The 55,825-nt window shown below is 65.3% G+C and carries 55 protein-coding genes (1 of these 55 cut by a window edge); 30 read left to right on the plus strand and 25 right to left on the minus strand.

The features are described from left to right. Positions 1-331: 331 nt before the first annotated feature. Entirely contained in the window at positions 332-529 is a 198-nt protein-coding gene (locus tag ACH2CY_RS07640; RefSeq protein ID WP_395017789.1) for a bacterioferritin-associated ferredoxin, read from the minus strand. 209 nt (positions 530-738) lie between these two features. Between ACH2CY_RS07640 and ACH2CY_RS07645 the strand changes: the two genes are divergently transcribed. Continuing rightward, positions 739-4,131, plus strand: a complete 3,393-nt coding sequence (locus ACH2CY_RS07645; protein WP_395017792.1) for an acyl-[ACP]--phospholipid O-acyltransferase — start codon at positions 739-741, stop codon at positions 4,129-4,131. Between the two features lies 1 nt (position 4,132). Here the strand turns inward: ACH2CY_RS07645 and ACH2CY_RS07650 are convergent, their stop codons facing one another. The 3 genes from ACH2CY_RS07650 to argE form a co-directional block, all read right to left on the minus strand. Further along, entirely contained in the window at positions 4,133-5,677 is a 1,545-nt protein-coding gene (locus ACH2CY_RS07650; RefSeq protein ID WP_395017794.1) for a B12-binding domain-containing radical SAM protein, read from the minus strand. A gap of 169 nt (positions 5,678-5,846) precedes the next feature. Then, positions 5,847-6,293, minus strand: coding sequence for an NUDIX domain-containing protein (locus ACH2CY_RS07655; RefSeq protein ID WP_395017796.1), 447 nt, complete (start codon positions 6,291-6,293; stop codon positions 5,847-5,849). Then, positions 6,290-7,450 (minus strand): acetylornithine deacetylase, encoded by a 1,161-nt coding sequence (gene argE / locus ACH2CY_RS07660; RefSeq protein ID WP_395017799.1) that lies wholly within the window; start codon positions 7,448-7,450, stop codon positions 6,290-6,292. The genes ACH2CY_RS07655 and argE overlap by 4 nt, the downstream gene beginning before the upstream one ends. Positions 7,451-7,526: 76 nt before the next feature. On the opposite strand from argE, the gene ACH2CY_RS07665 reads away from it, so the two are divergent. Next, positions 7,527-8,426, plus strand: coding sequence for an N-formylglutamate amidohydrolase (locus ACH2CY_RS07665; RefSeq protein WP_395017802.1), 900 nt, complete (start codon positions 7,527-7,529; stop codon positions 8,424-8,426). 56 nt (positions 8,427-8,482) lie between these two features. After that, positions 8,483-9,733 (plus strand): MFS transporter, encoded by a 1,251-nt coding sequence (locus tag ACH2CY_RS07670; RefSeq protein WP_395017804.1) that lies wholly within the window; start codon positions 8,483-8,485, stop codon positions 9,731-9,733. Here ACH2CY_RS07670 and ACH2CY_RS07675 read toward each other — a convergent pair. Continuing rightward, the gene (locus tag ACH2CY_RS07675; protein WP_395017806.1) at positions 9,723-10,490 is read right to left on the minus strand and encodes an NAD kinase; all 768 of its coding nucleotides are present in this window, start codon (positions 10,488-10,490) and stop codon (positions 9,723-9,725) included. The two genes, ACH2CY_RS07670 and ACH2CY_RS07675, sit on opposite strands and share 11 nt — an antisense overlap. Positions 10,491-10,661: 171 nt before the next feature. On the opposite strand from ACH2CY_RS07675, the gene ACH2CY_RS07680 reads away from it, so the two are divergent. Genes ACH2CY_RS07680 through ACH2CY_RS07690 form a run of 3 tightly spaced genes read left to right on the plus strand, consistent with a single transcriptional unit; the run spans position 10,662 to position 12,266 of the window. Continuing rightward, the gene (locus ACH2CY_RS07680; protein WP_395017809.1) at positions 10,662-11,198 is read left to right on the plus strand and encodes a molybdopterin-guanine dinucleotide biosynthesis protein A; all 537 of its coding nucleotides are present in this window, start codon (positions 10,662-10,664) and stop codon (positions 11,196-11,198) included. 10 nt (positions 11,199-11,208) lie between these two features. After that, complete coding sequence (locus ACH2CY_RS07685; protein WP_395017812.1) at positions 11,209-11,700, plus strand: GNAT family N-acetyltransferase; 492 nt, start codon at positions 11,209-11,211, stop codon at positions 11,698-11,700. Between the two features lie 26 nt (positions 11,701-11,726). Beyond that, positions 11,727-12,266, plus strand: a complete 540-nt coding sequence (locus tag ACH2CY_RS07690; RefSeq protein ID WP_395017813.1) for a hypothetical protein — start codon at positions 11,727-11,729, stop codon at positions 12,264-12,266. Here the strand turns inward: ACH2CY_RS07690 and moaA are convergent. Then, positions 12,253-13,245 (minus strand): GTP 3',8-cyclase MoaA, encoded by a 993-nt coding sequence (gene moaA / locus ACH2CY_RS07695; protein WP_395017815.1) that lies wholly within the window; start codon positions 13,243-13,245, stop codon positions 12,253-12,255. The two genes, ACH2CY_RS07690 and moaA, sit on opposite strands and share 14 nt — an antisense overlap. A 140-nt stretch (positions 13,246-13,385) precedes the next feature. On the opposite strand from moaA, the gene ACH2CY_RS07700 reads away from it, so the two are divergent. Continuing rightward, positions 13,386-14,417: a 2OG-Fe(II) oxygenase gene (locus ACH2CY_RS07700; RefSeq protein ID WP_395017817.1), complete on the plus strand. Its 1,032-nt coding sequence runs from the start codon at positions 13,386-13,388 to the stop codon at positions 14,415-14,417. Positions 14,418-14,441: 24 nt separating this feature from the next. Continuing rightward, positions 14,442-14,861, plus strand: coding sequence for a VOC family protein (locus ACH2CY_RS07705; protein ID WP_395017819.1), 420 nt, complete (start codon positions 14,442-14,444; stop codon positions 14,859-14,861). A 10-nt stretch (positions 14,862-14,871) separates the two neighbouring features. On the opposite strand, the gene ACH2CY_RS07710 is transcribed toward ACH2CY_RS07705, so the two are convergent. The 6 genes from ACH2CY_RS07710 to flgF form a co-directional block, all read right to left on the minus strand. Further along, positions 14,872-15,438: a nucleotidyltransferase family protein gene (locus tag ACH2CY_RS07710; protein ID WP_395017822.1), complete on the minus strand. Its 567-nt coding sequence runs from the start codon at positions 15,436-15,438 to the stop codon at positions 14,872-14,874. A gap of 31 nt (positions 15,439-15,469) precedes the next feature. Continuing rightward, on the minus strand, positions 15,470-15,805 hold the full coding sequence (locus ACH2CY_RS07715) for a hypothetical protein (RefSeq protein WP_395017824.1): 336 nt from the start codon (positions 15,803-15,805) through the stop codon (positions 15,470-15,472). Between the two features lie 87 nt (positions 15,806-15,892). Beyond that, the gene (gene flgH, locus ACH2CY_RS07720; protein ID WP_395017827.1) at positions 15,893-16,717 is read right to left on the minus strand and encodes a flagellar basal body L-ring protein FlgH; all 825 of its coding nucleotides are present in this window, start codon (positions 16,715-16,717) and stop codon (positions 15,893-15,895) included. 11 nt (positions 16,718-16,728) lie between these two features. Next, positions 16,729-17,721 (minus strand): flagellar basal body P-ring formation chaperone FlgA, encoded by a 993-nt coding sequence (gene flgA / locus ACH2CY_RS07725; RefSeq protein WP_395017829.1) that lies wholly within the window; start codon positions 17,719-17,721, stop codon positions 16,729-16,731. A 7-nt stretch (positions 17,722-17,728) separates the two neighbouring features. Next, positions 17,729-18,514, minus strand: coding sequence for a flagellar basal-body rod protein FlgG (gene flgG / locus ACH2CY_RS07730; RefSeq protein ID WP_395017832.1), 786 nt, complete (start codon positions 18,512-18,514; stop codon positions 17,729-17,731). 16 nt (positions 18,515-18,530) lie between these two features. Then, positions 18,531-19,277 (minus strand): flagellar basal-body rod protein FlgF, encoded by a 747-nt coding sequence (gene flgF / locus ACH2CY_RS07735; protein WP_395017835.1) that lies wholly within the window; start codon positions 19,275-19,277, stop codon positions 18,531-18,533. Between the two features lie 365 nt (positions 19,278-19,642). Between flgF and ACH2CY_RS07740 the strand changes: the two genes are divergently transcribed. The 9 genes from ACH2CY_RS07740 to ACH2CY_RS07780 all read left to right on the plus strand — a co-directional run bounded on the left by ACH2CY_RS07740 (position 19,643) and on the right by ACH2CY_RS07780 (position 29,373). Beyond that, entirely contained in the window at positions 19,643-20,152 is a 510-nt protein-coding gene (locus ACH2CY_RS07740; RefSeq protein WP_395017837.1) for a flagellar basal body-associated FliL family protein, read from the plus strand. Between the two features lie 22 nt (positions 20,153-20,174). Then, positions 20,175-21,260 carry a flagellar motor switch protein FliM gene (fliM, locus tag ACH2CY_RS07745; protein WP_395017840.1) on the plus strand — a complete coding sequence of 362 codons (1,086 nt, stop codon included), beginning with the start codon at positions 20,175-20,177 and terminating at the stop codon, positions 21,258-21,260. Positions 21,261-21,271: 11 nt separating this feature from the next. Beyond that, a complete protein-coding gene (locus ACH2CY_RS07750) occupies positions 21,272-21,757 on the plus strand; it encodes a DUF6468 domain-containing protein (RefSeq protein ID WP_395017843.1) in 486 nt (161 codons plus the stop codon). A 13-nt stretch (positions 21,758-21,770) separates the two neighbouring features. After that, entirely contained in the window at positions 21,771-22,580 is an 810-nt protein-coding gene (locus ACH2CY_RS07755; protein WP_395017845.1) for a MotE family protein, read from the plus strand. A gap of 157 nt (positions 22,581-22,737) precedes the next feature. Continuing rightward, the gene (locus ACH2CY_RS07760) at positions 22,738-23,124 is read left to right on the plus strand and encodes a response regulator (protein ID WP_395017848.1); all 387 of its coding nucleotides are present in this window, start codon (positions 22,738-22,740) and stop codon (positions 23,122-23,124) included. 26 nt (positions 23,125-23,150) lie between these two features. Then, positions 23,151-23,801: a protein phosphatase CheZ gene (locus ACH2CY_RS07765; protein ID WP_395017850.1), complete on the plus strand. Its 651-nt coding sequence runs from the start codon at positions 23,151-23,153 to the stop codon at positions 23,799-23,801. Positions 23,802-23,808: 7 nt separating this feature from the next. After that, positions 23,809-24,546 carry a flagellar motor protein MotB gene (locus tag ACH2CY_RS07770; protein WP_395017851.1) on the plus strand — a complete coding sequence of 246 codons (738 nt, stop codon included), beginning with the start codon at positions 23,809-23,811 and terminating at the stop codon, positions 24,544-24,546. Further along, a complete protein-coding gene (locus ACH2CY_RS07775) occupies positions 24,546-25,208 on the plus strand; it encodes a flagellar motor protein MotB (protein ID WP_395017854.1) in 663 nt (220 codons plus the stop codon). Before ACH2CY_RS07770 ends, ACH2CY_RS07775 begins: the two co-directional genes overlap by 1 nt. 124 nt (positions 25,209-25,332) lie before the next feature. Continuing rightward, on the plus strand, positions 25,333-29,373 hold the full coding sequence (locus tag ACH2CY_RS07780; RefSeq protein WP_395017857.1) for a hypothetical protein: 4,041 nt from the start codon (positions 25,333-25,335) through the stop codon (positions 29,371-29,373). Positions 29,374-29,452: 79 nt separating this feature from the next. Here ACH2CY_RS07780 and fliP read toward each other — a convergent pair whose 3' ends face one another. The 4 genes from fliP to ACH2CY_RS07800 form a co-directional block, all read right to left on the minus strand. Further along, a complete protein-coding gene (gene fliP / locus ACH2CY_RS07785; protein WP_395018235.1) occupies positions 29,453-30,208 on the minus strand; it encodes a flagellar type III secretion system pore protein FliP in 756 nt (251 codons plus the stop codon). Positions 30,209-30,213: 5 nt separating this feature from the next. After that, on the minus strand, positions 30,214-30,543 hold the full coding sequence (locus ACH2CY_RS07790; RefSeq protein WP_395017860.1) for a FliO/MopB family protein: 330 nt from the start codon (positions 30,541-30,543) through the stop codon (positions 30,214-30,216). 155 nt (positions 30,544-30,698) lie between these two features. After that, entirely contained in the window at positions 30,699-31,028 is a 330-nt protein-coding gene (locus tag ACH2CY_RS07795) for a hypothetical protein (RefSeq protein WP_395017862.1), read from the minus strand. Beyond that, positions 31,025-31,492, minus strand: a complete 468-nt coding sequence (locus ACH2CY_RS07800) for an EscU/YscU/HrcU family type III secretion system export apparatus switch protein (protein ID WP_395017864.1) — start codon at positions 31,490-31,492, stop codon at positions 31,025-31,027. The genes ACH2CY_RS07795 and ACH2CY_RS07800 overlap by 4 nt, the downstream gene beginning before the upstream one ends. 230 nt (positions 31,493-31,722) lie before the next feature. On the opposite strand from ACH2CY_RS07800, the gene ACH2CY_RS07805 reads away from it, so the two are divergent. The 6 genes from ACH2CY_RS07805 to flhB all read left to right on the plus strand — a co-directional run bounded on the left by ACH2CY_RS07805 (position 31,723) and on the right by flhB (position 35,257). Continuing rightward, the gene (locus ACH2CY_RS07805) at positions 31,723-32,127 is read left to right on the plus strand and encodes a flagellar basal body rod protein FlgB (protein WP_395017867.1); all 405 of its coding nucleotides are present in this window, start codon (positions 31,723-31,725) and stop codon (positions 32,125-32,127) included. A 13-nt stretch (positions 32,128-32,140) separates the two neighbouring features. Beyond that, on the plus strand, positions 32,141-32,548 hold the full coding sequence (flgC, locus tag ACH2CY_RS07810; protein WP_395017870.1) for a flagellar basal body rod protein FlgC: 408 nt from the start codon (positions 32,141-32,143) through the stop codon (positions 32,546-32,548). 89 nt (positions 32,549-32,637) lie between these two features. Continuing rightward, positions 32,638-32,958, plus strand: a complete 321-nt coding sequence (fliE, locus tag ACH2CY_RS07815; protein WP_395017872.1) for a flagellar hook-basal body complex protein FliE — start codon at positions 32,638-32,640, stop codon at positions 32,956-32,958. Between the two features lie 183 nt (positions 32,959-33,141). Next, complete coding sequence (gene fliQ / locus ACH2CY_RS07820; RefSeq protein WP_395017875.1) at positions 33,142-33,402, plus strand: flagellar biosynthesis protein FliQ; 261 nt, start codon at positions 33,142-33,144, stop codon at positions 33,400-33,402. 7 nt (positions 33,403-33,409) lie between these two features. Beyond that, positions 33,410-34,183 carry a flagellar biosynthetic protein FliR gene (locus ACH2CY_RS07825; RefSeq protein WP_395017876.1) on the plus strand — a complete coding sequence of 258 codons (774 nt, stop codon included), beginning with the start codon at positions 33,410-33,412 and terminating at the stop codon, positions 34,181-34,183. Positions 34,184-34,192: 9 nt separating this feature from the next. Beyond that, positions 34,193-35,257 (plus strand): flagellar biosynthesis protein FlhB, encoded by a 1,065-nt coding sequence (gene flhB / locus ACH2CY_RS07830; RefSeq protein WP_395017879.1) that lies wholly within the window; start codon positions 34,193-34,195, stop codon positions 35,255-35,257. Here flhB and ACH2CY_RS07835 read toward each other — a convergent pair. Further along, on the minus strand, positions 35,254-35,451 hold the full coding sequence (locus tag ACH2CY_RS07835; protein ID WP_395017880.1) for a hypothetical protein: 198 nt from the start codon (positions 35,449-35,451) through the stop codon (positions 35,254-35,256). The genes flhB and ACH2CY_RS07835 overlap by 4 nt on opposite strands. 179 nt (positions 35,452-35,630) lie before the next feature. Between ACH2CY_RS07835 and ACH2CY_RS07840 the strand changes: the two genes are divergently transcribed. After that, entirely contained in the window at positions 35,631-37,619 is a 1,989-nt protein-coding gene (locus ACH2CY_RS07840; protein WP_395017882.1) for a BTAD domain-containing putative transcriptional regulator, read from the plus strand. Between the two features lie 22 nt (positions 37,620-37,641). On the opposite strand, the gene ACH2CY_RS07845 is transcribed toward ACH2CY_RS07840, so the two are convergent. Then, positions 37,642-38,211 (minus strand): class I SAM-dependent methyltransferase, encoded by a 570-nt coding sequence (locus tag ACH2CY_RS07845; protein WP_395017884.1) that lies wholly within the window; start codon positions 38,209-38,211, stop codon positions 37,642-37,644. 112 nt (positions 38,212-38,323) lie between these two features. Between ACH2CY_RS07845 and ACH2CY_RS07850 the strand changes: the two genes are divergently transcribed. Both ACH2CY_RS07850 and ACH2CY_RS07855 read left to right on the plus strand, forming a co-directional pair. Continuing rightward, complete coding sequence (locus ACH2CY_RS07850) at positions 38,324-38,980, plus strand: ArsR/SmtB family transcription factor (RefSeq protein ID WP_395017886.1); 657 nt, start codon at positions 38,324-38,326, stop codon at positions 38,978-38,980. Next, a complete protein-coding gene (locus ACH2CY_RS07855) occupies positions 38,977-39,813 on the plus strand; it encodes a nucleoside phosphorylase (RefSeq protein ID WP_395017889.1) in 837 nt (278 codons plus the stop codon). Before ACH2CY_RS07850 ends, ACH2CY_RS07855 begins: the two co-directional genes overlap by 4 nt. On the opposite strand, the gene ACH2CY_RS07860 is transcribed toward ACH2CY_RS07855, so the two are convergent. Beyond that, entirely contained in the window at positions 39,810-40,892 is a 1,083-nt protein-coding gene (locus tag ACH2CY_RS07860; protein WP_395017891.1) for a hypothetical protein, read from the minus strand. The two genes, ACH2CY_RS07855 and ACH2CY_RS07860, sit on opposite strands and share 4 nt — an antisense overlap. 266 nt (positions 40,893-41,158) lie before the next feature. On the opposite strand from ACH2CY_RS07860, the gene ACH2CY_RS07865 reads away from it, so the two are divergent. Beyond that, positions 41,159-43,624 carry a response regulator gene (locus tag ACH2CY_RS07865; RefSeq protein ID WP_395017894.1) on the plus strand — a complete coding sequence of 822 codons (2,466 nt, stop codon included), beginning with the start codon at positions 41,159-41,161 and terminating at the stop codon, positions 43,622-43,624. Between the two features lie 19 nt (positions 43,625-43,643). Here the strand turns inward: ACH2CY_RS07865 and ACH2CY_RS07870 are convergent, their stop codons facing one another. Beyond that, the gene (locus ACH2CY_RS07870; protein ID WP_395017897.1) at positions 43,644-46,214 is read right to left on the minus strand and encodes a PAS domain S-box protein; all 2,571 of its coding nucleotides are present in this window, start codon (positions 46,212-46,214) and stop codon (positions 43,644-43,646) included. A gap of 103 nt (positions 46,215-46,317) precedes the next feature. On the opposite strand from ACH2CY_RS07870, the gene ACH2CY_RS07875 reads away from it, so the two are divergent. The 3 genes from ACH2CY_RS07875 (at position 46,318) to ACH2CY_RS07885 (ending at position 49,151) form a co-directional block, all read left to right on the plus strand. After that, on the plus strand, positions 46,318-47,277 hold the full coding sequence (locus ACH2CY_RS07875; RefSeq protein ID WP_395017899.1) for an EamA family transporter: 960 nt from the start codon (positions 46,318-46,320) through the stop codon (positions 47,275-47,277). A 284-nt stretch (positions 47,278-47,561) separates the two neighbouring features. Then, positions 47,562-48,062, plus strand: a complete 501-nt coding sequence (locus tag ACH2CY_RS07880; RefSeq protein ID WP_395017901.1) for a response regulator — start codon at positions 47,562-47,564, stop codon at positions 48,060-48,062. Positions 48,063-48,290: 228 nt separating this feature from the next. Continuing rightward, positions 48,291-49,151, plus strand: coding sequence for a formate/nitrite transporter family protein (locus ACH2CY_RS07885; protein ID WP_395017903.1), 861 nt, complete (start codon positions 48,291-48,293; stop codon positions 49,149-49,151). A 175-nt stretch (positions 49,152-49,326) separates the two neighbouring features. On the opposite strand, the gene ACH2CY_RS07890 is transcribed toward ACH2CY_RS07885, so the two are convergent. The 5 genes in view from ACH2CY_RS07890 to ACH2CY_RS07910 are tightly spaced (at most 8 nt apart) and all read right to left on the minus strand, a layout consistent with a single transcriptional unit that may run on beyond the window. Continuing rightward, complete coding sequence (locus ACH2CY_RS07890; RefSeq protein WP_395017905.1) at positions 49,327-49,530, minus strand: hypothetical protein; 204 nt, start codon at positions 49,528-49,530, stop codon at positions 49,327-49,329. 8 nt (positions 49,531-49,538) lie between these two features. After that, positions 49,539-50,300, minus strand: a complete 762-nt coding sequence (locus ACH2CY_RS07895) for a M48 family metallopeptidase (RefSeq protein ID WP_395017908.1) — start codon at positions 50,298-50,300, stop codon at positions 49,539-49,541. After that, on the minus strand, positions 50,272-53,442 hold the full coding sequence (locus ACH2CY_RS07900; RefSeq protein WP_395017910.1) for a type I restriction endonuclease subunit R: 3,171 nt from the start codon (positions 53,440-53,442) through the stop codon (positions 50,272-50,274). Before ACH2CY_RS07900 ends, ACH2CY_RS07895 begins: the two co-directional genes overlap by 29 nt. Then, positions 53,439-54,755, minus strand: a complete 1,317-nt coding sequence (locus ACH2CY_RS07905) for a restriction endonuclease subunit S (RefSeq protein ID WP_395017912.1) — start codon at positions 54,753-54,755, stop codon at positions 53,439-53,441. Before ACH2CY_RS07905 ends, ACH2CY_RS07900 begins: the two co-directional genes overlap by 4 nt. Continuing rightward, positions 54,742-55,825, minus strand: the 3' portion of a protein-coding gene (locus ACH2CY_RS07910; protein WP_395017915.1) for an N-6 DNA methylase. Its footprint extends 926 nt past the window's final position; 1,084 of the gene's 2,010 nt are visible here — the last part of the coding sequence; its start codon lies beyond the right edge, outside the window — the gene reads right to left on this strand; it ends in the stop codon at positions 54,742-54,744. The genes ACH2CY_RS07905 and ACH2CY_RS07910 overlap by 14 nt, the downstream gene beginning before the upstream one ends.

Here is a 55,825-nt window from a genome sequence, read left to right on the forward strand (position 1 = left end):
TCGACTGAACGGGGTGGTGCGCGCATTCTTATGCACGTTCATCCGGGCCCCCAGAAAGACGCTGTTTGCTTCGCAACAACCAGCTTCCTCCGGTCGGCCCGGGTGAACAACCTCTATAGCAACGACAGCTAGCACCGAGGCTCGCTCTCCCATCAACCCCCACCCTTACCCAGCCCCCGCCCCCAAGATGGGGGCGGGCTGGGGCGGGGGTTGACCTCACCGCGTGAAGATTTCCGGAACTGAAAAAGAACTACCGCGTCGGCCGCTTGATGCCGAACCAGGTGAGGACGGCGGCCCAGCGCGACAGCGGAACGGAGCGCCAGATAACCATCTATTCCGCCGCCTTGCGCAGCGTCCGGGGGCTGCCGTGGACGTCGTCCACGATGTCCTGCGCCATGTCCAGGCAGCAGCCGCAACGCGGCGCCGCACCCAGGGCCTGGTAGACCGCATAGGCGTCGCCATGCCCGGTTTCCCGGGCCTTGGCCTCGATCTCGGCGGTGCGATAGGCGTTGCAGATGCAAACGATCATGGCCAAACCTTAACGGCAACTCAGAATGATTGTCAATTGCACGTCGTGCCGCAGGGCGCCGGTTTCAAGCCCCGGAAACCGCAGTTTTCCGCCATTTGACGGATTCGTGAGACGAATCCGTGACGCGCCGCACCAAACCGGTACCGCGGCTTGACCGACTCCCTCCCGCCCGTTCAAGTGGGGCGGGGAATTAAGGGACGGGCTTCACCATGAATGACCGCAGCTATCTGCAGCTGATCCTGGACAAGGGTTTCGGCTGGATGCTGGTCACCCAGTTTCTGGGGGCGCTGAACGACAACGTCTACAAGTTCATCGTCACCTTTTACGTCATCGCCCGAAAGCCGGATCAAGCCGAGCTCTACACGTCGCTGATCGCGGCGCTGTTCGTCCTGCCCTACCTGATGTTCTCTGGCTATGCCGGCCAGCTCGCCGACAATTTCTCCAAGCGCACCGTCCTCATCGCCAGCAAGAGCGTCGAGATCCTGGCGATGGTGATCGGCCTCGTCGCCTTCCTGCTGGGCTCTATCCCGCTGATGCTCGTGGTGATGTTCCTGATGGCGACGCATTCCGCCTTCTTCTCGCCGGCGAAATACAGCTGCCTCCCGGAACTGCTGCCGAACCAGGATCTCTCCCGCGGCAACGCTCTCATCGAGATGAGCACCTTCCTGGCAATCATCATCGGCACCGCCGGCGGCGGCGCGCTCTACCAGTTCTTCGGCGCCCATCCCTGGTTCCTGGGTGGGGTGACGATCGGCATCGCGGTCATCGGGACCTTGACCAGCCTCGGCATCGGCCGCACGCCCAACCCGAAGCAGCGCAAGGTGTTCCAGCTCAATCCGGTGATCGATAGCGTCTTCGCGATCCGCGCGGTCAAGCGCAACCGTCGGCTTTGGCTGACGGTGCTCGGTATCTGCTGGTTCTGGTTTCTGGGCTCCCTGCTTCAGCTTGCAATGCCGGTCTACGGCAAGCAGGTGCTGCAGATCTCGGAAAGCGCTACCAGCTGGCTGTGGGTTGCGGTGGCGATCGGCATCGCCATTGGCAGCGTCGCCGCCGGCCGGCTCTCTGGCCACAAGGTCGAGCTCGGTCTGGTTCCGATCGGCTCGATCGGCATGGGCATCACCTCGCTTTTCCTGGTAACCGCGCATACCTTCTGGGGCGCGATCACCTGCCTCTCGCTGCTCGGTTTCTTCGCCGGCTTCTACTCGGTACCGCTCAACGCGATGCTGCAGCAGAAGTCGGAGGCGGATGCACGCGGCCGCGTCATCGCCGCCAACAATGTTCTGAACTTCCTGGCGATCCTGCTCGCGGCTGGCGTCAACTATCTGCTCGGCGGATTCGCCGGGCTGCGGCCAGACCAGGTCATCTTTGTTTCCGGCTTTGCGACCTTCGCCGTCACTGCCTACCTCCTCATCCTGCTGCCGGATTTCATGATCCGCTTCTCGCTCTGGCTGATCACCCATACGATCTACAAGATCCGGATCGTCAACCCGCAGAACGTGCCGCTGAACGGCCCGGCCTTGCTGGTCTGCAACCATCTCTCCTTCGTGGACGGGTTGCTGGTCGGCGCCTCGATCCAGCGCTTCGTGCGCTTCATGGTCTATGCGCCCTTCTTCAAGCTGCCGCTGCTGGGCAAGCTCTTCACCCAGATGCGCGCGATCCCGACCGGCGGCGGCCGCGACGGCATCGCCGCGATCCGCCGCGCCCGCGAGGAGCTCCAGGCCGGCCACAGCGTCTGCATCTTCGCCGAGGGTGCGATCAGCCGCACCGGCAACATGCTGCCCTTCAAGCGCGGCTTCGAGAAGATCGTGCAGGGCCTCGACGTGCCGGTGATCCCGGTGCATCTCGACCAGGTCTGGGGCTCGATCTTCAGCTTCAAGGACGGCAAGTTCTTCTGGAAATGGCCGAAGCGTTTCTTCTATCCGGTCACCATCACCTTCGGCGCGCCATTGCCGTCGACCACGCGTGCCTGGGAGCTCCGGACGCGCCTGCTGGAGCTCGGCGCCGAGGCCTTCGACCATCGCCGCACCACCCGCGACCTGGTGCCGGTTCGCGTGATCCACACGGCGAAGAAGAACTGGTTCCGCTTCTGCATGGCGGATTCGCTGGGGCGGGAAATGACGTTCGGCGCGATGCTCACGGCATCGCTGATGCTGGCTAAGTGGTTCAAGCGCGAGCGCGCGGCGGAGAAACGCCTCGGCGTGCTGCTGCCGGCCTCGGTCGCCGGCGCGCTGGTCAACAACGGCTTGATGCTCTCGGGCAAGACGCCGATCAACCTCAACTTCACCATCGGCGCCGAGGCGATGGAAGCCGCCATCCACAAATCCGGCATCAAGACCATCATTGCCTCCAAGGCCTTCCTCGCCAAGGCCAAGCTGGAGGCGCGGCCGGAGATGGTCTTCATCGAGGACCTGATCGCCAGCGTGGGCAAGGCCGAGCGTGTGCTCACCTATGTCCGGGCGCTGCTGACGCCGGCCGGCTTGTTGTGCCGCATGACCGTGCCGCCGGGCGATCCCTTCAAGGATCTCGCCACCATCATGTTCTCCTCGGGCTCGACCGGCGAGCCCAAGGGCGTGATGCTTTCGCACCACAACGTGATCTCCAACCTGGAGGCGATCGGCCAGATCCTCGGCGCGACGCGCGATGACCGCGTGATGGGCGTGCTGCCCTTCTTCCATGCCTTTGGTTTTACCGGCACGTTGTTCATGCCGCTGGTCTTGGGTCTGGGCGCCGTCTATCACCCGAACCCGCTCGACGCGAAATCGATCGGCGGCATGATCAAGAAATACAAGGCGACCCTGCTCATCTCCACGCCGACCTTCTGCCAGTCCTACTACCGCGCCTGCGCGCCGGAGGACCTGGCCTCGCTGCGCCATGTCGTGGTCGGCGCCGAGCGGCTGCGCCCGGAATTCGGCGAGCAGTTCAAGGAGAAGTTCGGCATCCAGTTGCTCGAAGGCTACGGCGCAACCGAGATGGGGCCTGTGGTGGCCACCAATGTGCCCGACGTGCTGGAAGGGCCGGACCGGCAGATCGGCACCAAGCTGGGCACGGTCGGCCATCCGATCCCCGGCGTCGCCGCCAAGGTGGTCGATCCCGAGACCGGCGAAGCGAAGCAGGAAGGCGAGGAGGGGCTGCTGCTCCTCAAAGGCCCCGGCCGCATGGTCGGCTATCTCGCCGATCCCGATCGCACCGCGCAGGTGCTGCAGGACGATTGGTACGTGACCGGCGACATCGCGATCATCGACGAGGACGGCTTCATCAAGATCACCGATCGGCTCTCGCGCTTCTCCAAGGTCGGCGGCGAGATGGTGCCGCATCTGAAGATCGAGGAAGCGATGCTCAGGATCCCCGGCATCGGCGCCGCAGCGGTGGTCGCGGTGCCCGATGCCGATCGCGGCGAGCGGTTGTTCGGACTCTATGTCGCCGACGAGGCGATGGGCGCAGAGCTGGTCTGGAAAGGCCTCTCCGATAGCGGCCTGCCCAAGCTCTGGATCCCGAAGCAGAAGGACCTGCGAAGGATCGACGAGCTCCCGACGCTCGGCACCGGCAAGCTCGACATGCGCCGTCTGAAGGAAACCGCCAAGGTGATGGCGGCGGCGGGCTGAACTATTCCGCCGCGAGCCGGGCGGCTTCGTGCTTCTTCAGATAGGCGTTCGGGTCATGCATCAGCGCGCCCTCGGGCAGGGCGTCCCAGAGCGGTCCCATCTGGCGGCGGATCCGGTTGCGGTAGAAATCCGGCAACACCGTGGTCTCGCCGGCGAAGAATCCGCGCACGCTCGGATCGTTAACCAGCATGCGGTGGATCTTGCCCTGGAACTTCGCGCGGCCCGAGGATGAGGCGCGGACGAAGTTCATCGCCTTGGCGGTGAGCCCGCGATTGGCGCTGAAGCGGCGCCACAGCTGCGAACGCGAATGCGCATAAAGCGTCAGGTCCTCGGCCAGGCCGTAGAACTCGGCCCAGTCGTAATGCAGCGGCCGCACGTTCATGGCGTGGTTGCTGTCGAGGAAATGGTGCGGGAAAGGCAGCACCCGCCCGGCGCGCTGGAAGTCGAGATTGAGCGGTGCCGCCGCGCCGTAGGCGGTCAGCAGCGAGAAGGCGGGATAGGCGCCGGGGGCGAGATCGATGAAGCGCTTGGTGAGCTCGAACGGTTCTTCGCCGGAATCGCAATCGAGCCCCAGCACGAAATTGGTCTGCACGGTCGGGATATAGCGCAGGATGGTGTTCACATGGGCCGCGACCTGGCGCACCTTGTCCATGCCGGTCGATTTGCCGGTCTTTGACTTGTTGCCGAGCTCGTACCAGGATTCGATCCCCGGCAGGATTCCGACGAAGCCGTTGCGCTGCATGCGCTGCAGGTTCGGCTCCGACAGCAACGACAGGCTGCTCTCGGCGATGAAGCGCATACGGCCCTTCGGCACCGCGTCTTCGATCGCGGTCATATAGTCGTTGAAGCGGACGCCGAAGTTGGGGTCGTGCCAGGCGACGACCGGCCGCCGCATCTTCGTTTGCAGGAACTTGAGATCGGTGCGGATCCGGTCGAAGGCGAGCGGCTGGTAGTCGACGGTGGAATCGATGCAGAAGCTGCAGGTATAGGGACATCCCATGCTGCCGATCATCGGCACGAACTTGACCAGCGGCGCCTTCGCCAGCGTCTGGGCGACGAACTTCCAGCGCTCCTCCAGCAGCGGCAATTCGGTCGGCTGCTTTGCGGCGCTCAGGAAGCGCCCGGCCGGCCGGTGCGGCGCGGCTTCGTTGAGAATTTCGTCCAGGACGATCTTGTCGGTGAAGCCGAGGACGTAATCGAAATAGAGCGCGGCATCCTCCGGATAGCAGCGCGCATGCGGCCCACCGAGGACCGTGACCGCGCCGCGCCGGCGATAGAGGTTGCTGATCGCGTAGGCGGTCTGTGCCGAGCGGCTGAACGAACCGACGAAAACGACGTCGCAGTCGTCGCGGAGCATCTCGTCGATGTCCTCGAACCCGGTGTAGCAGATATAGCGCACCTTGTGGCCGAGTTGCTCGCACCAGGTCGCGATCACCTGAGGCATCAGGCTCGCGGTGTTGGCGTTCATCAACCGGCGAAAGGTGCTCCGGGTCGGTCCCTTGCTGACCAGATCCAGCACGGTAATGCGCAGTCGCCGTTTCGGCACGGTATCTCCTTAAGGGGCAATGGCTTGGCGGCGATATAGACGCCGGAATAAGGGAGCGGTTCCCCGCCTCAACGGATCGGCTGGTATTCGGGTTAAACGTGATTTAGCGCGCGGCGAGAGCCATTCAAATGAAAAGCGCTCATCTCTCGATATTGACGCTACGGCAGGCTCATTGCCGCAGCATTGCGGCAATTTCGGCAGAAAACCGACGGCAGTTCTCCGTAAAGCGCGGATCCGACGCGGCTTCGGAGAAGCTTAGCACGACCGCTCTGCCTTCGGTGATCACAAGTTGCGCGGGGTCGATTCCGCGCAGCAGGAAGAAGACGGAGGCGGTTCGATGCCCGCGAAAGTCGACCTTCGAGACCGCACCCAACCGCTCCAGTTGCTCCGCCCGCGCCCGGATCCCGGTCTCCTCGGTGAGCTCGCGCAAGGCGCATGCTTCCGGCGTCTCCCCGGGTTCGGCCGCGCCGCCGAAGGAAGTGATCATGCCGGGATAGTGGATGTCCGGCTTGTCGTCGCGGAGCTGCAGCACCAGCCGCCGGTCCTGGGTCAGCAGGAAGACGCCGGCCGCGGCATGGGTGTGGTCGTCGTCGAACCAGAGTTCGGGTCCGCTCACGCCGCGAGCTTGCCCCGCAGCCGTTCGATGAAGGCCTCGCATTGCGCGATCTGGGCGATGTCAACGAACTCGTCGGGCTTATGCGCCTGCTCGATCGAGCCCGGGCCGCAGACCACGGTCGGGATGTCGATCTCCTGGATCAGGCCACCCTCGGTGCCGAAGGCGATCTTGGTGGTGCCGTTGGCCTGGGTCAGGTTCTTGGCGAGCGTGGTGATCTCGGAATCCTCCGGCGTGTCGAGGCCGGGGAAAGCGGAGATCTGCTCGAAGCCGAAGCCGGTCTCCGGGGCGATCTTCTTCATCTCCGGCGTGAGCTCGGTCTCGACATAGCGCTTGAACTCGGCATAGAGCGCTTCCGGGTCCTGCACCGGCAGGTGCCGGAACTCGAAGGCGAAGGTGCAATCCTTGGGCACGATGTTCAACGCGGTGCCGCCCTGGATCGTTCCGGTATGCACGGTCGTGTGCGGCACGTCGTAATCATGATCGAACGGCCCCTCGGCGGCGAAGCGGCGGCCCATGCTGCGGAGATGCGCGATCGCCAGCGCCGCATACTCGACCGCGTTGACGCCCTTCGGTGCCAGCGAGGAATGGCATTCCTTCCCGTGCACATGGGCGCGCATGCTCTTCTTGCCCTTATGTGCGATGGCGACCTGCATCAGGGTCGGCTCGCCGATGATGCAGCCCTTCGGCTTCACTGGCAGATCCTTGATCACCGAAAGCGCCCGCCGCACGCCGAGGCAGCCGACCTCTTCGTCAAACGAGAACAGGAGATGAAGCGGGGTTCCGAGCCTGGTCTTGGAGAATTGCGGCACGGCCGCGAGCACGCAGCCGAGGAAGCCCTTCATGTCGCAGGAACCACGGCCGTAGAGCTTGCCGGCCTTCTCGGTCAGCGCCCAGGGATCGCTGCTCCAGTTCTGCCCGTCGATCGGCACCACATCGGTATGGCCGGAAAGGCAGATGCCGGGCCTGTCGTCTGCGCCGATCGTGCCGTAGAGATTGGCCTTCTTCCCGGTCTGGTCGGGGATGAGCGTGGTCTGGACGTCATGCGCGTGGAGATAGTCGCGGACGAAGTTGATCAGCTCCAGGTTGGAGTTCCGGCTGGTCGTGTCGAAGGCGATCAGCTTGCGGGTCAGCTCGAGGCTCTGGGGAAGCGCCGCCACGTTGGGCCTGCTTTCTGTTGACCTTTGTTGGCGTTCAGCATAGCGGTTGGAGGATCGCTGGCAACCCATCCACTCGATGACAAGCACCGACATCAAGAAGGTCCGCTTCCTCCCCGGCGTCCTGGTCCGCACCGCTCCGGCCGGTGCGGCTTTGCCCCTGGTCGTGGATTCCCCCCACAGCGGCCGGGCCTATCCGGAGGATTTCGGCCATGCAGCACCCCTGGCTTTGCTGCGCCGGGCCGAGGATGCCTTCGTCGATGACCTTTATGAGAACGCGCCGCGCCACGGCGCCGGCTTCCTGAAGGCCCTGTTCCCGCGCAGCTATGTCGATCCCAACCGCCATGAAGGCGAGATCGATCCCGCCATGCTGGAGGGGATCTGGCCGAATGCGATCGAGACCAGCGAGCGCACCGAGATGGGCCTTGGCCTGATCCGCCGGCTGATCCGCGGCAATGTCCCGGTCTATGACCGCAAGCTCCCGGTCGCCGAGATCGAAGGGCGGATCGCGCGCTTCCACCGGCCCTATCACGACGAGCTCGAAGCGATGCTCGCCGAGATGCACGGGCGCTTCGGCGGCGTCTGGCATATCAACGCCCATTCGATGAAGGCGCTGGGTCGCAAGCAGGGCAAGCCGGTTCCGCGCGATGATTTCGTGCTCGGCGACCTCGAGGGCGAGAGCTGCGATCCGGAGTTCACCGCCTTCGTCGCCGAGACGCTGCGCAGCTTCGGCTATGCGGTGAAGCTCAACCACCCGTTCAAGGGGGCGGCCCTGGTGCAGCGCTTCGGCCGGCCGCGGGACGGCCGGCACAGCCTGCAGATCGAGGTCAACCGCGGCCTCTACATGGACGAAGAGAAGATCAAGAAGACCGCCGGCTTCGACGCCCTGAAACGCGACATCGACCGCATGCTGGCGGCCGTCGCCGGCTTCGTCGAGCAGCAAATCGGCGCGCTTCCGGAGGTCCAGGAAGGCGAGTAGCCAGCACACCGCCGATCGGCTATTGCTGGCGAAACATCAGGGGCAGATTCCGCGTCATGTCCGGCGTCTCCGCCATTTCCGTTCTCCGGAACCGGAACTTCTTTCTCTACACCTTGAACTCGCTCTTGGCCTCGTTCGGCGCCGAGATCCTGATCGTCGCGATCGGCTGGCGGGTCTACGAGATCTCGCGCGACCCCTTCGATCTGGCACTGGTCGGCCTGGCTCAGTTCATGCCGCATATGCTGCTGGTGCTGGTAACCGGCACGGTCGCCGACCGCTACCCGCGCCAGCGCATCCTGATGTTCTGCATGCTGGCGGAACTCGCCTGCACCCTCGGCATCTTCCTGGTAGCGACCGCCTCGCTCACCCACACCTGGCCGATCCTGCTGCTGGTCTCGGCCCTGGCGATCGGCCGCGCCTTCTTCGGCCCGGCCTCGCTGGCGTTGGCGCCGACCCTGGTCGAGCGCGCGCAGATCCCGTCGGCGATCGCCTGCTCGACCGCGGCCTGGCAGCTCTCCTCGATCGCCGGACCGGCGCTCGGCGGCGTGCTTTACGGCTTCGCGCCGTCCGCGGCCTATTCGGTCGCGCTGGCGATGGCGCTGGTCGGCACTTTCGCCATCCTCGGCATCCGCAAGGTCGAGGAGCCGCAGGCCCGCGAGGTCGGGGCCTGGGATTCGATGATCGGCGGCTTCGCCTTCATGCGCCGCGAGAAGGTGGTGCTGGGCGCTTCCACGCTCGATCTCTTCGCCGTGCTGCTCGGCAGCGCCACCGCGCTGCTGCCGGTCTTCGCCCACGACATCCTGGTGACGGGGCCCTGGGGCCTCGGCCTGCTGCGCGCCGGGGTCGGGATCGGCGCGCTGGCCATGGCCCTGTTCCTCGGCGCCAAGCCGATCCGCCGCCACGCCGGCGCGATCATGTTCGTGACTGTCGCCGTGTTCGGCCTCGGCACCGTGGTCTTCGGCCTCTCGCATTCGATCGGCGTCTCGGTCGGCGCGCTGATCGTCATGGGCGCCAGCGACATGATCAGCGTCTACATCCGCGAGGTCCTGGTCCAGCTCTGGACCCCGGACTCGCTCCGGGGCCGGGTCAACGCCGTCTATATGCTGGCGATCAGCGCCTCGAACGAACTGGGCGCCTTCCGCGCCGGCATGTCGGCCTCGATCTTCGGCGCGATCCCGGCGGTGGTGATCGGCGGGATCTGCATTCTCGCCGTGGCCTTGCTCTGGGCGATCTGGTTCCCGGCCTTGCGCAAGGCCGACGACCTCACCGCCGTCGAAGCGCTGGAGCCCGAAGACGCTAAGCCATGAACTGTTCGCGGAGGATCCGTTCCTCGAGGTGATGCTCGGGGTCGAACAGCAGGTTAAGTGTGATGTTGCGGTCCTCGCGGATCTTCACCTCGGCGACGTCGCGGACCTCTGCGAAGTCGGCGGTGGCGGAGACTGGGCGGCGCTGCGGTTCGCGGATGATGAAGCGCACGTTGGCGGTGCGGGGCAGGATCGCGCCGCGCCAGCGCCGCGGGCGGAAGGCGCTGATCGGCGTCAGCGCTAAGGCGCCCGAGCCGATCGGCAGGATCGGCCCGTGGACCGAGAGGTTGTAGGCGGTGCTGCCGGCCGGCGTTGCCACCATCACGCCGTCGCAGATCAGTTCGGAGATCCGCTCGACGCCATCGACCTTGATGGTGATCTTCGCCGCCTGGGCGAGCTCGCGCAGCAGCGAGACCTCGTTGATGGCAAGCCGCACCTGCTCGCTGCCGTCGGTGGTCTTGGCCCGCATCTCCAGGGGATGCAGGGTGACCAGCTGCGCGCGCTCCAGCCGCTCCACCAGGTCGTCGGTGCTGTAGCGGTTCATCAGAAACCCGACGGTGCCGCAATTCATGCCGAAGATGCTGACCTGGCGTCCCATATGCCGGTGCAAGGTCTCGAGCATGGTGCCGTCGCCGCCCAGCACGACCAGGATTTCGGCATGCACCGGATCGGCCTCGCCGTAGCGGGACTTCAGCTCCGCCAAAGCGGCCTGGGCCTCGGCACTGGGGGCCGCGACGAATGCGAAGGTCGGTTTTGCCATTTGCGGATGAAGGGTAAGGGGCGCGGTTGCGGGACTGTCATCGAGTATAGCCGTGCCGGCAATCTCCGGAAAGTGCATGACAGGCCGCCGGCCTCCGCCGAAAGTCCAATCTCTCCTTGCAAACAGGGTGCCGCCGCCGCACTCTAACATCCTGGATTCTTGGGGGTTCGAATGCGTCGCCTGTCTCGCTGGTCTGTCGCGGGTGCTCTGGCGCTCGGCCTGAGCGCGGTGGGCATTCTGTCCGGAACGGCGACCGCGCAGGACAACGTCTCCTTCAGCCAGGAACCGGCCGAAGAGCAGTCGCTGCACGAGGGCTATTACTACCCGAAGCCCAAGACGGTCGAACATTACGTCTCGCGCACGATCACGCTCGGCGAAAGCGACAAGGTCCGTCGCCAGGCCTTCATCATCGGCATGACCAAGCAGCTGCTAGACGGGAAATACGCGCCGAGCTTCGCCATCTTCGCCAAGGGCGGCCAGTCGGAGAAGCTGATCATCGTCGGCATGATCGACGGCCAGCTGAACACCATCTACCGCGCCCGCGCCCTGCTCGCCCAGTTGACCGCGGTGGCGCGCTCGACGCCGTTCTTCCAGCAGAACACCCAGCCCGAGGAATCCACCTTCTTCGATTTCATGAAGCTGCTCGGCTTCCGCCAGATCACCATCACCGACGGGCGGGACTTCGCGCACCAGGTCATCGTGGATTGATGGGGGTCGATTGAGGGCGCGCGATACCCGTTTCGTCATCGAGCTCAGGCGCGGCCGCCCCGATGATGCGCTGACCATCGCCCGCCTGTTCCGCGACACCGTCCATGCCGTCAACCGCCAGGACTATTCGGAAGCCCATCTCGACGCCTGGGCGCCCTATCAGGTGGACCTGGAGCATTGGCGCGTCGTGATCGACGCCAGCTATTTCATGGTCGCGGTCTCCGGCGGCATGGTGGTCGGCTTCGCCAATCTCGACGGCGACGACTATGTGGACCAGCTCTTCGTCCACAAGGATCTCTTGCGCAAGCGCATCGCGACCAGGCTGATGGAGGAGATCGAGCGCGAGGCGAAACGCCGCGGCGCGGCGCGGCTCTGGACCCAGTCCAGCATCACCGCGCGCAAGTTCTTCGAGCGCCTCGGCTTCGCCACCCTCCAGGCGCAGCGCATCACCTATAACGGCCAGATCTTCGACAATTTCTCGATGGAGAAGCGGCTGAGATAGCCGCTGGCCAGGGAGCCGATCCGAGTATGGGACGAGACAGCGAACCGGCGGTGATCCGGCGCGAAGCAGCGGATGGAGCGGGCGCGGGCCGGGCCGGCATTCTGCTGCTCCAGCTTCTCGGTGCGGCGATCCTGGGCACGATCAGCTTCTATTTCTCCGTGATGGTCGGCTATCTGATCGCCGAGGCGGATATGACGTCGCCCGAGACGATGGCGCAGATGTTTCCGCCCGGCGAGCATTGGGTCCTGGTGGTGGTCCTGGTCACATCGGCCGTTGCCTACCTCGTCATCGACAAGGCCGGGCTTTTCCGCGCGATCGCCGATGCTGGCGCGGCCGGCTGGTTCGCGCTGTTTCCCGTGGTTCTGGTGGCGCTGATTGTCCTGCGCGGCATCGCGGTCGACCTCGTCTACTCTCCAGTCCATTTCGAGGCTGAGTTGTCGATCGAGTCCTACGGCTACCTGCTGTCGGAGCCGGCGCAGATCACGCCTTACCTGGTCGATGGGTTGCTGCTGTTTGTGATCTCGGTTCTGCTGGCCAAGGCCAGCGCCGGCGTCAACCGCCGGTGACGCTCATATGCCGCCCGACCGCGGGACCCTGGTGGCGGCGGTCGATCATGAAATCATGGCCCTTGGGCTTGCGGCCGATCGCCTCTTCGATCGCGGCGATCAGCGGCGCATCGCTTTCGCTGGCCCGGAGCGGCGCGCGGAGATCGGCGCTGTCCTCCTGGCCGAGGCACATATAGAGCATGCCGGTGCAGGTGACGCGCACCCGGTTGCAGGATTCGCAGAAGTTATGGGTGAGCGGCGTGATGAAGCCGACCCGCTGGCCGGTTTCCTTCAACCGCACATAGCGCGCCGGGCCGCCGGTGCGCTCGGACGTCTCTTCCAGGGTCCAGCGCCGCGCCATGTTCGCGCGCAGCAGCGAGATCGGCAGATACTGGTCGAGCCGGTTCTCGCCGCCGATATCGCCCATCGGCATCACCTCGATGAAGGTGAGGTCGTGGCCTTCGCGGCCGGCCCATTCGACCAGCGAATCCACTTCGCCGTCGTTGACGCCTTTGAGGGCGACGGTGTTGATCTTGACCTTGAGGCCGGCTTCCTTGGCGGCGCGCACGCCGTCGAGCACGGTGTCGAGCTTGCCCCAGCGGGTGATCTCGGTGAATTTCTTCGGATCCAGCGTGTCGATCGAGACATTGACCCGCTTCACGCCGAGCGACGCCAGCTCATCGGCATGCTTGCCGAGCTGGCTGCCGTTGGTGGTGACGGTCAGTTCCTCGAGCGCGCCGCTCTTCAGATGCCGGCCGAGCGCGCGGAACAGCTCCATCACGTTCTTCCTGACCAGCGGCTCGCCGCCGGTCAGCCGCAGCTTCCTGACACCCAGGCCGATGAAGGCGCTGCACAGCCGGTCGAGTTCCTCCAGCGACAGCACCTCCGCCTTCGGCAGGAAGGTCATATGCTCCGCCATGCAATAGACGCAGCGGAAGTCGCAGCGGTCGGTGACCGATACGCGGAGATAGGAGATGGTGCGGCCGAACGGGTCGATCATGGGATGCCTAATATAAGGGTGCGGGCGATGGTTTTCACCGGATATTTCGCCCGGCTTCAGGCCGGCAAATTCGCTTGATCGGCCGCCCGCCATCCGCACAATGCCCACCGAACAAGCCCCTAGCGACCTTCCGGGAAATCATGGCCCTGTCCCAAACCCCCACCTTGCAGCCTGGCACGCCGACCGCCGCCAAACCGCCGCTGGAAGCGGGCGATATTGCCCCGGCCTTCCGCCTGGCGGCTGCCACCGGGGAGGGCATCGACCCCGCCAGCGACCTGGTCGCCGGCAAGCCGCTGCTGCTCCTGTTTCGCACCGGCGACGCTCTGCCGCAGGGGCTGGAGGCACTGCTGGCGGCGGTGAAGGCCGCCGAGGGCCGTGCCGTGTTGGCGACCGCGCTCGGCGAGACCGCGACGCTGGACGGCTTCGAATCCGCGGCCGATGCCGAGGGCACGGTGCGCGCGCTGTTCGGCGCGGCTGGGCAATCGCGCCTGGTGCTGATCGCGCCCAACCGGCACATCGCCTATATCGGGGGCGATGCCGCGGCCGCGCAAGCCGCCTTGGCGAAGATCGCCGCGGCCCGCGCCACCGTCTCGATGACGTCGCATCCGCCGGTGCTGATCCTGCCCGATGTTCTTTCCCGCGCCGATTGCCAGAAGCTGATCAACATCTTCGCCATGCAGGGCCAGACCTATGTCGAGCCCGGCCATGGCACGCTGCCGCCGGGGAATTCCGACTACAAGCAGAAGATCCCGGAATACGGCCGCAAGGACCGGATCGATCATTGGATCCGCCAGCCGGAGACCAACGCCTTCATCGACGACCGCATCAACCGCCGCCTGATTCCGGAGATCCAGAAGTCGTTCCAGTACCGGATCACCCGGCGCGAGGCCTATCGCATCGGCTGCTACGAGGGCGAGCGCGGCGGAGAATTGCACGGCCATCGTGACAACACCAAGCCGATGGTGGCGCATCGCCGCTTCGCCTGCTCGATCAATCTCAACACCGAGCAGTTCGAGGGCGGCGAGCTCCGCTATCCGGAATTCGGCAACCAGCTCTACCGGCCGGAAACCGGCGCCGCCATCACCTTCTCCTGCTCGCTGCTGCACGAGCCGATGCATGTGACCAAGGGCCGGCGCTTCGTCCTGCTCGCCTTCCTCTACGGCGAGACCTGATTCATCCCGTTCGGGAGTTCAGCCATGCAACAGCAGATTTCGGTGATCACGCTCGGCATCGCCGATCTCGCGCGCTCGCGCCGCTTCTATGTCGAGGGCTTCGGCTGGAAGCCGGTGTTCGAGAATCCGGAGATCGTGTTCTACCAGATGAACGGCCTGATGCTCGGCACCTGGCTCGGGAAAGCGCTGGCCGAGGACATGCAGCGCGAAGCCATGCGGAGCGGCGGCTTCGCGCTCGCCCACAACGTGCCGAGCCGCGAGGCAGTGCAGCCTTTGCTCGATCGGCTGGCGCAGTTCGGCGGGAAGATGCTGCGCCCCGGCGATGCGCCGCCCCACGGCGGCTTCCGTGGCTATATCGCCGATCCCGACGACCATGCCTGGGAGATCGCCTGGAATCCCGCCTGGCCGATCAGCCCGGAAGGCTATGTCAGCTGGGGCACCTGACTCGCACCCGTCATTCGTCTTCGATGATCTTCAGCCAGGGCCAGCGCGCGACATAGCTGTGCGCCTTCTCGCGGAACCGGGTCAGGTCATCGCGCCGGAACGCGGTCGGCCGGAGCTCGCCCTGTCGCGTCTCTGCGGTGCCATAGGGGGCGATCAGCCGCAACGTGCCGTCGACCTGGGGCATCAGGCCGATGCAGGTGGATCGCACGAGAAAGTGGCTGATGCCGTCCTCGACGCAGAGCAGGGGCGGGTAGTCGCCGCCGCCGAAGCGCTTCTGATACCAGAGATGGACCCGCGCCTGGTTCTTCACATCGACCAGCACGTCGAGATCGGCGAACAGCGCGGCGGCCTTGCGCACCACGACGTCCTCCGCCTCATAGGAGAGATCGGAAGCGTCGAAATAGAAGATGTCGTAGTCCTTGACGCCTTCGGCGACCGGCCGGTCGGAGAGTGCGTTCCAGAACGCCTGGTAGACCGAGCCCGCGACCAGGCAGGCATTCGGCGCGCCCAGCATCGGCAGGCGTTCCAGGATCTTGCGGTTGATCGGATTGCCGAGCGCGGCGGCGGTCAGGTCCATGCGGTCCCGGGCAAGCTCAAAATTCCCAGGCTCAAAACTCGAGCTTCGGCACGAACAGGCACTGCACCGGTCCCTCCATGGGCGCGCCGGTCAGGTTGCCCTTGACCCGGCACCACCACATCTTTCGGTCCCGCGACCAGTAGGTATGGGGATCGCCCATCTTGAAGCGCTGGCGGGTGGCCGGCACGAACCAGCTGTCGCCCTCCAGCTGCACCGCGCCCTCCGGCACTACGGCGCATTCCTTCGGGCCGCAGCACCAGGCGATCGCCGGGTCGCGCATGATCCATTCGGCTTCGCCATGGACTTCGATCGGCTTCAGGCCGAGCGAGAGATGGGTGAGCGCGACAACCATTCCAATCGAAAGCACCGGGGCGCCTCCTTGGGATCGGGGGCGTTCATCCTAGAACGAACCCGACCGGCTGGAAACGCCCCGGTTGACTCGCGAATTGCGAACTTAGAACGGGAACAGGATGTCGTAGACCTGCTGGCCGTAGCGTGGCTGCTGGACGTCGGAGAGAGTGCCCTTGCCGCCATAGGCGATCCGGGCCTCGGCGATCTGGTCGTAGTTGATCTCGTTCGCGGTCGAGATGTCGGTCGGCCGGATGATGCCCTGCACATTGAGCTCGCGGAGCTCGTAATTGACCCGCACCTGCTGCGTCGCGTTGACCACCATGTTGCCGTTCGGCATCACCTGGGTGATGACCGCGGCCACCCGCAGGTTGACGGCTTCGGCGCGATCGACCGTGCCCTTGCCGTTCTGGTCGGTGGTGCTGTCGGTGTCGATCAGGTCGGCGGGATCGGTCGCATCGGTGAACACCTGGTTGGCGTATTTCTCGTAGCCGAGCAGCGCCGAGGCCTGCGCGTTGTTGCTGCCGTCGCGGCTCTGCGTGGTCTCGTTGTCGAGCGTCGCGGAATCGTCGATCTTGATCACCACGGTCAGGATGTCGCCGACCTTGCTGGCGCGCTGGTCGGCGAAGAAGGTGCGGCTGCCCTGGCGCCACAGCGAGTTCGCCTGACGGACGTCGCTCATCGGCGCCGGCATCGGCATGGTGACCGGCTGATAGTCGGCCTGCGCATTGGGGTTCTCGATCGGGTCGATCGCCGGCTCCTTGCCGACGTCGGCGATGCGCTGGAGCATGTTGCCGCAGCCGCCGAGCGAGACCGAGGCCACCGCCAGGATCAGGGCCAGCGGCAGGACGCGCTTCACGGGTTTCGGCTTGCGCCGTCCGGAACTCAAACCGGTGGTGCGCGCGAGGCCTTGCTTCATTCGGGTCGTCATTGCCCGTCTCCTCAGTTCAACGCTATGGCGCCGGCGATCGGGATCACGACGGTCGTCGCGTCCTTCACCACGCCGGTCAGGGTCTTGTTGCTCATCGTGTTGACCACGCGGATCGGCTGGCCGATCGCCGCATCCTCGAGGGCGCGGCCCTGCGCGGTCAGAGTCATGTTCTCGGTCTGCACCATCAGCGTGATCATGCTGCCGCGGTGGATGCTGGGCGCCATGGCGACGTCGCTCATCCGCAACATCTGGCCGGAGCGCAAGGGTCGGCGCGCCGTCATGCCGACCAGCTGCTTCGGATCGGTCACGGCGTTGGCGGCGATGCGATCGATGCGGACCGCCATCCAGTCGAGGTCGGGAAGCTGGATCACTTCGCCCGGCGCCACGGAGCGCGCCAGCACCGGAAGCTGCACGGTCTCATGGACGCTGCCGGCCACGGTGCGGTTGATCAGGGCCGGGCCGGAAGCCGGCACCACCAGCTGCACGGCGAAGCGCTGCGAGTTGGGGTCGAAGCGCACGTCCTGGACCGCGAGGGTCGGCTCGACGCTGGTCGGCAGCACCAAGTTGATGTCGCCGACGTCGAAGGCGATGGCGACCTCCTTGTCGGTGCCGAGCGTGTCGCGAAGCGCATCCTTGACTTGGCTCATCACCTGCTCGGGGTCGATCTTCTGCGCGGCGCGCGCGACCAGCACCCGCTGGTATTTGCTGGCCGGCGCCCAGTCGAGTGAATAGGCGCGGATCAGCGAGCGCAGGAAGCGGTTGTCGAGCACGATGGTCTGGCCGGGCAGCGGCGCCTGGGCGACCGGAGAGTCGCCCAGCGAGATCGGCTGCTCGAACAGATCGCCGAGCCGCACCACGTCGTCGCTGACCGTCACGTTCTCCTTGAGCGTGAGACCGTTCTCGGCGGCGGCGGTGGCGTCGAGCTCCTCGGCGCCGGCCGGCATCGAGAACACCAGCCAGGCCGAGAGCGCCAGGGTCAGCATCAGGAAGGCAAAGCGGATCATCGCTGCCTCACCGGATCTGGGTCACGGTGCCCATCATCGAATCCGAGGCCTGGATGACCTTGGAGTTGATTTCATAGGCACGCTGGGCGGTGATGAGATCGGTCATCTCGGAGACCATGTTGACGTTCGACTGCTCCAGGAAGAACTGCTGCAGCTGGCCGAAGCCGATGTCGCCGGGATTGCCCACGGTGGGGGCGCCGGAAGCCTCGGTCTCGACCAGCAGGTTGTCGCCGTTGGACTGCAGGCCGGGCTCGTTGATGAAGTTGGCGAGCTGGATCTGGCCCAGCAGCTGTTGGTTCACCTGGCCCGGTATGGTGGCCTGGACCTGGCCGTCGGCGTTGATGGTGAGCGTGGTGGCGTTGGCCGGGACGGTGATCGCCGGCTGCACCTGGAAGCCGTCGGCGGTCACGATGATGCCGGTGTTATCGAGCTTCAGCGCGCCGTCGCGGGTATAGGCGGTGGTGCCGTCCGGCAGGGTCACCTGCAGGAAGCCGCGGCCCTTGATCGCGATGTCGAGCTGGTTGTTGGTGGCGATCAGCGAGCCCTGCTCGTTGATGCGATAGACCGAGACCGGCTTCACGCCGAGGCCGACCTGGACGCCGGCCGGCACGATCGTGCCGGTATCGGAGGACTGGGTGCCGACGCGGCGGTATTCCTGGTAGAGCAGGTCGGAGAATTCCGCCCGGCTCCGCTTGAACCCGGTGGTGGTGACGTTCGCGATGTTGTTCGCGATCACGTCGATGTTCAGCTGCTGGGCGGCCATGCCGGTCGAGGCGGTGAACAGGGAGCGCATGATGGGTGGCCTTCCTTTAGCTGCTCGGGATGATGTAATTGACGGCCCGCTTCATGCGGTCGTCTTCGCCGTCGATGAAGCGCTGCACGGCCTCGTAGGAACGCTGCACCCAGATCATGCTGGTGAGCTCCTTGACCGACTGCACGTTGGACTGCTCCAGCATCCGCTGGACCACGCCCGGGTTTGCCACCTGGATCGGCGGCGCGTCGCTGGTGAAGAACACGCCTTCTTCCGGCTTCAGGGAGTCGCGCTTGGCGAAATCGACCACGTCGAGCTTGCCGTAGACCGCCTGGGCATTGCCCTGCTGGGTGCGGTCGGCGGAAACGCTGCCGTCGCCGGAGATCTGCACCGGCCCGTCATCGGGATCGATCTGCAGCGGGGCACCGCCGGCCAGGACCGGATAGCCCTGCTTGGTGACGACCTGGCCCGCGGCGTTGAGCTGGAAATGGCCGAAGCGGGTGTAGCGGGGGCCGTTCGGGGTCTGCACCACGAAGAAGCCGTTGCCCTGGATCGCGACGTCGAGATCGTTGCCGGTCGGCTGCATCGGCCCGGTGCTGTAATCCCGCGCGGTCGCGAAATCCTGCACATAGGCCAGCTTCTGCGGCGCGCCGCGGACCTGGGAGCGAATCGGAACGGTGGTGAAGATCTCGGACTCGGCTTTGAAGCCGGGCGTCGCCACGTTGGCGAGATTGTTGGCGACCACGTCCATCTGCCGCACGAGGGCAGTCTGTCGCGACAGTGCGACGTAACTCGGTGTTTCCATGACGGTGCCCCTTCTGGGTCAATGTCCAATCGGCACTTCGGCCGGTCGAAGAGTTGAATGCAGGACGCGTGCCAGAATAATTTCGCGCTATTCCAACCACTTGATCGGTGATGGGCGGGGCGGCCCGGGCGGCAGCCCCGGTCGATCCGGTCGGCGGTCCCGGCAGTTCTTGCCGTGCCGCGGCCCGCGCGCCGCTCCATCGGAATGCGCCGCGGAATAGTCGAGTCCGGGATTTCCCTGCGTCATTCGGGCGTGGGATCGCGTTCCGGTTTTCACGAGATGTTAACCATCACCTTCATACATTCCCCTCAGCCGTGGGGGCCGGAGGCGGTCCGCTGGGATGAGGTCATTTTAGGGTCATGGTCATGGCGGCAGCCGAAGAAGCACCGGCAACAGATGCACCGAAGAAGAAGAAGTTCAGCGGCAAGAAGCTGGTACTGTTCATCCTCCTGCCCGTCCTGCTGTTGGGCGGCGGCGGCGCGGCGGCGTATTTCCTGCTGTTGAAGAAGGATCCGGCGGCCGAGGAACCTGCCGCCGAGGGGGCGGCCGAGCATGCCGCCGACGAGCCACAGGTCTATGTCGCGCTCGAGAACCCGCTGCAGGTCAATCTGGTCGGCACCGGCAAGCGGATGCCCTACCTCAACCTCGATCTCTGGCTCGCGGTGAAGACCGAGGAAGACGCCAAGAAGCTCGAGGGCGTGATGCCCAAGGTGGTCGATCAATTCCAGGTTTATCTCAGGAGCCTCCGGATCGAGGACCTGCAGGGCGCCGACGGCGTGCAGCGCATGCGCGACGAGCTGCTGCTGCGCGCCAAGGCCGCGGCCAAGCCGATCGAGGTCGAGGACGTGCTGATCAAATCAATGCTGGCGCAGTAACCGAGCCAGGCGGAGCAAGGGCATGATTGGCGACGACGAAAACCAGGGCGAAGAAGAGCTCTCCGAAGAAGAAAAGGCCGCCGCGGCGGCCTGGGAGCAGATGGCCGACGAAGGCGGCGAGGGCGGCGAGGGCGATGCCGCCGGGCCCGTTTCCAACCGCGTGCTCGACCAGAGCGAGATCGACAGCCTGCTCGGGATCAGCGGCGGCGGCGGCGGTGGCGGCGACAAGCCCTCCGGCATCCAGGCGATCCTCTCGAGCGCGCTGGTCTCCTACGAGCGCCTGCCGATGCTCGAGATCGTGTTCGACCGCCTGGTCCGCATGCTCTCGACCAGCCTCCGGAACTTCACCTCGGACAACGTCGAGGTCAGTCTCGACAACATCACCGCGATCCGCTTCGGCGATTATCTGAACTCGATCCCGCTGCCCGCCATGCTCGGCGTCTTCAAGGCCGAGGAATGGGACAACTACGGTCTCATCATGGTGGATTCCACGCTCACCTATTCGATCGTCGACGTGCTCTTGGGCGGTCGCCGCGGTACCGCCGCGATGCGCATCGAGGGCCGCCCCTACACCACGATCGAGCGCAACCTGGTCGAGCGGCTGGTCGGCGTCGTGCTGAACGACCTGACCGCGACCTTCGATCCCTTGTCGCCGGTCACCTTCCGCTTCGAGCGCCTGGAAACCAACCCGCGCTTCGCCGCGATCGCGCGCGCCGCCAACGCGGCGGTGCTGGCGCGCCTCAGGGTCGATATGGAAGACCGCGGCGGCCGGATCGAGCTCTTGATCCCCTACGCGACCCTTGAGCCGGTGCGCGAGCTGCTGCTGCAGATGTTCATGGGCGAGAAGTTCGGCCGTGACTCGATCTGGGAAACCCATCTTTCGAGCGAGCTCTGGCAGACCGACGTCGAGATCAACGCGGTGCTGGATGAGCTGACCCTGCCGTTGGGCGAGGTCCTGAACTGGAAGCCGGGCTCGCGCCTGGCGCTGGAATGCACGCCGGATTCCGAGGTCGAGCTCAGGTGCGGCGACGTCCAGCTGTTCAAGGGCCAGATGGGCCGGCGCTCGGGCAAGATTGCGGTCAAGATTTCCGACCGGCTTATGAAGTGAGTTGAGGCGGGATGAGTATCGGTTTGCTGGCCGACGGTCTGCTGATCGTTCTGCTGGGCGCAGCGCTTGTTTCCGTCTATCGGCTGAACAGGCGCATGGCGGAACTGCGCGAAGGCCGCGCCGCGTTCGAGAAGCTGACCGCGGACCTGGCGGCGCAGACCAAGGCGGCGACCGAGGGCTTGGCGGCGTTTCGCGCCAATGCCGAGGGTTTGGGCAAGCAGCTCGACGGCGGCGCCGAGCGCGGTCGCCAGGTGATCGCCGAGGTGCAGCGGGTCTCGGATGACCTGCGCCTGTTGATCGGCCGGGCCGATGCCTCATCGACCCGGCTGGAGGAAGCCGTCGCGGCTGCGCGGCGGAGTGAAGCTTTGTTGGGTGCGATGGAGAATCGGCCCGTGGATCGCGGTGCTTCTGACCCGGGTCAGCCGGCGCGCGTCGCGGAAGCCGAAGTCTCCCCGGAAGCGAAGGCGTTCCTGTCCTCGCTCTCCGGCATGCGCTGAAGGAGAAGTGAGCGTGGCAAAGTTCCGCATTCGGTTGCTCCCGGCCCTGATGGGCGCGCTGGCGCTGATGATGACCGTGAAGATCGGCGGCATCTGGCAGGAGCTCTCGGTCACCGTCGGCAGCGAGACCGAAGCCCAAACCCAACCTCAACCCCAGGCCCAGACGCCCGCGGCGCCCGCCGCGCAGCAACCGACCCAGCTCGCCCCCGATACCCAGACCGCGCAGCAGCCGGCGACCCCCGCGGCACCGCCGCCGGTCACCCCGACGCAGCCGACGGCACAGATCCCGGCCACCCCGGCCGCTCCGACCGACGCCGCCCCGGCGGCCGGCGAGGCCCCCGCTGCCGTTGAAGGGGCGCCGGCCGAGGCGCCGAAGCCGGATTCCGCGGCGGCGGTCGATCCGTTCAACTACACCGACGAGGAAGTGGACGTCCTGCAGCAGCTCTCGAAGCGGCGCGCGGAGCTCGATGCCAAGGCGCGCCAGCTCGACGAGCGCGAGGCCCTGGTGGCCGCCGCCGAGCAGAAGATGGACCAGAAGATGGCCGAGCTCAAAGCCATGCAGTCCACGCTCCAGGACCTGCTGAAGAAGCGCAGCGATGCCGAGGAGGCCCAGCTCCAGAGCCTGGTCAAGATCTACGAGAACATGAAGCCCAAGGCCGCCGCTGGTGTCTTCGAGGAGCTCGACATGGACATCCTCCTGGAAGTCATCGCGCGGATGAAGGAACGCAAGGTGGCGCCGATCCTGGCCCTGATGACGCCGACCAAGGCCAAGGAGGTCACCTTCGAGCTGGCCCAGCGCCAGCAGCTGCCGGTGGTTCCTTAATGTGAGATTGGCGTCCTGGGACCAAGCCTTAGGAATGCCAGCTAAAAAGGCTAAGAACTTGGAAAACTTGCCGGATTTAACCCGGGCTTAACGATTACAGGGCTATTCAGTCTCATCGAAGCAGCGGGCTTGAGAAGAGAGCCGAGAGGAATTCGAAATGTCGGTCGATATGCAAATGAACATCCTCATCGTCGATGACTACAAGACGATGCTCAGGATCATCCGCAATCTGCTGAAGCAGCTCGGCTTCAACAATGTGGACGAGGCGACCGACGGCTCGATGGCGCTGCAGAAGCTGCGCGACAAGGAATACGGCCTGGTGATCTCGGACTGGAACATGGAGCCGATGACCGGCATCCAGCTGCTCCGCGAGGTCCGTGCCGACGCCAAGCTGAAGGCGCTGCCCTTCATCATGATCACCGCGGAATCCAAGACCGAGAACGTGATCGCGGCGAAGGAAGCCGGCGTCAACAACTACATCGTGAAGCCGTTCAACGCCGCCACCCTGAAGACCAAGCTCGCGTCGGTGATCGGCAACTTCTGAGCCCTGTAGGCCCCGGGAGAACAAATATGTCTGGTGCGGTTCCCGCCGAACTGGTTGCCAAGCTCAGCGCGCTGAAGACGCGCATGCCGAGCTATACCAAGGACGAAATCCAGGAGGTCGTCACCGAGATGCTTTCCAGCATGGAAGGCGATCTCTCGGAGATGAACCTGAAGCTCTACGCCGAGGTCGAATCCCTCGCGCGCTACATCGTGACGGCGAAGAGCGAGATCGCGGCGCTCCGCCCCGACGAGATCATGAGCGACCACATTCCGAGCGCCACCGACGAGCTCGACGCCATCGTCGGCTCGACCGAGGAGGCGACCAACGGCATCCTCCAGGCGATGGAATCGCTCGAGGGCCTGACCGCGGAGATGGATCCCGCGATGGCCGAGAAGGTCACCGAGGCGGTCACCCTGGTTTATGAATCCTGCAACTTCCAGGACATCACGGGCCAGCGCATCACCAAGGTGGTGAAGGCGCTGAAGCATATCGAATCCAAGGTCGATGCCCTGGTCGCCGCCTTCGGCGACGAGATCTCCAAGTACAAGGCCGCGCACCCGACCCCGGAGAAGGCCGAGGACAAGATGAGCGACGCCGCCCTGCTGAACGGCCCGCAGCTCGCGGCCAATGCCGGCAAGCAGGACGACATCGACGCGCTGCTGGCCAGCTTCGACTGAGGCGGCCTTGACCACCGGCGCCGCCGAATACAGCAACGGAGCCGCCGCTTCCCCGGAAAGCGATCCATCCACGCATGAGGCGCGCGTCGCCGAACTGAAGGCGGCGATGCCGCAATGGTTTGATGCCGCCGCCGGCCTGAAGCAGCACGGCGTCGCGCGCAATCCCAGCCTGCCGACCCTGGTCGGGCTGCTGATCCTGGTCATGTGCTTCTTCATCGTGCTTACCAGCATCTCGATGCGCAACGAGAAGCGCGAGGCGTCGGTGATGTCGGGTCTCGCCCGCGCCTTCTCCGACACCGGCTTGGCGCCCTCGACGCCGGTCGGCGAGGAAGCGGAGACGCGCAAGCTGCTCGGCGATCTTCGCGCCTCCTTGAACGCCGAGGTGCCGCTGGTCACCGGCGTCAAGCCCGAGACCGCCGACGAATACGTGCTCACCCTGCCGCGCCGCCTGGTGTTCGAAGGCGAGAGTGGCAAGCTCGCTTCCGGCTTCGACGGCATTCTTGCCCAGGCTATGCACGCCTTGAAGACCGGCCCCGCCGACTTCGCCTACGAGGTCGAGGTCGCCTTGAGCGCGCCCCGCATGGATGACGCCGCGATCGTCGGCGCCAGCGCCGTCGGCGCCGCCTTGCGCGAAGCCGGCTTCGCCAACGACGCCGCTTCGGTCAGCCTCATCCCGGGCGACGGCCAGCAGATCTCGCTCACGATCCGGCTCCGCCCCAACGCGCGCATCCCGGGGGCCCCGTGATGATCCCGAGTGGCCCCAAGCCCGATCTGCTTTCGTCGATACCGGCGCCGACCGAGACGCCGCAGCCGCCCTGGCTGATGACTTTCGCCGATTTCGTGAGCTGCCTCTTGGCCAGCTTCGTCCTGCTTTATTCCCTCGTGGCCGTGGATCGTGCGAAGTTCGACCGGCTGATGGAGGGCATGCCCGGCCGCCAGGTGGTCGAGGACATCCCCGGCAGCGCCGACCGCGCGATGGCGGTGGCGCCGAGCGACGAGGGCCGCAACGTCGATTACCTCGCCTCGGTGATCAAGGCCAAGCTGGAGCATGATCCGGCCTTGGCCAATATCGCGGTCAGGAGCGAGGGCGACCGCGTCATCCTGCGGCTTCCGCCCAAGGATCTGCTGTCCGTCGGCAGCGCCGGCCAAGCGGCCGGGCAGGACCTGGTCTTTGCCGTCGGCGGCGCGCTCGGCACCGTGCCCAACACGATCGCGGTCGAGGTCCGGCCCGACCGGCCGGCCGAGTTCACCGCCGGCCTCACCTATGCCGTCCGCCTCGCCCAGCGCCTCGAACAGGCGGGGGCCGCCGGCCCGATTGCCGCCCGCACCCGCCTGACCGCGCCGGGGGAGGCCGCCGGCATCGACCTCATCGTCTTCGACAAGGCCCCGGTCGCCTCCAATCCGTAAGCGCCCCAATCCGTAAGCCGGCGACTCCACAATCCCGCCAAAGACTTAGCCGGCGAAGCCCGGTATGATGCTGGCACGCTCTGTGCTCCTCCGATTCGTGCAGATCTCAAGAGATTCCGGGTCGATGACTGAACCGCACTTCCGCAGGATTGCCCGAACGCTGGTCGCCGCATGGCACACCGGTCTCGTGGCGGTCGCCTGCCTGGTGGTGGTCTCGGCTGGCGCGCTGGCGCAGACGGTCCCGGCCCGCGGCGGCCTGCACGAGGATTTCGGCCGCCTGGTGATCGACTTCCCCGGCGCGGTCGCGACCGACATCTCGGGCGAGGGCGATCGCCTCGAGCTGCGCTTCGACCGCGCGCACAGGATCGACCTCGCCGAAGCCGCCTCCACGCTCAAGGACTACATCACCAAGGCGACGCTCTCGCCGGACAACAAGCGCCTGACCTTGAGTTTCCACGGCCCGGTCACCTGGCAGGCCTTCAACGACGGCGCCAAGCTGGCGCTCGACTTCGCCTTCGCCGACGATGCCAGCCAGCGGGAATTCGACAACGGCCCCGATGCCACCGCGCGCGCCGTCAAGACCGCCGGCGCGACGCAGCCCGCCACCAACGGGACGGCCGCCCCAGGGTCCGCCCCGGGGACGGCGCAGCCTGCGCCTGCCGCGGTGAAGCTGCGCAGCGGCGAGCACCAGGGCTATTCGCGCCTCGCCTTCGATTGGCCGAAGGACGTGCGCTACACCATCAAGCAGACCGGCAACCAAGCCGAGCTCATCTTCGCCAGCCCCGGCGCGATCGATCTCGAGAAGGTCGCCGGCGACCTGCCGCCGCGGATCGATGGGATGAGCGCGGATGCCACCGCGAGCGGCCTCACCGTGAAGCTCGCGTTGAAGCCCGGCATGGTGCTGCGCGACTTCAGCAGCGGCAACACCGTCGTGCTCGACGTCTACGACCGCGACGCCGCCAACCTGCCGAAGGAAAAGCCGGCCGCGCCCACGCCGGTCCCCGCCGAAGTCGCGAGCGCGCAACCCGAGCCCGCGCAACCGCAGACCCCGGCGGAGCCGGGGCTGCAGGACATCCCGGCGGAGATTCCGACCACCCAGCCGGCAGCGCCCCAACCCGCAGCAACACAACCCGCAGCGCCCCAGCCGGAAGCGCCGAAGGTCGCCGCCGCGGTGCCCGAGCCTGAGCTCGCGCCGCAACTGCAATCGGCCCTGCCGGAAGTCGCCGCGCCGAAGCCGGCGCCGACCACCGCCGGCGTCTCCGGCCCCGGCGTCGCGACGCCGGTGACCGCGGCGCCGCCGACCGCCTTCGAGCCGCCGCGGGTCGCGCCGCCCGCGGTCAATGTTAAAGTCAAAGCCTTGCCTCTTTCCGATGGCGCCACCCTCTTCTTCGATTGGCCGAAGCCGGTGGCGCTGGCGGTGTTCCGCCGCGGCGACGCGCTCTGGCTGGTCTTCGATCGCCCGGGCAAGGCCGACCTGAAGCCGCTTGCCCGCGTCGAGAAGGAGATCGGCAAGGTCGAGCCGGTGCCCACCAACTTCGCGCTGGCCTTGCGCATCACCGGCGGCGCCGCGGCTTCGCCGAAGACCGAACCGGAGGGCGCGCGCTGGAAAGTGACGCTGCGTCCTGGCCAAACAATCGCGCCGGCGGAGGCGCTGCAGCAGAGCCGCGAGACCTTGCCGAACGGCGGCACCAGCCTGATCGTCCGGGTGATCGCCGCCGGCGCCGCCATCGATCTCGAGGATCCGGCCGACCGCGGCAAGCTGGTGGTGACGCCGACTCAGCGCGCCGGCGCCGGGATCGAGCGGCAGTCCGATTGGCCCGACTTCAAGCTGCTGCCGAGCCACCAGGGCGTGGTGGTGGCCTTGCTCAACGACCGGCCGAAGGTCACCGCCAGCCCCAACGGCGTCGTCATCACCACGCCGCCGCAAGCCGTTGCCGAAGCGGCGCCGGAGACCGCGCCTGCCGCAACGCCGCCCGAGCCGCCGAAGCCGGAGCAACCCGCGGAAGCCGCGCCGGCGGAGACAGCGCCTGAGGAGTCCGCGCCGGCGCCGACTCCCGAAGGCGGACCGCCGCCGCCGGTCGTGGTCTCGGTGCCGAAGGCGCTGCCCACCACCGCCAGCCTGTTCGACATGAAGAAGTGGCGACGCGGCGGCGACGCCAGCTTCGTGGAAGAGAACAAGGCGTTGCGGGACAAGATCGAGGCCGCATCGCCCGGCGACAAGAACCGTGCGCTGCTCGAGCATGCGCAGTTCCTGCTGGCCAACGGCCGCGCCCCGGAAGCGGCGGGGCGGATCAACGAGATCCTGGATGCCGACCGCAACGCCCAGAACAACCCGCTGATCATGGCGATCGGCGCCGCGGCCGAGACCATGCACGGCGCCTACGACCGCGCCGAGCGGCTGATGGCGGCGCCGGCGCTGCACAATGTGCCCGAAGCCAACCTGATGGCCGCCTATATCGCCGCCAAGCGCGGCGACGATGCGGCGGCGGCGAAGATCTTCAGCGGCGCCTTGCCCGACATCTCGGATTACCCGAACCCGTTCCGCAACGACGTCCGCCTGCTCGCCGCCCGCGCGCTGCTCGACAGCGGCGATCCGCTGACCGCGCAGAACTATCTCGATCCCTTGAAGCGCGACAAGCTCGATGCCACCACCGAGGCGCATGCCGCCTTCCTCGACGCTTTGCGCCAGCAGAAGATCGGCCAGAAGGAAGGGGCGCTCGCCACCTGGGAGAAGCTGACCGACAGCCCGATCGACGAGATCAAGGCGCGCTCGACCTTCGAGGTGGTTTCGCAGCAGCTCGAGGAGAAGAAGATCGATCCCAAGGACGCGGTCGCCAAGCTCGAGACTTTGCGCTTCCTCTACCGCGGCGATACCTTCGAGTTCGATCTGCTGAGCAAGCTCGGCCACCTCTATTTCGACGTCGCGCAGCCGCGCAAGGGCCTGATCACCTTGCGCCAGGCCGCGACCCATTTCCCCGATCACCCGAAGGCAAAGCAGGCCGCCGACGACATGACGGCCGAGTTCCGCGGCCTCTATCTCGGCGGCCGGGCCGACCAGCTTTCGCCCCTGACGGCAGTGGCGCTCTACGACGAGTTCCGCGAGCTGACCCCGCCGGGCGCCGAAGGCGACCGCATGATCGCGGCGCTCGCCGACCGGCTGGTGAAGGTCGACCTGCTCGACCGCGCCGGCGACCTGCTCGACCGCCAGGTGAAGACCCGGCTCTCCGGCGCCGCGAAGGTGGGGGCGGGGACGCGGCTCGCCGCGGTGCGCCTGCTGGACGACAAGCCCGACGCCGCGCTGAAGGCGCTCGGCGAGACCGAGAATCCCGCCGCGACCGCGCCGGAGCTGCAGGCCCAGCGCCAGCGCCTCAAGGCCCGCGCGCTGTTCGACACCGGCGAGACCCTGCGCGGCCTCGGCCTGATCGAAAGCGACGGCAGCCTGGAAGGCCTCTGGCTGAAGTCCGACATGTATTGGAAGCTGCGCGAATGGCCGTCCGCGGCCGACGCGCTCGGCGAGCTCATCACCGCCGAGCAGGCCAAGCGCCTCGCCGAGGTGAAGGGGCCGGCGCCGGACGACATCGCCGCCAATCCCGCCTCGGTCTTGAATCAATCGGGGCTCGACAAGGCGCTGGCGGATGCCCAGGCCGCCGCGGCCGCCGACGCGACCCAGCCGGCCCCGGCGGATGCCGATCCCAACGCGCCCGCACCGGCCGCCGGCGATGCGGCAGCCGCGGACGCGGCGCCGGCGCAGAAACCTTTGCTCGACCCGGTGCTGTCGGCGCTGATCCTGAAACGCGCCGTCGCCTTGTCGCTCGCCAACGATCGCCGCGGCATGAAGGACCTCGCGCGGATGTTCGGCAAGCAGATGGACACCACGATGCTGGCGAAGCCGTTCCGCGTGCTGACCTCGCCGGACAGCGGCCTCACCGAATCCATCACCGCGCAGATGAAGAGCGTCGACCAGCTCGGCGTCTTCGTCGAGGAATACCGCAAGATCCTCCAGGCCGAGGCCTTGAGCACCGCCACCGAGCCCGCCACCGACATGGGCCCAATGGCCCCGCTCGACAAGCCCGCGGAGACGTCGGGCTCCGGCGCACCGGCGACGCAGGCGCCCACCGCCCCGGACCAGACCGCCGGCCAGCCCACGCAACCCGCCGGGCAGTAGCGATGAAAGCTCCCTCTCCCGGAGGGAGAGGGCTGGGTGAGGGTCTTGAGGCTGCGTGAGGCGACGCCTGAAAGCGCCGCTATCCCGCCGGGTTGAAACTTCGCACCAGGCTGCCGGCGATCAGGTACCAGCCGTCCACCATCACGAAGAAGATCAGTTTGAAGGGCAGGGCGATCATCACCGGCGGCAGCATCATCATGCCCATCGCCATCAGCACTGAGGCGACCACCATGTCGATGATCAGGAACGGGAGATAAACCAGGAAGCCGATCTCGAAGGCGCGGCGGAGCTCGCTCAGCATGAAGGCCGGGATCAGCGCCTTCAGCGGCGTGTCGTCCGGGGTGGCGATCGGGCCGACATTGGCCATGTCGACGAAGAGGGCGAGGTCCTTCTCCCGCACCTGCGCCAGCATGAAGGAGCGGAACGGTGCCACGCTGCGGGTGAAGGCCTGTTCCTCGGTGATCTGCTCGTCCATCAGCGGCTTGACGCCGTTGGTGTAGGCCTGCTCGAAGGTCGGCGCCATCACGAAGGCAGTCAGGAACATGGCGAGGCTCACCAGCACCATGTTGGGCGGCGTGCCGGTGGCGCCGATCGCCGAGCGCAGGATCGACAGCACCACGACGATGCGGGTGAACGAAGTCACCATCACCAGGATGCCCGGTGCGAGGCTCAGCACCGTCATCAGCGCGACCAGCTGGATCACCTTGCCGGTGAAGGCGCCGCGCTCGCCCGGACCCATGTCCAGGGTGACGCTCTGGGCCAAAGCCGGATGGATCAGCAGCAGCAAGGCACCGAGACCGAAAACACCCGAGAAGATCCAGGCGGCAAGACGCATCTGCTTCACTGGCCGCGCTCCTCTTTGATCTCCTCGGCCTTGACCAGCGCCTTGAAGCTCTGCCGCGTCTTGGGATCGGCGGCAATGCCGGATTCGATCAGCGTGTTGGTGTTGGGCCCGACCAGCACCAGGTGCTCGACCTCGTCGCGCCGCACCAGGATCAGCCGGTGCTTCGGCCCGAGGAAGGCGGTCTCGACGATCCCGAGCCGCTTGCCCTTGCCGGCGACCGCGCTGCCGCTGATGCCCGAACGCTTCAGCACCCAGCCCAAAGCCAGCACCAGGCCGAGCACGAAGATCAGGACCAGAATGAAACGGAGATAAGTGTCGAATTCCATGGAGAGCTAGCAGGCTGCTTTCATTGCGTGGCACCCCCACCCCAACCCTCCCCCGAAGTCGGGGGAGGGAGTCACGGGCGCGATGCAAAGCCCTCCCCCATCTTTGGGGGAGGGTTGGGTGGGGGTGCCACAAATTCGGTGTGCCGCCAGAGCCATCACCCGTCCGACCGCTCGCTGCGATAGGCGACCTGGGCGCGCAGGCGCCGGTCGGCCTGCTGCAGGTCGAGCGCCAGGTTCACGTTGCGCTTCCGCAAGGTCAGCTCGAGGTGATTGAGCGCTTCCACCAGATGCTCCAGGCGGGGGAGCAGCGGGTTCGGCCGCTCGACCTCTTCCTTGTCGTGGAGTGCATCGGTCAGCACCGCGATCTTCAAGGCCAGCACGTCGAGCTCGACGATCTGCCCGGCCTCGGCCATCTGCTGCGCGCCTTCGATCATGGCGGCCAGCTGGTCGATCGATTCTTCCAGTTGATGTCCGGTCGCGGTCATCGCACCGCTCCTCCCTCAATGCTGGCTGCTTCGCTGCCGGTCTCGGCGTCTTCGCTGCCGGCGCGGCCGTCCAGGACCTTGCCGTTGAGGCGATAGAGATAGGAGAGGATCTCGGCGACGGCGGCCAGCGCGTCGGTCGGGATCACGCTGTCGACCTCCAGGGTCGAGAGGATCTGGGCGAGGTCGGGATCCTCGCGCACCGGGATCCCGCGCTCGAAGGCGATCTGCAGGATCTGCTCCGCGACGGCGCCCTTGCCGGTGGCGGCGACGCGCGGCCCGGCCTTGGGGTCGAGCTTGCCGCCCTTCTTGTAGTCGAGCGCGATCGCGATCGGCGCCCGGGGCTTGGGGTCGCCCCAGCGCGGCCGCGGCGGGCCGATCGGGTCCTCGGGCCCAGGGGAGGGCTCCGGCTTGGAACCTTGTTTACTCCCCGATTTGTTACCGGGGTCGCGGTCGGAAGAGGCCATGGAAGCTCCCTTTTGCCGCCGCAGCATCGCATCGCTTGCTTAATGCCGGGTTAATGGCGGGGTGGAGGTTGCCAGCAAAACCCCGTCGAATCAAAGACTTCCCGGGCGGCGGTGCTAAGTCCCGGATTTAGCGCAAAATTTGCCTAGCATTTTAGGCAAATTAACGGGCCGTTAAGGGGTGTGGGGCATGATGCCGGCGAACGCGGAAAGGCTGCGGGCGACCGGATTCGATGGACCTCTTCAAGATACCACTCTTCCAGCGCCTGACCGAGCGGATGAATTGGCTCGGCGCCCGCGAGAAGGTGATCGCCACCAACATCGCCAACTCGGACACGCCGCAGTACCAGCCCAAGGACGTGGTGCCGCTGGATTTCGGCGACCATCTGAAGAAGCTGGCGGCGGTCGAGCCGGAGCGCACCAACCCCAAGCATATCGCCGGCACCATCCCGGCCGCCGACCCGGTGGATTCCAAGAAGCAGAAGAAGACCTACGAGACGGCGCCCGCCGGCAACTCGGTCGTGATCGAGGAGCAGATGATGAAGCTCTCGCAGACCCAGGCGGATTACAGCCAGATCACCAATCTCTATCGCAAGCATGTGGACATGCTGAAGACCGCGATCGGTCGCGGCGTGTAACAGGAGCCTGGTCATGGACCTCATGGAATCGCTGATGATCTCCGCCGCCGGCATGCGGGTGCAGGGCGAGCGGCTGCGGGTCATCTCGGAGAACATCGCCAACGTGGATTCGGTCTCCGAGGTCCCGGGCGGCGATCCCTACCGCCGCAAGACCATCACCTTCAAGAACGCGCTCGACCGCGAGATGGGCGTCAGCCTGGTCAAGGTGAAGAAGGTCGGCCTCGACCCTTCGGAGTTCACCCGCAAATACGACCCGAACAACCCGGCCGCCGACCAGGCCGGCTACGTGAAGCTGCCCAACGTCAACACGCTGATCGAGATGAACGACATGCGCGAGGCGCAGCGTTCCTACGAAGCGAACCTGAAGGTGATCGAAGTGTCGCGCGGCATGCTCCAGCGCACCATCGATCTGCTGCGGTGAAGACTCTCTTGGCTACGTCCTCCTCCACCGTCTTCGGGGGAGGATTGAGGAGGGGGTGCCGCGTGATAGATAGAGCCAAGGACTAAGAAATGGCCAACACCTCGATCAACAACGCCGTCGCCGCCTACGCCAATGCCGCCAAGGCGCTGACCGGCGCGGTCGATGGCGACAACGGCGCCGTCACGGCGGCCGGCGAGACTTTCGGCGACCTGCTGCAGAAGGCGGCCACGGATTCGGTCAAGACCGGCGCCGAATCGGAAAAGCAGTCCTTGCTCGCGACCGCCGGCAAGGCCAATGTCACCGATGTGGTGACGGCGGTCTCCGCGGCCGAAGTGACCCTCCAGGCGGTCACCGCCGTCCGCGACAAGGCGGTCGCCGCCTACCAGGAAATCCTGCGGATGCCGATCTAAGGATGCATCGAGTGTGTGGCACCCCCACCCAACCCTCCCCCGAAGTCGGGGGAGGGCCATCTTCTTCTCCCTCCCCCATCTTTGGGGGAGGGCCATCTTCTTCTCCCTCCCCCATCTTTGGGGGAGGGTTGGGGAGGGGGTGCCCCGCAATGACTCTCTCCGCGTAAGTGGAGCGACCCAACCATGGATGAAGCGGCGCTTCTGGAAGTCAGCCGGGATGCGGTGGTCGTGGTGCTGAAGATCGGCACGCCGATCATGCTGATATCGCTCATCGTCGGCCTGGTCATCTCGCTGTTCCAGGCCTTGACTCAGATCCAGGAAGCGACCTTGACCTTCGTGCCGAAGATCCTGGTGGTCTTCGTCTCCCTGCTGCTGCTGGCGCCTTTCATGCTGCATGTGCTCGTCGATTTCACCGAGCAGATCATGCAGCGCATCGTCGGCTAGGTCCTCCATGCCCCCGGGCGAGACCCTGGAAACGCTGCTGAACGGCAGCATCTTCCAGTTCTTCATGGTGTTCTGCCGGGTGGGCTCGGCGGTCATGCTGCTGCCCGGCTTCGGCGAGGCCTATGTGCCGCCCCGGGTGCGGTTGGTATTCGCGCTGATGTTCAGCCTCGCCTTGATGCCGATGCTGGCCGACAAGGTCCCGGTCCTGCCCGCCGATCTCGACCGCTTCGTCATGGCCTTGACCAGCGAGATCTTCATCGGCCTGTTCTTCGGCAGCCTCTGCCGCATCATCATGATGGCGGTGCTCTCGGCCGGCAGCATCATCGCCTTGCAGACCGGCATCGCCAACGCGCTCTCGGTCGATCCGACCACCGCGCAGCAGGCCGCGGTCACCGGCAACTTCCTGGTGGTCGTGACCCTGGTGCTGATCTTCTCGACCGGCCTCGACCATACCAGCCTCAAGGCCCTGGTCGGCACCTACGCGGTGATGCCGCCGGGCCGGTTGCCACCGCTCGGCGACTTCGCCAATTTCGACGCCCGCGCCGTCGCCGACAGCTTCACCCTGGCAATCCAGATGTCGGCGCCGTTCCTGGTCTACGGCCTGGTCTTCACCGGCGCCATGGGCCTGCTCGCGCGCCTGATGCCGACCCTGCAGGTCTTCTTCGTCGCGATGCCGGCGCAGCTCCTGATCGGCCTTGGCCTGCTGGCGGTGACGCTTTCCTCGATGATGATCTGGTTCCTCGATACCTACGAGCGCCAGCTGGCGCCCTTCGTCCCGTGAAGGTGAACGATGGCCGCTGACGACGACTCACAAAAAACCGAAGACCCAACCGGGCGAAAACTCCAGGAAGCGCGGGAGCAGGGCCAGGTCGCGAAATCGCAGGAGGTCAACAACCTCCTGATGATCCTCGCCCTCACCATCTCGGTCATCGTGTTCGGCGGCTCGATGGCGCGCGACATCGTCAACATGTCGCTGCCCTTCATCGAGACGCCCGACATGGTGCCGACCGACCTCGGCCACCTGACCACCATGGGCTGGAAGCTGCTGGGGCTGGTGCTGCTGGCCGGGGCGGCGCCGCTGGTGCTGGCCTTGTTCGCCGCCTTCTTCTCCGGCTATCTCCAGTTCGGCCTGCTGCTCTCCAGCGAGGGTCTGATGCCGAGCCTGGAGAAGATCTCGCCGATGGCGGGACTGAAGCGCATCTTCTCGCTGCGCTCCTTCGCCGACTTCATCAAGGGCCTGCTGAAGCTCGCCATTGTCGGCGGCATCGTCTACGCGGTGATCACGCCTTCGGTCGGCGACCTGCACAAGCTGATCGGCATGGAGATCGTCCAGATCCTCGGCGTCATCACCGACTTGCTGGCCCGGCTGCTGCTCACTGTCTTCTCCGCGATGGTAGTGATCACCGCGGCCGACGTCTTCTATCAGCGCTACGAGCACATCAAGGGCCTGCGCATGTCGCGCCAGGAGATCAAGGACGAGATGCGCGAGAGCGAAGGCGACCCGATGGTGAAGGGCCGCTTGCGCCAGCTGCGCATGGAGCGCGCCCGCAAGCGCATGATGGCCGAGGTGCCGAAAGCCGACGTGGTCGTCACCAACCCGACGCATTACGCCGTGGCGCTGAAATACGACGCCCAGATGGCCTCGCCGAAGGTGGTGGCCAAAGGCGTCGACAAGGTGGCGCAGAAGATCCGCGAGATCGCCAAGGAAAACGACGTGCCGGTGGTCGAGAACCCGCCGCTCGCGCGCGGGCTCTATGCCGCGGTCGAGGTCGACCAGGAGATCACCCCGGAATTCTACAAGGCCGTCGCCGAAGTCATCGGCTACATCTACCGCCTGAAGCGGAAGAAACTCTAGGACCGCGCCAAGAGAAGTGCTGACAGCAGCAAATGGCGGAGTGGTGCCAGGCGCTTGCGTGGGGCTCCCTGTCGGTAGGCAAGAGGTTCGGTCGTCTCGCGCTCTGCCGTCTCGGCCGGAGCGGCCCGCTTGGGCAAAGCGCCGAGGCCGAATGGCACCAGAGTCGAGTATTCGTCGAGCAGGTCGAAGCGCATCGCCGTTCTCCCTTCTGACGGAACGCCGTGTGCTGTTCCGTGAAGGCTATTCTCTCGATGCGCCGTCAGCCGACCGACAATCCGCGCGTCAGTCCTTTGTCAATATTGCGTCAATTATGCTAGCGTGACGTCCATTCGCCCTGTCAGGGGACCAGATAACCGGCCTTGGATGAGCTTTCATGACGGGTTTCCGGTTCCAACTTCTGGGCCCGCCCAAGTTTCAGACCCTGGCGGGCAATCCGGTGACGATCCGCTCGCGCAAGGGGACGGGGCTGCTGGCCTGTCTTGCCCTTGCAGACGGTCAGCCGGTCGGCCGAGATCACGTTTGCGCGCTGCTGTGGTCGGACCGGCAGACTACCCAGGCTCGGGCCAGCTTGCGCCAGTTGCTCGTCGATCTTCGCCAGGATTTCGGCCAGGCGAGGCAGGTCCTCGATACCGAGACCGACGGCGTCATCTCGTTCTATGAATCGGCGGCGATCGCTTCCGATATCGGAGAGTTTCACCGGCATCGCCGGGGCGACGACCGGCAGAGCCTGGAGCAAGCATTCGCGCTGCGGCGCGGTCAGTTTCTCGAAGGTTTGGCGCCCGAAGATTCAATTTTTGCCGATTGGCTGGAAGACAACCGCCGGGCGCTCGACAATCTCTGGTGCGAGGCGACGACAAGGCTGCTCCGCGTTCTGGAGCGCGACGGCGACCATCGTCGAAGCCAGGATGTCGCCGGTCGCTTACTGTCTGTCGATCCACTCTGCGAGCTGGCTCACCAGTCGGTGATCCGGGCGCATGTCGCCATGAACAACCGCAGCCTTGCGCTCAGACATTATCAGGAGTTTCGCGAGAAGCTCGATCGGGAGTTGGGAGTGGAGCCCGACGCGTTGACTCGATCGATCGTTCTCGATGCGCCTGTACAGTGCAGCGTTCCAAGCTCATCCGCCGCCGCGTCGCCGCTTGTTGTCCGGCCTCGCGTGCCAAAGGCTTCAATCGCCGTTCTGCCGTTCGAACAATCCGGTGGCGATCCGCAGGATCTTCATTTCGCTGCGGGCCTCACCGAAGACCTCAGCACCGAGCTTTCCCGTTTCGCGGACCTTGCGGTCATTGCTCAGGCGTCGGCAAGGCAACATGCCCAGGCGGACGAAGGCAGATCGAGCGGCCTTGATGCCGAGTATATGGTTCGCGGCAGCGTCCGCCGCGCGGAGCAGCGTGTCCGCATCACCGCGAGCCTCGTTCATGCTGCCGATGGCGTGACGCTGTGGTCCGAAAGGTTTGACCGGGTTTTTGCGGATTTATTCGCGCTTCAGGACGACATCGTCCGCCGCGTCGTCACCGTGCTGTCTGCGCGCGTCCAGGCCTTCGAAATGGAGAAGGTTCTGCAAAAGCCGCCCATCGGATACGAGGCCTATGACTTGTTCCTGAAAGCCAGATTCCAGCAGCGCGATTGCAAGAAGGAGGGCATCCTGGCGGCGCGGACCTTGCTTCGCGAGGCCATCGCCCGCGAGCCGCGATTCGCATCCGCCCATGCGGAATTGTCTCTAGGATACTCTTACGAACACCAGAGCGACTGGAGCACGGATCTCGATCTCGCCAGGCGGGAAGCGATCGCCGCCGCGGAGCAGGCGATTGCGATCGATCCTACGAACAGCAATGGGCATCGCGCCCTTGCAGAGGCGCAGTTCTACTGCAACCGGAATTTCGATGTCGCCAAAGCGCAGGCCGAGATAGCGCTGGTTCAGAATCCCAACGACCAGTTCAGCATGTGTCTGCTGGGTTTCGCCTTTGCCTGCAATGGGCATGCGACGGAGGGTCAACGCTATTCCCTGGAATCACTCAAGCTCAACCCGCTTGTATCCGATCCCTGTCTCTTTGCGATTGCCGTCGGGGCTTACTTCGAAGGCGGCTTTGCTGATGCGGCGAGCGGGTTTGCCCGCGTGGCTCGAACGATCGATGAGGCTCACGCCTTTCGGGCGGCATCGCTCTGGAATCTCGGCCAGGCTGACGCGGCGCGCGACGCCATGCAGCACTTCATGTCGCTGAAGCGCGGGAAGATGGCGGACTACCCCGGTGACGACGTGGACGAATGGCGCGCGTATCTCCTGCGTATTCTGCCGATTGCCGATTCCGATCGCCGAGAGGAACTCTTTGAAACCTTTCGGCGTGCGGGACTGCCGGTGTGAGCAGCGCCGAGAGGGGTCCCAGTCAGTCACCAGCGCGTATCACGATCCCGTAGTGATAGGGCGCGAGGTTGACGATCTGTGCGCACTGGAATCCCGCTGCCTCCGCGATCGCGCGCACCGCTTCTGCTGAGATGCGCATCTCGGTGCCGGGCCCGCGGGGCTTGCCGAGGACGGTCGTGGTTTCGCGTGGGAGCGGGTGCCAGTTGACGATGCCGAACAGGCCGCCAGGTCGGAGGACGTCGCGCATCGTGCGAAAGAGCGCTGGCTTGTCCGGAACGCCGTGAAACGTGTTGGCCATGAGCACGTAGTCGATCGGCTCCGGGATAAGCTCCGCTGCCAAATCGGCATCGGCGCAGAACCATTGCCGTACGGATGCGCCTTGTCGAGCGACTTCGATTTGCGCGGAGCGGATCATCGTCGGGTCATTGTCCAGAGCATACGCTTGGCCATTGACGAGCGCAGCCAAGGGCGCCGTGAAGTAGCCGTCGCCACAGCAGAGGTCCAAGGCCGACATCCAAGGCTCGATCCCCAGCGCCCGCAGTGTCGCCGTGGGATCAGGCCACAATGCGGCCCACCAGTCGCGGTCGGGCATGGATGTTCCGGGGAACGAAGGACTCACCAAACCTCCGCGTGAACCGTGCAAATGACATAATCAATTATTTTAGATATTGCTTGAATACTTGTGCAAGGCTAAAGTCTGGATCATGGCTGGCGCGAAATCACGGCTATTCGACCAATTTGCCGAGCTGGCCCGGGTCCTCGGTCACGCCCACCGGCTCGGGCTCCTCGAGCACGTCTCGCAAGGGGAACGCTCAGTGGAGCGGTTGGCGGAGCTTGCCGGGCTTTCGGTCGCGAACACCTCCCAGCATCTTCAGCACTTGCGCCGCGGCGGCTTCGTGCAGTCGCGTCGCGACGGCAACCGCGTCCTCTATCGGCTTGGCAATGGGCCGGTACTGGACCTGTTGGCGTCGCTGAGACTCTATGCGGAGAGAAGCAGCGCCGAAGTGCGCGAAATCGTCGGCGACTACTTCACCAGGCTCGATCAGCTCGAGCCGGTCTCTCGCGAGGCGTTGGTCGAGCGGTTGCACGACGGAAGCGTGACGCTGCTGGACCTGCGCCCTGAGGACGAGTTTGCGCTCGGGCATCTGCCGGGCGCACTCAACTTCCCGCTCGATCAACTGGAGCAACGTCTGAAAGAGCTCCCGAAGAAGCAGGAGATTGTCGCGTATTGCCGGGGACCCTATTGCGTGCTGTCGTTCGAGGCCGTCGCCATGCTGCGCGCCAAAGGCTTCAAGGTGCGCAGGCTTGAGGACGGGTTTCCGGAATGGAAGGCAGCAGGGCTGGAAGTCGAGGCGGCGTGACCAAGCAGGGCCCGGATAAGGCGTGGCTGCCGGAAGGAAATGCCACGGTCCCGATCCTTCAGGACAAGGACCACACCGCCCCTTCGGTGTTTATTCCCGAGGCCTTGTTGCGCGAGGCTCGCCGCCAGAAGGGCTTGCCCACAGATACGGTTCCCGAAGTGTGTGTCCTCGACCCGGACGGCGATATCGTCCGTCGGTTAACGAAGACCGGTGTTGCGAAGCGGGACCCCAATTGGGCCTGTTATCATACGGACCTGTACCGTCACACGCAGGGGGGCACGGAGCTTGGCTTCATCGGCTGCGCCGTCGGTGCGTCCTTCGCGGTGCTCCTGGCCGAGCAACTCTTCGCGTCTGGATGCCGCTTTCTCATCAGCATGACCTCCGCCGGGCAGCTTGCCACGCTCCGGCCGCCGCCTTACTTCGTGCTCATCGACCGGGCGCTTCGTGACGAGGGAACGAGCTATCACTATCTGCCGGCGACGGAGTTCGCGCATGCGGATCGCGGCTTGATCGATCTCATGGAAGGCGCCTTCGCGCATGTCGGCCAGCCGGTCGAACGCGGCGGGACCTGGACGACGGATGCGCCGTTCCGCGAGACCGAGGCCGCGGTTGCGGCCATGCGCCAACGTGGGCTCCTGGCGGTGGAAATGGAGGCGGCGGCTCTCTATGCCTTCGCCGAGTCGCGTCGGCGGGACGTGCTTTGCTTCGCCCATGTCACCAACCAGATGGCGCAGGTCCATGGTGACTTTGAGAAAGGCGAAGCCGACGGTACCACCGACGCGCTTGCGGTGATCGCGACCGCAGCCCGGGTTTGGCGCACGAGAGCGGTCTAGAGATCCCGGTGCCGGCCGCCGATCGTCGCGGCGTAGGACGAGACGAAGGCGCCGATCAGCATCGCGACCACGGTCCACATCGCCAGGGCGGCGCCGGCCTTGCGGGCGGCATCGGCGGCTTCCTTGGCCTTGGTCGCGGCTTCGTCCGCTGCGGCCTTCACCTTGGCCGTGACTTCGTCGATCCGCTTCTCGGCATCCTGCTGCGACATGCCGGTACGCTGTGCGATCAGCTGCGCCATGTAGGTCTTATCCTCGGGCGCCAGCGTCAGCGTGCCGTCCCTGAAGCTGGTTGCCGCGATCCGCAGGATCTCGCCGCGCGCCTGCCGCTGGTCAGCGGCCTGGTCGCCCATCGGCATCGGCATCGGCGCCGGCATCGTCGTGGTGCCCGGCGTCGTCGTCGTGCCGCCGGTCGTCGTATCGGTGGTCGAGCCCGTGGCGCTCGTGGTCGTATCGGTACCCGTGACGGCGCCTTGCGAGGCGGCACCCTGCGCGCCGGCCGGGCGGAACAGCAGATCGACGTAGTAATCCATCGGGTTGCCGCGCATCGCTTCCATGCCGCCGCCCCGCGGACCCGCCGCCATCATGCCGGGCGCGGTCGCGGCCGCCGCCGTGCCGGCGCCGGCGATCGCGGCGCCGCCGACGGCGCCACCGACTTCCGCCGTGCCGCGCGCGACCTGCCCGGCGACGCTGGCGACCAGGCAGATGAAGACCAGGGTGCCGAGCGCCCAGGTCACCAGGCCATGCGCGGTGTCGCGGAAATAGACCTCGTCGCCGTGCATGTTGGCCCATTTGGTGCGCAGCCGGCCGGCCAGGTAGCCGCCGACGCCGAAAGCCGCGGCCTCGATGATGATCGACCAGACGATCACGCCGATGCCGACCGTCTCGGCCGAGGCGCCCTCATTGGACCAGGGCGAGACGGCGATCAGGCCGAGCCCGGCGCCGAGTGTCCAGAGCAGCACTGTCAGCGCCGCGGCCGCTACGCCGCCGGCGATGATGGCGCCCCAGGAGACACCGGAGAAGCGCGACTCCACGCCCACGGGGTTGTTGATATAGGCGGGGGTGCCGGTGATGTCGGCCATCGCGCTCTCCTTGGTTTGCTTGGGGATCTAGCGCCAGAACAGCGCGAGCAGAATGATGATCGGCAGCGGGATGCCCAGCATCCAGAGCAGAAAACCGCGTCCCAATCCCATGATCATGTCCTCCGTTTGGTTTCGGGTCCTGTGTCGGAATAAGCGGCACCGAAGCGCTTGGTTCCGCAGCGTGGAAGCGTGGAATACCGCCATGCGCCGCGCGGCAAACTCGTCTAAACTCCGGCCGGTTTATGGGCAGCCGGGATTCGGGGATGATGCGGGCAGGGGTTTGGCAAGCAACGCAGCGGCTGGCACAGGCTGCGCTCCTCCTGCTGCTCTCCTCCGGCGCGGCGCTCGCCCAGGACGAGCCGACTTGGTTCGAGCGCAATTCCTGGGCGGCCGGGCCGGTGGCGGTGCTGCTGCTGCTGGCCGGCGCCGGCACCGCTCTGGCCTTGGCCAGGGCCGGGCGCCGCCGCGACCTGCTGATGCAGAGCTTCGACACGTCCGGCCAGGCCCGGCAGCTGGTCGGCCCGCACGGCCGGATCATCTTCGCCAACGCCGCCTATCGCCGGATCTTCGCCAACCACAACGTGCCGCTGCCCGAAGCGCTGGAGGCGCTGGTCGAATCCGGCTCCAGCTCCGCCGAGCTGCTGCGCCAGCTGCCGCGCACCGTCGCCGAGGCCGGCCGCGCCCGCGCTGAATTGCAGGTCAGGTTCCGCGACGGCGAGCTCGACTGGTTCGATGTCCAGGCGCAGCGGTTGAAGGGCGGCGACCATCACGTGCTGTGGAGCTGTGACATCGTCACCACCCAGCGCCAGATCGAGGAATACATCAGGAGCGACCACGAGAAATTCGCGGACCTGATCGAGCATGCGCCGATCGGCTTCTACTCGGTCGACGAGAAAGGCGACTTCCTGTTCGTCAACTCGACCCTGGCCGGCTGGCTCGGCTTGCAGGCGGAGCCCGGCGGGCATTTTCCGCAGAAGCTGCACGACATCCTGGCCGATCCGATCGCCGATAGCGCACCCGCCTTCAGCCCGTTCGGCGATCCCACGGCGCGCGGCGGGGAGGTGACCCTGCGCGGGCCGAACGGCCGCGCCTTCCAGGCCTTCATCCGCTTCGAGACCGTCTCCGCGCCGACCGGCGGCGACGGCGAGCGCGGCACGCCGAAGCTCCGCACCCGCTCCGCCGTCCACGATCTGACCCGCGAGCGCGCGCTGGAGCAGGCGGTCCGCTCCTCCGAGCAATACTTCAAGCGTTTCTTCGAGGAGGCGCCGACCGGAATCGCGCTGATCGATGCCTCCGGCCGGGTCGAGCAGGCCAACGAGGCGCTGGTCCAGCTGCTCTCCGGCGCCGACTGGCGCTCGAAATCGCTGATGGAGCTGGTCCATACCGACGACCGCCCGGCCTATGCCCGGCATTTCGCGGAGGTGATCCGCCATGGCAAGGCGCCGCCCTTGACCGTGCGGGTCTCCGGCGGCGAGCGGGCGCGCTATGTCACCATCTTCGCGTCAAGGCGGGAGGACAGCGCCGGCTCGCCCGGCTGCATCGCGCATTTCGTCGATTCCACCGAGGCGCGGCGGCTGCAGGAGCAGTTCGCCCAGTCGCAGAAGATGCAGGCGGTCGGCCTGCTCGCCGGCGGCATCGCCCATGACTTCAACAACCTCTTGACCGCGATGATCGGCTTCTGCGACCTGCTGCTGCTGCGGCACCGCGCCGGCGACCAGTCCTTCGCCGACATCATGCAGATCAAGCAGAACGCCAACCGCGCCGCCAATCTGGTGCGCCAGCTCTTGGCCTTCTCGCGCCAGCAGACCCTGCAGCCGCGCGTGCTCGACGTGACCGACGTGCTGGGCGAGCTCTCGCATCTGCTGCGCCGCCTGATCGGCGAGAATATCGAGCTGGAGATGATCCACGGCCAGGACCTGAAACCGGTCCGCGCCGATGCCGGCCAGCTCGAGCAGGTGATCATCAACCTCGCGGTCAATGCCCGCGACGCCATGCCGATGGGCGGCAAGCTCACCATCAAGACCCAGAACGTGAAGACCACCGAGACCATGCAGCGCGGCGCCGACGTGATGCCGCCCGGCTCCTATGTGATGCTGGAGATCGGCGACACCGGCACCGGCATCCCCAAGGACATCCTCGACCGCATCTTCGAACCCTTCTTCTCGACCAAGGAAGTGGGCTCGGGGACCGGCCTCGGCCTTTCGACCGTCTACGGCATCGTGCGCCAGACCGACGGCTTCGTCTTCGTGGACAGCGAGGTCGGCCGCGGCGCTACCTTCCGCATCTATCTGCCCGAGCATGCGCGCGCGCCCGGCGAGGCCACCCAGCGCCTCACCGGCGAGGCCGACGACCGCCGCGATCTGACCGGCATCGGCACGGTGCTCCTGGTCGAGGACGAGGACGCGGTCCGCCTGTTCAGCGCCCGCGCGCTCCGCAACAAGGGCTACAAGGTGCTGGAAGCCAGGAGCGGCGAAGCGGCGCTGGAGATCGTCACCGAGCATATGAAGGACATTGACCTCGTCATCAGCGACGTGGTGATGCCGCGGATGGACGGCCCGACCCTGATCAAGGAGCTCCGCACCCGCCGCCCCGACATCCGCGTGATCTTCATCTCCGGCTACGCCGAGGACGCGTTCAGGAAACGCGTCGACGCCGGCGAGGAAGCGCATTTCCTGATGAAGCCCTTTACATTGAAACAGCTCGCGGCGAAGGTGAAGGAAGTGCTGCCGTAGGGCGAAACACTACCTCGACCTAATGCACCCGCGCCTCGCGCGCGGTGCCGAGCGCGCGCTCCAAAGTCGCCAGCAGCAGGTCCTTGTCCACCGGCTTCCGGATCAGCGCCAAGGCGCCGGCCTCGCGCAAGGCGGCGTCGGTCAGATTCTCGCTGAACGCCGAACAGATCAGGCAGGGCAGGTCCGGCCGCACCGCCTTCACCACGGCCAGCAATTCCAGCCCGCTCATCTCCGGCATGTTCTGGTCGGTGATCAGCGCGTCCCAGGTCGCCGGCAGCTCGCGGAAATCCTCCAGCGCCTCCTTGGCGCGGGTGTAAGGCACCACCTCGAAGCCGAGCCGCTCCAGCAACAGGTGCATCATGTCGCAGAAATCGGCGTCGTCATCGACCAGCAGGATGCGCCGCCGCGAGCGTGCCGCCGCCGGCAGCGCCGCCGGCCCCCCTGCAATCGATCCTGGCCGCGGGATCGCGATCTCGATCCGCGGCAGCACGATCTCGATCGACGTGCCGTCGCCCTCGCGGCTCTGCGCGATCAGCGCCGCGCCATGCGCCAGCACGATGCCGCGCACCACCGCCAGCCCCAGCCCGGTGCCCTGGCCCTTCTCCTTGGTGGTGAAGAAGGGCGTGAAGGCCTGCTGCAGCAGCGCCGCATCCATGCCGAAGCCGGTGTCGCTGACGATCAGCGAGACCTGCGACGCCGCCGGATCGCAGCTGCCGGCGACCGCGCAGGCCCAGCCATCCGCGTCGGTCCAGACCGTAACCGCGTCGCTCCCGTTCGAATCCTGGAGCTTCACCGCGGTCTCGGCGCTCAAACGCGTGCGCCGGATCCGCACTGTCACGCTGCCCGGCCGGCCCCTCAGCGCGTCCTGCGCGTTGATGCAGAGGTTCAAGAGCAGCTGGCCCAATTGATCGCGGTCCGCCTCGACCACCGCGTCGGGATCGGCGTTCTCGCAGCGGAAGTCGACCGAGGGCACGGCGCTGGCGAACATCAGTTCCTCGATCTCGCCCAGGAGCTCCGAGAGATGGAAGCGCCGCCGCGTCATCCGCGTCCTTCGGGTGAAGGTCAGGATCTGCTCGACCAGCGCCCGGCCGCGCCGCCCCGCGGTCAGGATCCGCTGCGCGTAGCGCCCCGCCGAGGAATTCGCCGGGTGATCGCCCTTCGAATCCAAAGCCGCGTCCTCGACGATGAACTGCGCATAGCCGAGGATGGCGCCGAGGAAATTGTTGAAGTCATGGGCGACGCCGCCGGCGAACTGGCCGAGCGCTTCCAGCTTCTTCGATTCCTGGCTCTGGGCCTCGCGCCGCAGCCGCTCCTCCTCGTGCCGCCGCCGCTCGGTCACGTCGGCGATCGAGCCGATCATGCCGGAGAAGGCGCCGCTCGCGTCGAAGCGCGGCACCGCTTCCACCATCACCCAGAACTCGGTGCCGTCCAGCCGGCACAGCCGGTGCTCGCTGCGGAAGCTCTCGCGCGCCTGGATCGCGGCGCGCCAGCGCGCGTGCAGCGCGGCGCGGTCCTCCGGATGCACCGCGGCGATCCAGCCTTCGCCCAGGGTCTGGCTGCGCGAGAGCCCGGTCATCTCGACCCAGACGCCGTTCGAATAGGTGTTGCCGCCCTCGGCATCGCTCTCGAAGATCGCGACCGGCAGCGCCTCGACCAGCTCGCGATAGCGCCGCTCGCTCACCGCCAGTCCCATGGTCTTGGCCGCCACCTGGCGCCGCAGGCTGCGGTTCCAGGTCACCAGCAGCAGCGCGCCGATCGCCGCCGCCGCCAGCATCCAGGCCAGGAAGCGCAAAGCCGGGTTATCCCACAGCGATTCCACCGGCCGCCCGATCCACTTCTCCTCGATCGCCGCGCGCTCGGCCGGCCGGATCAGGGTGAAGCCGGCGGCGATGAAGTCGCGCAAAGCGGTGTCTTCCTTCCTGACCGCCCAGACCGCGGGCTTGGCGAACAAGGTCGCGGTCAGCTTGAACTCGCCCTGCAGGTTGAGCTTGTAGAGCCGGCGGATGCCGGCGGCGCGGCCGCTGCAGAACACGTTGTTCTCGCCCCTGGCCGCCGCGGCGAACAGCTTATCCCAGTCGCCGTAGTCCTTCAGCTTGGTGACGCCGTGCTCCTGCAGGAAGTCGGTGCAGCTGCCTTTGCCGACCACGCCCACGGTGAATCCGTCCAGGCTCTCGACCCCGGTGATGCCGCTGATCGCCTTGTCGAAGAAGATCACCATCTCGACCTCGACCGGCGGCACCGGCGCGATCAGGTAGCTGGCGTTGCGCGTATCGGTGCCGACCAGGTAGCCGGCGACATCGACCTTCCCGGAATCCAGCACCACCAGCCGCTGCGAGCGCTCGACCGCGACATAGTCGACCGCGACCCCGGTGCGCTGCGACCAGAGATCCCAGAGATCGCGCATGATCCCCTGCGCCGGACCGTTCTCCGGCCGGAAGGAATAGGGCGCGTAGTTGTCGTCGAGTGCCACGGTCAGCGTCTTCGGCGGCAGGAAATCCGCCGCGGCGGAAAACGGCGCGAGCAGCGCCGCGCCCGCGGCCATCGCCCGCAGCGCCTTCCAGATCCGCCTTGCAGTAGCGCAACCCGGCATTGTCCCCGTCCTCGCCGTCCGCCGCCGGATTCTACCGCGAAGCCGCCCGGTTGACCAAGGGCGCTGCGGAGGGGTTCAATCGGAAGGCGCAAGGGGAGAAAATATGCACGCCGTCCTCACCCAACCGAGCCCCGGCCTGGGACCGAAATCCGATCCCGCGCCGGCGCCGCCCGCCGCGCCCGACGCCATGGGCATCGCCGGCGGCTTTGCCAGGCTGCCGCCGACCGCCGTCATGTTGCTGGCGATCGTCTGCGTGCAGCTGGGCTCGGCCCTGGCGACGGTGCTGTTCTCCCGCCTCGGCCCGATCGGCACCGCCTTCGCGAGCGCGCTCTTCTCCGCCGTCGTGCTGATCCTGATGAGTCGGCCGCGTGCCTTGTTCCTGCACAGCGGGACACTCATCCGCCGCCATGGGCGGTTGGTCCTCGCCTTCGGCATCGTCGATGTGGCGATGGTGCTGCCCTTCTTCCTGGCGCTGGAGCGGATCCCCCTCGGCATCGCCGCGACCGTCGCCTTCCTGGGGCCGCTCGGGCTTGCGGTCGCGACCTCGCGGCGGCTCATTCATTTCCTCTGGATCGGCATTGCCGCGCTCGGCGTCGCGCTGCTGACGCCGGACATCGGTGCCGAGCTCGACCCGCTCGGCCTCTTCTACGCGGCGATCGCGGCGCTGGCCTGGGCCGCCTTCGTGCCCCTCAGCAAGAAGACCGGCGCGATCTTCCCCGGCAACCAGGGCCTGGCGCTGGGCATGTCGGTCTCGGCGCTGCTGCTGCTGGCGCCGGCGCTGATGGAAGGCAGCATCGCCGCGGCCGGCGCGCTCGACCTCGCCGGCGCGCTCGGCGTCTCGCTGATCGGCGTGGTCTTGCCGCTGGTGCTGGAATTCCAGGCCCTGCAGCGGATGTCGGCCCGCACCTATGGCATCCTGGTGACCTTGGAGCCCGCCGTCGGCGCCCTGGTCGGCGTGATCTTTTTGAGCCAGCCCGCCGGCCCCCGCATGATCCTCGCCGTCGCCTGCGTCATGCTGGCGGCGCTCGGCGTCACCCTCTCGGATCGCCGGGAACCGCATTAGGCGGTTCCCGGCGAATCCCCCGAAGCTTCAGCGCAGGGGGACCGCCCGCTAGGGATATTCACGTACTTCCCGCACATTCCGCTGGACAGGGGATCAGGAAAAACCCCTAGGACCGGCAATTTTCATAATCTGTTCAGAAGTTGGGCCTATCCCTGTTCCTGCAGGCGCGCTGAACGACAAGAAGACTTGATCCTCGTCAATGAGTTTGGATCGCGCGCCGCCGAAGATCGGAGCCGGAAGCGGAACCGCCGCCCCGGCAGGGAAAGTCAGGAGAGGGCCAAGAAATGTCCCAGAAGATTGCAAAGACCGGCGCAGTGACCTGGAGCAGTCCCATCGACGCGTTGGAGCAGGCGGCCGCGGCCGTTGCCGACAAGCGTCCCAGCATCCTGGTGGTCGATGACGACCACGCCTTCTGCGAGACCATCGCGCGCTGCCTGGCGCAGCGCGGCTACGACGTGACCTGCGCCGACAGTGGCGAGGTGGCGGCGGTGGCGATCGGCGAGACCAAGCCCGACGTGATCGTGACCGACGTGCAGATGCCCGGCATGGACGGCATCGACCTGATGAACTGGCTCAGGGACAACGGCCTCGACATCCCGGTGATCGTGATCTCCGGCGAGCATATCGACGAAGGCGAGTTCGGCGAGAAGACCGTGGACTGCGAAACCGGCATGGCCGCGGCGGTCAACATGGGCGCCGTCAGCGTCCTCCACAAACCCTTCGGCCGGGCACTCCTGGAAGACTCGGTCGCGAGGGCACTGACCTACGGCATTACACTTCATTGACCTGTCTACCGAAGCCTCGGCGTAGGTAGATCCGCTTCACATTCCCTTTGATCCGCCGCAAGGCGCCGCGTCCCTCCAGTTCTGCTATAACCCGCACTGCCCCCGTTAGATTCCCCTCCCCCGTAATGGGGGAGGGCGGGGGAGGGGGCGCGCCTTCCGGGCGCGCAACAGCGTCCACCGAAGCCTTGGCGTAGGTGGATCAAAGACTCAAGACGCGCGAGGACGGCCGTGACGCAATCGGAAGAAACGCCACCCACCCTCGACGCCCGCCTGCCGCCGGAGATGGCGGCGCGCGCCGAGGCGGCCGGCGTCGCCAAGGCCGCGCTCGACCCTTTGCGCCTGCTGGCCTTGGCGGTGCTGGCCGGCGCCTTCATCGCCTTCGGCGCGATCTTCTCGACCGTGGTCGCGGCGGACAGCGCGGGCACGCTCCCGTTCGGCGTCGCGCGCCTGCTGATCGGCCTCAGCTTCAGCCTCGGCCTGGTCCTGGTGGTGGTGGGTGGCGCCGAGCTCTTCACCGGCGACGTCCTGATGGTGATGGCCTGGGCCGGCGGCAAGCTCGGCCTCGCCCGCATGCTGAAAGCCTGGGCGATCGTCTATGCCGGCAACCTGGGCGGCGCGGTCGGCACCGCGATCCTGGTCTTCCTCGCCGGCCATCACGAATACGGCGCCGGCAAGATCGGCCTCGCCGCGCTCGCCATCGCCAGCACCAAATCCGCCGAGCCCTTCTTCCAGGCGATGCTGCTGGGCGTGCTCGGCAACGTGCTGGTCTGCATGGCGGTCTGGGCCTGCTTCGCGGCGCGGAGTGCGGCCGACAAGGTGCTGGTGATCGTGCTGCCGATTGCCGCCTTCGTCGCCGCCGGCTTCGAGCACTCGGTCGCCAACATGTATTTCCTCCCGATGGCGCTGCTGATCCACGACTTCGCCGGAGCCGGCTTCTGGCAGCAGGTCGCCAAGCTCCCGACCGACTACCCCGCCCTCACCGCCGCGAACGCGCTCGCCAATCTCGCCGCGGTGACCATCGGCAACCTGATCGGCGGCGGCGCGTTGGTCGCCGGCATGTACTGGTTCATATATTTAAGACGGGCGTAGCCCGTCGCGAGGTCCCCCTTCCCCCAAGATGGGGGAAGGGTTGGGGTAGGGGGTTGACGCGCGCGTCAGCGCGCCAACAAAGAATCCCCTCGCCCCTTGCGGGAGAGGGCTAGGGTGAGGGGTAGCGCGCGCGGCCACGCGCGCCAACCAAGGCTCTCTGGGCTACCGCCCTAGATCACCGCAGCATATTCAACGCCGCCGCCCGCTCCGCGGGCTTGAGCTTCTTGAACAGCGTATGCGCGCGTTTGACATCCGCCTTATCCCCGCTCTCCGCAGCCTTCTTCAGCGCGACGGTGCAATCATGCTCCGCCCCGCAGATAAACGAGAGCGCGGAGGCGAGCTTCGCCATCATCGCGGGATCGAGGGTGGGTTCGGGCATTTGAGATCTCAAGGGCGATTGTTTAGGGTTGCAGTAAGCTGGTCGGCGTTCGCAACGAGCCATTGTCTGGCGCGGTCCGAGTTCTGGCAGAGACTTTGAACAGTCAGCCAAAATCGCTTCGAGTGATCTGGGATGGCTAAGTGCACCATCTCATGTGTGACGATGTAACGAAGCACATAATCCGGCGCCATGATGAGTCGCCAGTTGAATGAAAGATTGCCCAGCGCCGAGCAGTTTCCCCATTTGGTGCGCTGTCCCATCACATAGACGCGATTCGGAGTACGCCTCACGCGCTCACCAACGTCCGGGATGATCTGGCGGATACGCTGACGCGCCTGCTTGCGCAACCAGTTCTCTAGCGACCGGTCCGTACTGGTCCGGCTCTCTTGCTTGCAGGTAATTGTGATTACTCCGCCATCGAGCGAAACTTTGTTCGGCCCGCGCCACTGCGCTGAATGCAACACGCGCACGTCGACCAGCTCGCCTCTAAGCCATATCTGTCCCTTAGTCCGTATTTGCGGGCGACGTGCCGCTTGCAGTTTGCGAGTGCGAGCAAGCTGCTCGGCCACCCACGCCTGATTGCTTGCAACAAACGCGGCGGCCTCTCCACCATCCCTTCCATCGGGTAGCACGACAACCACGCCATCCGGACCGACTTTGATCCGCAGTCTTTTAGCTGCTGAAGAGCGCACGAGTCGCCATTCGATCACTTGGTCATCGAGCACGAGGTGCCCCGACACTTTAGCTCCGATCGCTTGAGTCAGCGCCATCGCTGTTCACCAATTCAGTCACTGCAGGCGTCAGGAATGAGGGATGAACATCATTCGCATCGAAGCCTAAACGAGAATACGCTGCGTTCCAAGATTCGGTCAGCAGCGACTGCTCCACGCGCATCCTGCCGCCCTTGGAGTTACTCCATCCAGGCGGCAACAGATTGTTTTCGTGCAAATGGGCGATCATGCGCCTCGCACAATCGGCGAGATAGGTCTCGTCCTTGTCGACGGAGTACTCGCGCAGCACGGTGAAAAGGCCATATTCTCCCGGCTGTGTCAGACCCACGCGACTCGGTTCCTCATCGACCTTCGCTTTCTCGTCAGCGATGGCTTGCAGCTCCCTTAGCCGTTTTTCGGCAGCTTTATCGGCGGTGTCCTTTTGCGTCTTAAGGCGCGCCAGCCTCTCGCCGAGCTGGCGATAAGTGAAGCCCGCATCGTCCTCGGACAGTTCGGCAGTCAGGATGGCTTCCAATGCAGCGGCCTTGTCCGCCGGACTTGGCAGGTCTTCGAGTTTTGCGACGTAATCCTTGTCGATCTTGAACACCGGCAGTGAATCGACCAAGTCCATGAACGTGGTGTTTTGCTCGATCAGTTCCCTGGTCTTGGCCGAAAGCTCGCCGAAGGTGCCTCGTTGTGCCGCGCCGCGCTGGCGGCGGCGATGTGCAATGTAAACACTGCAGAGCCAATTGTAGACGTACCGGTGTTCATAGAGGATTGGGTCGGGCGACACCGCTTCCCAAAGCCGCTCGAGACTCTTGAAGTTGTGTTCAAATATCTTGGCTGCATCGGGATCCTTGATGGCTCGTAACGCCGCGAGCAGGCATTCACGCGTATCGGCAATAGTGATGCCCTTAAAGCTCTCCATGCAGCGCGCCACCTCGCCGGGAACGGTGGCCTTTAGTTTTTCCCAGTCGATCAGCGCTTCTTCGCGGATGTTCTCATCGAAGTTCAACGCCTTCTCGAGATTGCTAAAGACCCCGAAGTAGTCGACGACCACGCCGGTGCGCTTGTTCATCGCCGGCAGTGGGCGATTGGTGCGCGCGATTGCCTGCAATAGATTGTGGTCGCGCAACGGCTTGTCCAGATACATCACCTGCTCAACCGGCGCATCGAAGCCGGTCAACAACCGGTCGCAAACGATTAGGATCTTAAGCGGTGGGCGCCATTTGCTGTGATGTTCGCCGAATGCTTCGCGGTTCCAGCTCTCCCACTGCTGCGGCGTCAACTTGAAGTAGTCGATCAGATCATCCTGCTTCTGCTTGCCGTAATGAAAGCGCGCCAGGTCTTCGTCGTCGTTCTGGCCTTCTGAGATGATGACATCGCACCACTCTGGCGGCAGGCCTCTGGCCTTCAGCTTGGCGTCCAGGGCATCCTTGAAGCGGGCGCATGCGGTACGATCCACGCCCACCAATTGCGCCTTGAAGCCGCTGGGGTCGGGGTATGCCAAAAAGTGTGCCAACATCTTCTCGACTACAATCTCCACGCGGTCGGGGTGACGCGCAAGTTCCTTCCACTGCGATCGTTGGCGCTGGATCAGGTCTTTGGCTTCCTCGTCCTCCACCTCCATTTCCGCGCACATCTGCTCGAAACTCACGTCCAACGTCTTCTGGTCGACGATGAAGGGGACGCGATCACGCTGGTAATGCACCTCAAGCGTCGCGCCATCCTTGATCGCGCGTTTGATCCCGTAGTAGCTGAGGTAGCGCTCTTGCTGGCCGGCGATCGTCGGCCCGAAGTCCCGATGGGTATTGACCATCGCACGGTCGATGGGCGTGCCGGTGAAGCCAAAACGGAATGCGTTTGGTAGCTTCACCCGCATCGTCATCGCGTGGCTGTCAGCAGTGCCTCCCTTCTGCGAACGATGTGCTTCGTCCACAAGCGTGACAATATTGTCCTCCGGCAGAGGCTCAAGGTCGCCCATCCTCTGGAACGATTGCAGCGTCGTTACCAACGTGCCGCGCCAATGCTGCCTCAACTTACTTTTGAGGTCCTCCACGCCCAACGCCTTTTCAACGTTGGGGTAGTCGCAAGCCTCGAAGTCGTCGGAGATCTGCGTCTTCAAATCCCGTCGATCCACGACGATCAAAACGGTGGGGTTCTTCATCGCCGCTTGTCGCCGCAGCTTGTAAGCCGCGAACAGCATGGTCAGTGACTTGCCCGACCCCTGCGTATGCCAGATGAGCCCCGTGCGATCCTGGGGGCTCGCAGGCTTGCCGATCAGGCCCAGCGCGCGATCGACCATGTCATTGACCGCCTCGAACTGGTTGTAGCGCGCCACCTTCTTGATGGTCTTACCTTTTTTCGTCTCGAATGCCACGAAGTGCTGCAGAAGATCCAGCACGTGTGCGGGCTTGAGCCGTAAGAGGCCCTTGACCGGAATCTCCAGCGGGTCGTCGGGGTTGTCCGCTTCGGCTTCGTTCCACCAGCCCTTGCGCTCCGGGTAGCGTGACAGCCATGGCCCCCAAGTGTCGAGGTGACGTTCGATCTCTTCCTTCTTGGCTTCCGAGGCCAACACGGTGCCAAAGCGGAAAGCATCCTCGTCGGCGGCCACGCAGAAGACGTTGGGCGCCAGCATCAGCGGTGCCTGGCGCTGATAGCGATGCAACTGATGAACGGCCTCAGTCCAGTCCTTGCCGCTGCTGAGATAGCTCTTGTATTCGGCGATCACCAGCGGGATGCCGTTGACCAACAGGACGGTGTCGTCGCGGCACTGCTTTACGCCTTGAACGCGGTACTGATTGGTGGCGGTGAAGTCGTTGAGATTCTGTTTGTCCGGATCGAACTCGATGAAGCGCACCGTGCGTGCGCCTTCGCCTGGTGTCAGCTCCACCTTCGCGCCATCGCGCAGCCGATCGAGAGTCTCGCGGTTGGCAGTGAGCTTATCCGGTGCATCCATCGTGGTTCGCAATGCCTTCACCGCCAACCGCGCCTGTTCAGGTGTGGCGACGTGTGGATTAATGCGCTGGATAGCTGCGACCAGTAGCTCCTCCACCAGCGGGTCTTCTCGTGGCCGATTGAAGGCAGCCATCGCGGCCTCGTCGCGGTAGGTCCAGCCAAGCCCGGGGTCACCAGGCGTGGCGCTGCCGAGGCCTGAAAGCCATTGAAGGATGGGCAGTTCGACGTACCCGGCTTCGCTCATCCGCGAGCTTCCTTCTCTAACGACGCGGGGTCGACTCGGACGGTACCAGTGAGAAGGTCGTGCGCCAGTGATCTTTTCAGTTGCTCCAGTGCAGCAATGACCGGCAAGTAGCAACGGCTCCGCAAATCAGCATTTTCTAAAATGCAGCTGATCTCGCGCTGCTCGTCCAGGCCAGTATTGCCAGATGGCACGGGTATGAGCACTTTGCCGAGATTCTTGGCATTAATGTTGACTTGCTGGACGCCCGGCGTGGCATAACGCTTGATGCGGCATTGGGCGCTATACGAATTGAGTAACTGGCCGAGATAGTAGTTGTCGATCCTCTTCGGATCCACGTGTAACCGAATGAGATAAGAAGCGAAGACCGCAGGGTCGTCGCGACGATAGATGCCGATCTTGCCAACATGTTCTTGAGAATTTGTACGATTGAACAGCACGTCCCCGCGCTTGAGCAAATAGCGATCAAGAGTGGTGTGGGAAAGCGTGACGTACTTCAAATCATCCATCACGACATCGCCATGCTGGATGTTGCCCATGCGAAGAATAGGTGTTTCACCTCTTAGGTACATGGGCAAAGATAAGCCGTACTCGAAGTTGCGGACTGCCGCACTTATGGCCATCACCTCCCAAGACGTGGGAATAGGCCCAATACGCGACTTTTTTTGCGCCTCACGTCGGGTTCCGCGGCTGAACAGTTCTTGGGCTAGAGCCCGCTTGACTTCGATCGCTCGCGCGTAGGCCTCTCTCGCATTGTCAATCGCTGCGTCCGCTGCTGACAGGATGCCGACGATGGCGCGCTGCTCGTCTTCCCTAGGGAATGCAATCGCCATCTTTCTAAAGAACGTATGGCTTAGGTTGCTCAGTCCGGTAGAACCCTCTGACGATGCACTCAGGTAAGATTGAACCTCCTCGGTCCGTAGCCATCGGTAGAAGAACTGAGGGACGATGCCGCTATCCACATTTGGCTTTGCGGCGATGAGAAAAGACGCAAAGAGGAACTCCGCGTCTTGTTCCACGAGAACACAGTTGCCGATGCGCCCTCGGTTACCATTCGAGCCGACCATGATCGACCAGTTTTTTTTGACTTTCTTTTGCTCAATGGCTTTTGGCTTCAATCCCGATAGCCACAATAGTTTATTTGACTCTAGACGCTCCTGAACATTGCTAATGCCAATAACAGGAACGGCTCCATCATAAGGCTTGTTATGCTCCTGATCTTTTGACCAAGACACGCCGCGCTTGATCTCGACTGCGCTGCCGACCACGGCAGTACGCCAGTCGCTGGGATGTGGGAGAGCATCAGTTGGCCTCATAGCCTGCGTTCCTCAGGAATTGCATCAAAGTGCCTTCCGCTGAAGCCAGTTTTGCTCCAGCATCTCGCAATGCTTTTATCGCGCCCTTGACTTCCAATCTTGGCTCTGGCTCGAAGGTATCCACGTAGCGAGGGATGTTAAGGTTAAACTCGTTCTCCTCGATTTCATTGATGCTGACTACGCGCGCGTGTTTGATTAGCTCATCGGCATTGCCGTATAGGGCGCCGAGCTCCTTGCCTACGGCGTCCACGTCATTCCTGTCATCCGCTGCCCGACGGCGCGCTTCGGTCATCTTCTCATCCCGCTCAGCAACCTTGGCAGCTGCCTTGTCGCTGTGACTTTTTAGTTTCGTAAGCGCAGCCTGGGCCTTATCGCGCGCCGTCTTTTCTGGGATCTTATCAAGCTCCGCTTGTCTTTCGGCCAGTTCTGTCTTCAGCTCGGCGAGCCGGTTGGCAGCGTCAGCGTACTCAGCTTCCAGCCGCTCGACCTCATCGTGCTCACGTGCATTGATTTGCTCGCGGATACGTTGGCTATGCTGCGCTACAAGCGCGGGCACTTTGGCTACATCCCCATAGGCCTGCACATGAACAAGGATGCGCATCACGTCTTGTGGGCGCAGTTCGTTCTGGTTGGAGAGCTCTCGGTAGTGACGCGCGGCATAGACGAGCAATACCTTGTCATGTCGGTCCTTCGGGCGTTGCTTGCGAAGGATCAGCAGGCAGGCTGGTACGCCCGCGCCATAGAACACGTTGAGTGGCAGCGAAATCACCGCGTCGATCACCCGCGACTGTAGCAGGGCGCGGCGGATTAGGTGCTCATCGTCCGCCTTGCGGCGTTTGAATATTGGATTGCCGTCGTCGTCGAACTCGCCGGTTTCTTCTTCCATCTCGGGCTGGCCGCGAAACAGCACACCTTGAGGGCATACAATGCCGGCCCGGCCCTCTTCGGTGAGCGAGGCGAGGATATGCAGGATGAAGGCGTAGTCGCCATAGCCCGCAGGTGGAGCTCGGAAGGGTGTCCCGCGCCCGAATCGGCCAAAGGCATCCTTGAAGCCTTCCTTGCCGAAAATC

Origin of the sequence: Dongia sp. (genome assembly GCF_041905885.1) — a bacterium.
Classification (GTDB): Bacteria; Pseudomonadota; Alphaproteobacteria; order Dongiales; family Dongiaceae; genus Dongia.

Bases quoted from the DNA above. Each gene is read 5' to 3' on its own strand.
- ACH2CY_RS07640 (WP_395017789.1), bottom strand. From the start codon at position 529: ATGATCGTTTGCATCTGCAACGCCTATCGCACCGCCGAGATCGAGGCC.
- ACH2CY_RS07645 (WP_395017792.1), top strand. From the start codon at position 739: ATGAATGACCGCAGCTATCTGCAGCTGATCCTGGACAAGGGTTTCGGC.
- ACH2CY_RS07665 (WP_395017802.1), top strand. From the start codon at position 7,527: ATGACAAGCACCGACATCAAGAAGGTCCGCTTCCTCCCCGGCGTCCTG.
- ACH2CY_RS07670 (WP_395017804.1), top strand. From the start codon at position 8,483: ATGTCCGGCGTCTCCGCCATTTCCGTTCTCCGGAACCGGAACTTCTTT.
- ACH2CY_RS07675 (WP_395017806.1), bottom strand. From the start codon at position 10,490: ATGGCAAAACCGACCTTCGCATTCGTCGCGGCCCCCAGTGCCGAGGCC.
- ACH2CY_RS07680 (WP_395017809.1), top strand. From the start codon at position 10,662: ATGCGTCGCCTGTCTCGCTGGTCTGTCGCGGGTGCTCTGGCGCTCGGC.
- ACH2CY_RS07690 (WP_395017813.1), top strand. From the start codon at position 11,727: ATGGGACGAGACAGCGAACCGGCGGTGATCCGGCGCGAAGCAGCGGAT.
- moaA (WP_395017815.1), bottom strand. From the start codon at position 13,245: ATGATCGACCCGTTCGGCCGCACCATCTCCTATCTCCGCGTATCGGTC.
- ACH2CY_RS07700 (WP_395017817.1), top strand. From the start codon at position 13,386: ATGGCCCTGTCCCAAACCCCCACCTTGCAGCCTGGCACGCCGACCGCC.
- ACH2CY_RS07705 (WP_395017819.1), top strand. From the start codon at position 14,442: ATGCAACAGCAGATTTCGGTGATCACGCTCGGCATCGCCGATCTCGCG.
- ACH2CY_RS07710 (WP_395017822.1), bottom strand. From the start codon at position 15,438: ATGGACCTGACCGCCGCCGCGCTCGGCAATCCGATCAACCGCAAGATC.
- flgH (WP_395017827.1), bottom strand. From the start codon at position 16,717: ATGACGACCCGAATGAAGCAAGGCCTCGCGCGCACCACCGGTTTGAGT.
- flgA (WP_395017829.1), bottom strand. From the start codon at position 17,721: ATGATCCGCTTTGCCTTCCTGATGCTGACCCTGGCGCTCTCGGCCTGG.
- flgG (WP_395017832.1), bottom strand. From the start codon at position 18,514: ATGCGCTCCCTGTTCACCGCCTCGACCGGCATGGCCGCCCAGCAGCTG.
- flgF (WP_395017835.1), bottom strand. From the start codon at position 19,277: ATGGAAACACCGAGTTACGTCGCACTGTCGCGACAGACTGCCCTCGTG.
- ACH2CY_RS07740 (WP_395017837.1), top strand. From the start codon at position 19,643: ATGGCGGCAGCCGAAGAAGCACCGGCAACAGATGCACCGAAGAAGAAG.
- fliM (WP_395017840.1), top strand. From the start codon at position 20,175: ATGATTGGCGACGACGAAAACCAGGGCGAAGAAGAGCTCTCCGAAGAA.
- ACH2CY_RS07750 (WP_395017843.1), top strand. From the start codon at position 21,272: ATGAGTATCGGTTTGCTGGCCGACGGTCTGCTGATCGTTCTGCTGGGC.
- ACH2CY_RS07760 (WP_395017848.1), top strand. From the start codon at position 22,738: ATGTCGGTCGATATGCAAATGAACATCCTCATCGTCGATGACTACAAG.
- ACH2CY_RS07765 (WP_395017850.1), top strand. From the start codon at position 23,151: ATGTCTGGTGCGGTTCCCGCCGAACTGGTTGCCAAGCTCAGCGCGCTG.
- ACH2CY_RS07775 (WP_395017854.1), top strand. From the start codon at position 24,546: ATGATCCCGAGTGGCCCCAAGCCCGATCTGCTTTCGTCGATACCGGCG.
- ACH2CY_RS07780 (WP_395017857.1), top strand. From the start codon at position 25,333: ATGACTGAACCGCACTTCCGCAGGATTGCCCGAACGCTGGTCGCCGCA.
- fliP (WP_395018235.1), bottom strand. From the start codon at position 30,208: ATGCGTCTTGCCGCCTGGATCTTCTCGGGTGTTTTCGGTCTCGGTGCC.
- ACH2CY_RS07790 (WP_395017860.1), bottom strand. From the start codon at position 30,543: ATGGAATTCGACACTTATCTCCGTTTCATTCTGGTCCTGATCTTCGTG.
- ACH2CY_RS07795 (WP_395017862.1), bottom strand. From the start codon at position 31,028: ATGACCGCGACCGGACATCAACTGGAAGAATCGATCGACCAGCTGGCC.
- ACH2CY_RS07800 (WP_395017864.1), bottom strand. From the start codon at position 31,492: ATGGCCTCTTCCGACCGCGACCCCGGTAACAAATCGGGGAGTAAACAA.
- ACH2CY_RS07805 (WP_395017867.1), top strand. From the start codon at position 31,723: ATGGACCTCTTCAAGATACCACTCTTCCAGCGCCTGACCGAGCGGATG.
- flgC (WP_395017870.1), top strand. From the start codon at position 32,141: ATGGACCTCATGGAATCGCTGATGATCTCCGCCGCCGGCATGCGGGTG.
- fliE (WP_395017872.1), top strand. From the start codon at position 32,638: ATGGCCAACACCTCGATCAACAACGCCGTCGCCGCCTACGCCAATGCC.
- fliQ (WP_395017875.1), top strand. From the start codon at position 33,142: ATGGATGAAGCGGCGCTTCTGGAAGTCAGCCGGGATGCGGTGGTCGTG.
- ACH2CY_RS07825 (WP_395017876.1), top strand. From the start codon at position 33,410: ATGCCCCCGGGCGAGACCCTGGAAACGCTGCTGAACGGCAGCATCTTC.
- flhB (WP_395017879.1), top strand. From the start codon at position 34,193: ATGGCCGCTGACGACGACTCACAAAAAACCGAAGACCCAACCGGGCGA.
- ACH2CY_RS07835 (WP_395017880.1), bottom strand. From the start codon at position 35,451: ATGCGCTTCGACCTGCTCGACGAATACTCGACTCTGGTGCCATTCGGC.
- ACH2CY_RS07840 (WP_395017882.1), top strand. From the start codon at position 35,631: ATGACGGGTTTCCGGTTCCAACTTCTGGGCCCGCCCAAGTTTCAGACC.
- ACH2CY_RS07845 (WP_395017884.1), bottom strand. From the start codon at position 38,211: ATGCCCGACCGCGACTGGTGGGCCGCATTGTGGCCTGATCCCACGGCG.
- ACH2CY_RS07850 (WP_395017886.1), top strand. From the start codon at position 38,324: ATGGCTGGCGCGAAATCACGGCTATTCGACCAATTTGCCGAGCTGGCC.
- ACH2CY_RS07860 (WP_395017891.1), bottom strand. From the start codon at position 40,892: ATGGCCGACATCACCGGCACCCCCGCCTATATCAACAACCCCGTGGGC.
- ACH2CY_RS07865 (WP_395017894.1), top strand. From the start codon at position 41,159: ATGCGGGCAGGGGTTTGGCAAGCAACGCAGCGGCTGGCACAGGCTGCG.
- ACH2CY_RS07870 (WP_395017897.1), bottom strand. From the start codon at position 46,214: ATGCCGGGTTGCGCTACTGCAAGGCGGATCTGGAAGGCGCTGCGGGCG.
- ACH2CY_RS07875 (WP_395017899.1), top strand. From the start codon at position 46,318: ATGCACGCCGTCCTCACCCAACCGAGCCCCGGCCTGGGACCGAAATCC.
- ACH2CY_RS07880 (WP_395017901.1), top strand. From the start codon at position 47,562: ATGTCCCAGAAGATTGCAAAGACCGGCGCAGTGACCTGGAGCAGTCCC.
- ACH2CY_RS07890 (WP_395017905.1), bottom strand. From the start codon at position 49,530: ATGCCCGAACCCACCCTCGATCCCGCGATGATGGCGAAGCTCGCCTCC.
- ACH2CY_RS07895 (WP_395017908.1), bottom strand. From the start codon at position 50,300: ATGGCGCTGACTCAAGCGATCGGAGCTAAAGTGTCGGGGCACCTCGTG.
- ACH2CY_RS07900 (WP_395017910.1), bottom strand. From the start codon at position 53,442: ATGAGCGAAGCCGGGTACGTCGAACTGCCCATCCTTCAATGGCTTTCA.
- ACH2CY_RS07905 (WP_395017912.1), bottom strand. From the start codon at position 54,755: ATGAGGCCAACTGATGCTCTCCCACATCCCAGCGACTGGCGTACTGCC.